This is a genomic window from Mesorhizobium sp. ESP-6-4, assembly GCF_020164735.1.
Classification (GTDB): Bacteria; Pseudomonadota; Alphaproteobacteria; order Rhizobiales; family Rhizobiaceae; genus Mesorhizobium.
The window spans coordinates 56591-113323 of the sequence record NZ_JAIUGS010000007.1 but is presented as its reverse complement, the minus strand read 5'-3'; the positions used below and the strand labels follow the sequence as shown (position 1 = coordinate 113323).

54 protein-coding genes (1 of these 54 running past the window's edge) are annotated in these 56733 nt (G+C 63.6%); 38 read left to right on the top strand and 16 right to left on the bottom strand.

Annotated elements, in window-relative coordinates; all coding sequences use genetic code 11:
• Nucleotides 1–464: the end of a CaiB/BaiF CoA transferase family protein gene (locus LB523_RS15640; protein ID WP_224604120.1), read on the top strand. 697 nt of this gene lie to the left of the window's left edge; only the last 464 of its 1161 coding nucleotides appear in the window; its start codon lies beyond the left edge, outside the window; it ends in the stop codon at nt 462–464.
• A gap of 14 nt (nt 465–478) precedes the next feature.
• Complete coding sequence (locus tag LB523_RS15635; RefSeq protein ID WP_224604584.1) at nt 479–1603, top strand: extracellular solute-binding protein; 1125 nt, start codon at nt 479–481, stop codon at nt 1601–1603.
• A gap of 40 nt (nt 1604–1643) precedes the next feature.
• On the opposite strand, the gene LB523_RS15630 is transcribed toward LB523_RS15635, so the two are convergent.
• Nucleotides 1644–2480: an amidohydrolase family protein gene (locus tag LB523_RS15630; RefSeq protein ID WP_224604117.1), complete on the bottom strand. Its 837-nt coding sequence runs from the start codon at nt 2478–2480 to the stop codon at nt 1644–1646.
• A gap of 64 nt (nt 2481–2544) precedes the next feature.
• Nucleotides 2545–3333 (bottom strand): IclR family transcriptional regulator, encoded by a 789-nt coding sequence (locus LB523_RS15625; RefSeq protein ID WP_224604114.1) that lies wholly within the window; start codon nt 3331–3333, stop codon nt 2545–2547.
• A gap of 165 nt (nt 3334–3498) precedes the next feature.
• Here LB523_RS15625 and LB523_RS15620 point away from each other — a divergent pair, with 165 nt between their 5' ends.
• From LB523_RS15620 to LB523_RS15540, 17 genes are all read left to right on the top strand, one after another.
• Nucleotides 3499–4815 carry an ABC transporter substrate-binding protein gene (locus tag LB523_RS15620; RefSeq protein WP_224604103.1) on the top strand — a complete coding sequence of 439 codons (1317 nt, stop codon included), beginning with the start codon at nt 3499–3501 and terminating at the stop codon, nt 4813–4815.
• A gap of 133 nt (nt 4816–4948) precedes the next feature.
• Complete coding sequence (locus LB523_RS15615; protein WP_224604582.1) at nt 4949–5845, top strand: carbohydrate ABC transporter permease; 897 nt, start codon at nt 4949–4951, stop codon at nt 5843–5845.
• Nucleotides 5846–5847: 2 nt separating this feature from the next.
• Nucleotides 5848–6714 carry a carbohydrate ABC transporter permease gene (locus LB523_RS15610; protein ID WP_224602374.1) on the top strand — a complete coding sequence of 289 codons (867 nt, stop codon included), beginning with the start codon at nt 5848–5850 and terminating at the stop codon, nt 6712–6714.
• A gap of 4 nt (nt 6715–6718) precedes the next feature.
• Entirely contained in the window at nt 6719–7816 is a 1098-nt protein-coding gene (locus LB523_RS15605; protein WP_224604100.1) for an ABC transporter ATP-binding protein, read from the top strand.
• Between the two features lies 1 nt (nt 7817).
• Complete coding sequence (locus tag LB523_RS15600) at nt 7818–8930, top strand: mandelate racemase/muconate lactonizing enzyme family protein (protein WP_224604098.1); 1113 nt, start codon at nt 7818–7820, stop codon at nt 8928–8930.
• A gap of 10 nt (nt 8931–8940) precedes the next feature.
• On the top strand, nt 8941–9270 hold the full coding sequence (locus tag LB523_RS15595) for an L-rhamnose mutarotase (protein ID WP_135886830.1): 330 nt from the start codon (nt 8941–8943) through the stop codon (nt 9268–9270).
• Complete coding sequence (locus tag LB523_RS15590) at nt 9263–10336, top strand: Gfo/Idh/MocA family protein (protein ID WP_224604094.1); 1074 nt, start codon at nt 9263–9265, stop codon at nt 10334–10336. The genes LB523_RS15595 and LB523_RS15590 overlap by 8 nt, the downstream gene beginning before the upstream one ends.
• Before the next feature lie 8 nt (nt 10337–10344).
• Nucleotides 10345–10791, top strand: a complete 447-nt coding sequence (locus LB523_RS15585; protein WP_224604091.1) for a MaoC/PaaZ C-terminal domain-containing protein — start codon at nt 10345–10347, stop codon at nt 10789–10791.
• An 18-nt stretch (nt 10792–10809) separates the two neighbouring features.
• Nucleotides 10810–11541: an SDR family oxidoreductase gene (locus tag LB523_RS15580; protein ID WP_224604089.1), complete on the top strand. Its 732-nt coding sequence runs from the start codon at nt 10810–10812 to the stop codon at nt 11539–11541.
• 52 nt (nt 11542–11593) lie between these two features.
• Nucleotides 11594–12871, top strand: coding sequence for an L-fuconate dehydratase (locus tag LB523_RS15575; RefSeq protein WP_224604086.1), 1278 nt, complete (start codon nt 11594–11596; stop codon nt 12869–12871).
• A gap of 68 nt (nt 12872–12939) precedes the next feature.
• Complete coding sequence (locus LB523_RS15570) at nt 12940–13599, top strand: DUF2161 domain-containing phosphodiesterase (protein ID WP_224604083.1); 660 nt, start codon at nt 12940–12942, stop codon at nt 13597–13599.
• Nucleotides 13600–13733: 134 nt separating this feature from the next.
• Entirely contained in the window at nt 13734–14465 is a 732-nt protein-coding gene (locus tag LB523_RS15565; protein WP_224545376.1) for a FadR/GntR family transcriptional regulator, read from the top strand.
• A complete protein-coding gene (locus tag LB523_RS15560; protein WP_224604080.1) occupies nt 14462–15682 on the top strand; it encodes a PLP-dependent transferase in 1221 nt (406 codons plus the stop codon). The genes LB523_RS15565 and LB523_RS15560 overlap by 4 nt, the downstream gene beginning before the upstream one ends.
• A gap of 24 nt (nt 15683–15706) precedes the next feature.
• On the top strand, nt 15707–16984 hold the full coding sequence (locus LB523_RS15555) for an ABC transporter substrate-binding protein (protein WP_224604077.1): 1278 nt from the start codon (nt 15707–15709) through the stop codon (nt 16982–16984).
• A gap of 184 nt (nt 16985–17168) precedes the next feature.
• Complete coding sequence (locus LB523_RS15550) at nt 17169–18092, top strand: carbohydrate ABC transporter permease (RefSeq protein WP_224604073.1); 924 nt, start codon at nt 17169–17171, stop codon at nt 18090–18092.
• A complete protein-coding gene (locus LB523_RS15545) occupies nt 18092–18940 on the top strand; it encodes a carbohydrate ABC transporter permease (protein WP_224604069.1) in 849 nt (282 codons plus the stop codon). The genes LB523_RS15550 and LB523_RS15545 overlap by 1 nt, the downstream gene beginning before the upstream one ends.
• Before the next feature lie 3 nt (nt 18941–18943).
• Nucleotides 18944–20011, top strand: coding sequence for an ABC transporter ATP-binding protein (locus LB523_RS15540; RefSeq protein ID WP_224604067.1), 1068 nt, complete (start codon nt 18944–18946; stop codon nt 20009–20011).
• 9 nt (nt 20012–20020) lie between these two features.
• Here LB523_RS15540 and LB523_RS15535 read toward each other — a convergent pair whose 3' ends face one another.
• The 3 genes from LB523_RS15535 to LB523_RS15525 are packed head-to-tail and all read right to left on the bottom strand — an operon-like array spanning nt 20021 to nt 23188.
• Nucleotides 20021–20866 (bottom strand): TIGR01459 family HAD-type hydrolase, encoded by an 846-nt coding sequence (locus LB523_RS15535; protein ID WP_411966467.1) that lies wholly within the window; start codon nt 20864–20866, stop codon nt 20021–20023.
• A gap of 2 nt (nt 20867–20868) precedes the next feature.
• Nucleotides 20869–22143: an FGGY-family carbohydrate kinase gene (locus tag LB523_RS15530; protein WP_224604051.1), complete on the bottom strand. Its 1275-nt coding sequence runs from the start codon at nt 22141–22143 to the stop codon at nt 20869–20871.
• A gap of 4 nt (nt 22144–22147) precedes the next feature.
• Nucleotides 22148–23188, bottom strand: coding sequence for a class II aldolase/adducin family protein (locus LB523_RS15525; RefSeq protein WP_224604048.1), 1041 nt, complete (start codon nt 23186–23188; stop codon nt 22148–22150).
• 194 nt (nt 23189–23382) lie between these two features.
• Here LB523_RS15525 and LB523_RS15520 point away from each other — a divergent pair, with 194 nt between their 5' ends.
• From LB523_RS15520 to LB523_RS15480, 9 genes are all read left to right on the top strand, one after another.
• On the top strand, nt 23383–24165 hold the full coding sequence (locus LB523_RS15520) for a DeoR/GlpR family DNA-binding transcription regulator (RefSeq protein ID WP_224604046.1): 783 nt from the start codon (nt 23383–23385) through the stop codon (nt 24163–24165).
• Complete coding sequence (locus tag LB523_RS15515) at nt 24162–25541, top strand: FGGY-family carbohydrate kinase (protein WP_224604044.1); 1380 nt, start codon at nt 24162–24164, stop codon at nt 25539–25541. The genes LB523_RS15520 and LB523_RS15515 overlap by 4 nt, the downstream gene beginning before the upstream one ends.
• A complete protein-coding gene (locus LB523_RS15510) occupies nt 25538–27094 on the top strand; it encodes a sugar ABC transporter ATP-binding protein (RefSeq protein WP_224604030.1) in 1557 nt (518 codons plus the stop codon). Before LB523_RS15515 ends, LB523_RS15510 begins: the two co-directional genes overlap by 4 nt.
• Nucleotides 27091–28089, top strand: a complete 999-nt coding sequence (locus LB523_RS15505) for an ABC transporter permease subunit (protein ID WP_140845601.1) — start codon at nt 27091–27093, stop codon at nt 28087–28089. The genes LB523_RS15510 and LB523_RS15505 overlap by 4 nt, the downstream gene beginning before the upstream one ends.
• An 83-nt stretch (nt 28090–28172) precedes the next feature.
• Nucleotides 28173–29111, top strand: coding sequence for an ABC transporter substrate-binding protein (locus tag LB523_RS15500; protein ID WP_095769327.1), 939 nt, complete (start codon nt 28173–28175; stop codon nt 29109–29111).
• A 70-nt stretch (nt 29112–29181) separates the two neighbouring features.
• The gene (locus LB523_RS15495; RefSeq protein ID WP_224604025.1) at nt 29182–30075 is read left to right on the top strand and encodes a sugar phosphate isomerase/epimerase family protein; all 894 of its coding nucleotides are present in this window, start codon (nt 29182–29184) and stop codon (nt 30073–30075) included.
• Between the two features lie 88 nt (nt 30076–30163).
• On the top strand, nt 30164–30649 hold the full coding sequence (locus LB523_RS15490; protein ID WP_224602405.1) for a hypothetical protein: 486 nt from the start codon (nt 30164–30166) through the stop codon (nt 30647–30649).
• A 125-nt stretch (nt 30650–30774) separates the two neighbouring features.
• Complete coding sequence (locus LB523_RS15485; RefSeq protein WP_224604022.1) at nt 30775–32214, top strand: aldehyde dehydrogenase family protein; 1440 nt, start codon at nt 30775–30777, stop codon at nt 32212–32214.
• 121 nt (nt 32215–32335) lie between these two features.
• Complete coding sequence (locus LB523_RS15480) at nt 32336–32911, top strand: DUF1349 domain-containing protein (RefSeq protein WP_224545390.1); 576 nt, start codon at nt 32336–32338, stop codon at nt 32909–32911.
• A 230-nt stretch (nt 32912–33141) separates the two neighbouring features.
• On the opposite strand, the gene LB523_RS15475 is transcribed toward LB523_RS15480, so the two are convergent.
• The 4 genes from LB523_RS15475 to LB523_RS15460 form a co-directional block, all read right to left on the bottom strand.
• Nucleotides 33142–34425, bottom strand: a complete 1284-nt coding sequence (locus LB523_RS15475) for an O-antigen ligase family protein (RefSeq protein ID WP_224604019.1) — start codon at nt 34423–34425, stop codon at nt 33142–33144.
• Between the two features lie 18 nt (nt 34426–34443).
• A complete protein-coding gene (locus LB523_RS15470; protein WP_224604015.1) occupies nt 34444–35538 on the bottom strand; it encodes an acyltransferase family protein in 1095 nt (364 codons plus the stop codon).
• A 116-nt stretch (nt 35539–35654) separates the two neighbouring features.
• Nucleotides 35655–36833: a polysaccharide biosynthesis/export family protein gene (locus LB523_RS15465; RefSeq protein WP_224604579.1), complete on the bottom strand. Its 1179-nt coding sequence runs from the start codon at nt 36831–36833 to the stop codon at nt 35655–35657.
• Nucleotides 36834–37017: 184 nt separating this feature from the next.
• Complete coding sequence (locus tag LB523_RS15460; protein ID WP_095769319.1) at nt 37018–37695, bottom strand: sugar transferase; 678 nt, start codon at nt 37693–37695, stop codon at nt 37018–37020.
• Between the two features lie 607 nt (nt 37696–38302).
• Between LB523_RS15460 and LB523_RS15455 the strand changes: the two genes are divergently transcribed.
• Nucleotides 38303–38575, top strand: coding sequence for an exopolysaccharide production repressor exox (locus LB523_RS15455; RefSeq protein WP_224604007.1), 273 nt, complete (start codon nt 38303–38305; stop codon nt 38573–38575).
• Here LB523_RS15455 and LB523_RS15450 read toward each other — a convergent pair.
• The 6 genes from LB523_RS15450 to LB523_RS15425 all read right to left on the bottom strand — a co-directional run bounded on the left by LB523_RS15450 (nt 38549) and on the right by LB523_RS15425 (nt 44348).
• Nucleotides 38549–40441 (bottom strand): ABC transporter ATP-binding protein, encoded by a 1893-nt coding sequence (locus tag LB523_RS15450; RefSeq protein WP_224604577.1) that lies wholly within the window; start codon nt 40439–40441, stop codon nt 38549–38551. The genes LB523_RS15455 and LB523_RS15450 overlap by 27 nt on opposite strands.
• Before the next feature lie 8 nt (nt 40442–40449).
• On the bottom strand, nt 40450–41430 hold the full coding sequence (locus LB523_RS15445) for a serine kinase (RefSeq protein WP_318011963.1): 981 nt from the start codon (nt 41428–41430) through the stop codon (nt 40450–40452).
• Nucleotides 41427–43337 carry a lasso peptide isopeptide bond-forming cyclase gene (locus tag LB523_RS15440; protein WP_224604005.1) on the bottom strand — a complete coding sequence of 637 codons (1911 nt, stop codon included), beginning with the start codon at nt 43335–43337 and terminating at the stop codon, nt 41427–41429. Before LB523_RS15440 ends, LB523_RS15445 begins: the two co-directional genes overlap by 4 nt.
• 3 nt (nt 43338–43340) lie before the next feature.
• Complete coding sequence (locus tag LB523_RS15435) at nt 43341–43757, bottom strand: lasso peptide biosynthesis B2 protein (protein WP_224604001.1); 417 nt, start codon at nt 43755–43757, stop codon at nt 43341–43343.
• Nucleotides 43741–44040: a PqqD family protein gene (locus LB523_RS15430; protein ID WP_095769315.1), complete on the bottom strand. Its 300-nt coding sequence runs from the start codon at nt 44038–44040 to the stop codon at nt 43741–43743. Before LB523_RS15430 ends, LB523_RS15435 begins: the two co-directional genes overlap by 17 nt.
• Nucleotides 44041–44195: 155 nt before the next feature.
• Complete coding sequence (locus LB523_RS15425) at nt 44196–44348, bottom strand: lasso RiPP family leader peptide-containing protein (protein WP_095769314.1); 153 nt, start codon at nt 44346–44348, stop codon at nt 44196–44198.
• Between the two features lie 500 nt (nt 44349–44848).
• On the opposite strand from LB523_RS15425, the gene LB523_RS15420 reads away from it, so the two are divergent.
• The 9 genes from LB523_RS15420 to LB523_RS15380 all read left to right on the top strand — a co-directional run bounded on the left by LB523_RS15420 (nt 44849) and on the right by LB523_RS15380 (nt 55364).
• Nucleotides 44849–46111 (top strand): nucleotidyltransferase family protein, encoded by a 1263-nt coding sequence (locus tag LB523_RS15420; protein ID WP_224604000.1) that lies wholly within the window; start codon nt 44849–44851, stop codon nt 46109–46111.
• Nucleotides 46112–46133: 22 nt separating this feature from the next.
• Complete coding sequence (locus tag LB523_RS15415; RefSeq protein ID WP_224604574.1) at nt 46134–47144, top strand: glycosyltransferase family 2 protein; 1011 nt, start codon at nt 46134–46136, stop codon at nt 47142–47144.
• Nucleotides 47145–47267: 123 nt separating this feature from the next.
• Nucleotides 47268–47645 carry a hypothetical protein gene (locus tag LB523_RS15410; protein ID WP_224603998.1) on the top strand — a complete coding sequence of 126 codons (378 nt, stop codon included), beginning with the start codon at nt 47268–47270 and terminating at the stop codon, nt 47643–47645.
• Between the two features lie 138 nt (nt 47646–47783).
• Nucleotides 47784–48668, top strand: a complete 885-nt coding sequence (locus LB523_RS15405; RefSeq protein ID WP_224603996.1) for a glycoside hydrolase family 16 protein — start codon at nt 47784–47786, stop codon at nt 48666–48668.
• A gap of 130 nt (nt 48669–48798) precedes the next feature.
• Nucleotides 48799–50130: a UDP-glucose dehydrogenase family protein gene (locus LB523_RS15400; RefSeq protein WP_224522961.1), complete on the top strand. Its 1332-nt coding sequence runs from the start codon at nt 48799–48801 to the stop codon at nt 50128–50130.
• Nucleotides 50131–50218: 88 nt separating this feature from the next.
• On the top strand, nt 50219–51439 hold the full coding sequence (locus tag LB523_RS15395; RefSeq protein ID WP_224603981.1) for a glycosyltransferase family 2 protein: 1221 nt from the start codon (nt 50219–50221) through the stop codon (nt 51437–51439).
• Between the two features lie 49 nt (nt 51440–51488).
• On the top strand, nt 51489–52568 hold the full coding sequence (locus LB523_RS15390) for a glycosyltransferase (protein ID WP_224603977.1): 1080 nt from the start codon (nt 51489–51491) through the stop codon (nt 52566–52568).
• A gap of 142 nt (nt 52569–52710) precedes the next feature.
• A complete protein-coding gene (locus tag LB523_RS15385; protein ID WP_224603974.1) occupies nt 52711–53901 on the top strand; it encodes a glycosyltransferase in 1191 nt (396 codons plus the stop codon).
• Nucleotides 53898–55364 carry a lipopolysaccharide biosynthesis protein gene (locus tag LB523_RS15380; protein WP_224603971.1) on the top strand — a complete coding sequence of 489 codons (1467 nt, stop codon included), beginning with the start codon at nt 53898–53900 and terminating at the stop codon, nt 55362–55364. Before LB523_RS15385 ends, LB523_RS15380 begins: the two co-directional genes overlap by 4 nt.
• Here the strand turns inward: LB523_RS15380 and LB523_RS15375 are convergent.
• Nucleotides 55266–56636, bottom strand: coding sequence for a polysaccharide pyruvyl transferase family protein (locus tag LB523_RS15375; RefSeq protein WP_224603969.1), 1371 nt, complete (start codon nt 56634–56636; stop codon nt 55266–55268). The two genes, LB523_RS15380 and LB523_RS15375, sit on opposite strands and share 99 nt — an antisense overlap.
• Nucleotides 56637–56733 lie beyond the last annotated feature (97 nt).

The following is a 56733-nucleotide window of genomic DNA, read 5'->3' as shown; positions in this document are numbered from 1 at the left end:
CCTTCCGCAGCGCCCATGCCTATCTCTCGGCGCCTTACGGCGTCTATCTGGCCAAGGACGGCTACCTGGCGATTGCCATGACGCCGATCCCGAAGATAGCCGACCTGCTCGAGCTGCCTGAGCTCGACCCGTTCCGCGACAAGCCCGCGACCTGGTTCACCGCCCGCGACGAGATCAAGGCGATCATCGCCAGGCGCATCGCCGAGAAGACCATCGGCGAATGGCTGGCGGTCCTCGAGCCCGCCGATGTCTGGTGCGCCAAGGTGCTGACCTGGCCGGAGCTGATGCAGAGCGATGGCTTCAAGACCCTCGACATGCTGCAGACCGTGACACGCGAGGACAACGTGTCGATCCTCACCACGCGTTCGCCGCTGCGCGTCGACGGCGCGCGCGCCAAGGTGGATCGGGCCGCCCCTCGGATCGGCGAGCACAGCGAGAAAATCCGCGCGGAGTTCGGCCTGTGATCCGGTTGAAAGGCATGACCTGGAACCATCCGCGCGGCTACGACCCGATGGTGGCATGCTCGGCGCTGTGGAAGGAAAGGACCGGCGTCTCGATCGAATGGGAAAAGCGCTCGCTGCAGGATTTCGAATCCTTCCCGGTGGAAGAGCTCGCCCGCGCCTATGATTTGATCGTCATCGACCACCCGCATGTCGGCCAGATCACCGCCGAGAAATGCCTTGCGCCGCTCGATGTGCCCGGACGCGAGGCGGAACGCGAAGCGCTGGCTGCGGCAAGCGTCGGCCAGTCCTATCCGAGCTATAGCTGGCAGGGCCGGCAATGGGCTTTCCCGATCGACGCCGCGACCCAGGTGCAGGCGTGGCGGCCCGATCTGATCGAAGCCGCGCCGGCGATCTGGACCGAAGTGCTGGCGCTTGCCGAGCAGGGCCGCGTGCTCCTGCCGCTGCGGCCGCCGCATTCGCTGATGTGCTTCTACACTTTGGCCGCCGATCTCGGCCGGCCATGCATAGTCGACGGCTCGAACGACCTTGTCGATGGCGAGACCGGCGAAACCGCCTTCGAGATGCTGCGTGAGATTGCGGCGCTAGTCGATCCCGCATGCCTGACGATGGATCCGATCGCCGTCTTCGAGAAGATGGCCAAGTCCGGCTCGCGCATCGCCTGCGCGCCGCTGATCTATGGCTATGTTCCCTATGCGGTGGCGGGTTTCCGCCCGCACCGCCTCGCCTTCGCCGACATACCGGTTGCCAGCGGCAACGGCCCGGTCGGCTCGGCGCTTGGCGGCACCGGCATTGCCGTCTCCGCGTTTTCCGCCCAGCGCCAGGCGGCAATCGACTTCGCCTACTGGATCGCCAGCGGCGACGTGCAGCGCGGCCCTTACGCCGCCGCAGGCGGCCAGCCCGGCCATGCCGCGGCCTGGGAGGACAATGCCGTCAATGCCGCGACCAGCGACTTCTATCGCGCTACGCGGGCGACACTCGAGGGCGCCTGGGTCCGCCCGCGCCATGACGGCTACATGGCCTTCCAGCAGCTGGCTTCGGACCGCATCAATGAAGGCCTTGCCGGCCGGCAGGACGCCGGCCATGTCGTCGCCGACATCAATCGCCTGTTCCGGGAGAGTTTCGCGCCAGCCGCCGGCTAGATGTGCCGATCGCCGCCGCGACGCTCGGCGAGCTTGACGTCTATATCCGCCACAGCCGGCGTGCATTGCCCGAGAGCAGGCGGGTCCGCTCTGAATCGCTTGCACCGGCCAGCAGCGCATGCGTGGCGGCGATCCAGGTCGTCAGCCCGCCGCCCAACGTGCAGACCGGCCAGTCGCTGCCCCAGATCACCCGGTCCCAGCCGAAGCACCGGATCGTGTGCTCGACATAGGGCCGGAGCGTCTCGACCGTCCACGTCGCCGGATCGGCATAGGCGACGACGCCGGAGATCTTGGCCGTGACGTTGGGCCGCTTGGCAATTGCTTCCATATGCTCGCGCCACGGATGCTCGGCATTGCCCTTGATGTCGGGCACGCCGCAATGATCGAGGACGAACTGGACGTCCGGGGCGAGGTCGGCGAGCGCCATTGCCTTTGGGATCTGATGCGGCAGCACCACAAGATCGAATGTCAGGCCGGTGCCGGCCAGCCGCTTGATGTTCTGGCGAAACAGCGCGCCTTCCGAGACATCGTCGGGAACGACATGCAGCACGCGGCGGAAACCCTTGACGAACGGCTCCGCCTTGACCGTTTCCAGATAAGCCTCGAAACCGGCCTCCTCGGGCCGGCAGGAGGCGATCGCGCCCTTGACTAGGCTGCCCGCCTGGCCGGCGATCGACTTGACGTGCGCCGTCTCGGCGGCGATGTCGGCGGGGTCTACGTCGACCTCCATATGCAACACGGCTTCAATGCCTGAGCGCCGCGCATCGGCGGCGTATTCCTCGTAGGAGAAGTCGCGGTTCAGCGCCGGCACGCTGGCCAGCCATGGATAGCGAAGCGCGCTCTGGTCGATCAGATGCAGATGTGTGTCGATGATCATGACGGCGTATCCTCCCCGGCTTCCGACACTATTTCGCCGAAAAATCTATTATTCAAATAAGAAATTACGACGATTGTGGCACATCCGATCCGGCGAGCTGCGAGAGCCTTGCCGCTGCATCCTGCAGATACCGGATCGTCAGGGTGATGTCCGGCGCCGTGGGCGCGTTGACCAAGGTGATGTAGGGAATGGTCAGCGCCGCGATGGCTCTGCCGTCCGGCCCCAGCACCGGCGTCGAAAGATTGTAGACGCCGGCGGTCTGCAGCGACGCCATCATCTCGTACCCGCGGTCGCGCACCTGGTCGAGGCGGGCGAAGAATTCCGGCGTCAGATTGAGATGCTCGGTGCTCTGCAGATGCTCGGCGATCATCATCTTGCGCTCTTCGGGCGAGCGGAAGGCAAGCAGCACATGGCCGGAACCGGTGTCGAACAGGCTGATATGCGAGCCGACGCGGATCGAGATGCCCCAATAGCGGGGCGCTTCCTGCTGCGCGATGACCACGGCGGCGCCCCGGTCGAACACTACCAACTGGTTGGCCTGCGATGAGGTTTCGGCCAGCTCCCGCATGATCGGCGTCGCATAGGACACCAGCCGGCGAACCGGTGCGTGCAATTGCGCGAGGCCGAAGAGCTTGAGCGTCAGCGAGTAACGGTCGCCGTCGATCTTGGTGACATAGCCACGCCGCACCAGGCGGTCGAGCATCCGGTAGAACTCGTTCGGGCTGCGGTCGAGCCGCTTTGCGATCTCCGCCTGCGTCAGCCCGCCGTCCACGCCGGACAACAACTCAAGAATATCCAGCCCCTTGTCCAGCGCCGGCGCGCGGTAGCGGTCCCCGTCTTCTTCCTCTGCCACCCGTCCCTCCAGTGAATTTCGATCTGCATATATGCATGAACTTCATTCCACTGGAAGCACATTCGGCTTGACCCGGGAATGAAAATGCTATTTGCATATGAATGAAGCTCAGGCGATCGGTCGCGCACTCGGCAGGCCGTCGCTACGAGCCCATGGGAGGAGAACATGACGAGACTGGTTCTAGGCATTTCCGCCGGCCTGGCTGGCCTGCTGCTGAGCGGCACTGCGTTTTCGGCCGATCTGCCCGGCAAATTTCCGGGCGTGACGATCGACGTGAAGCTGATCGGCGGTCAGCAATATGAAAAGCTCTATGAGCGCATCCCCGAATGGGAGAAGGCGACCGGCGCCAAGGTCAACATCCTGACCAAGAAGAACGGCTTCGATATCGACAAGGAGCTGAAGTCCGACATCGCCTCGGGCAGCACCAACTGGTGCGTCGGCTGGAACCATTCTTCCTTCGCGCCGCAATATACCGGCCTTTACACCGACCTCAGCAAGCTCTTGCCGAAGGAAGAGATCGACGCTTTCGTGCCCTCGACGATCAAGGCCGCGACCATCGACGGCAAACTCGAGATGCTGCCGCGCGCGCAGTTCGATGTCTCGGCGCTCTACTACCAGAAGAGCCTCTACGAGAACGCCGACAACAAGACCAGGTTCAAGGCCAAATACGGCTATGACCTTGCGCCGCCCGACACCTGGAAGGAAGTCACCGATCAGGCCGAGTTCTATGCCAACCCACCCAATTTCTACGGCACGCAGTTCGCCGGCAAGGAAGAGGCGATCAACGGCCGCTTCTATGAGATGGTGGTCGCCGAGGGCGGCGAATATCTCGACAAGGATGGCAAGCCCGTCTTCAACTCCGAGGCCGGTATCCGTGCGCTGAACTGGTTCGTCAATCTTTACAAGGCCAAGGCCGTGCCGGCCGGCACCACCAACTATCTCTGGGACGATCTCGGCCAGGGCTTTGCCTCGGGCACCGTGGCGATCAACCTCGACTGGCCGGGCTGGGCCGGCTTCTTCAACGACCCGAAGTCCTCGAAGGTCGCCGGCAATGTCGGCGTGAAGGTCGCGCCCAAGGGGTCTTCCGGCAAGCGCACCGGCTGGTCGGGTTTCCATGGCTTCTCAGTGACCGAGAACTGCCCGAACAAGGAAGCCGCGGCTTCGCTGGTGTGGTGGCTGACCAATGAGGACAGCCAAAAGCTGGAAGCCGCCGCCGGCCCGCTGCCGACCCGCACCGCGGTTTGGGACTGGGACCTGAAGCAGGCTGAGAACGATCCGTACAAGAAGGAGGTCCTCGCCGCCTTCCAGGAGGAAGCCAAGCACGCCTTCGCCGTGCCGCAGACGCCTGAGTGGATCGAGATCTCCAACGCCGTCTACCCCGAGCTGCAGGCGGCGATCCTTGGCGACAAGACGTCCAAGCAGGCCCTGGACGAGGCGGCCGCCAAGGCGATGCAGATCCTTCAGGACGCCGGCAAGCTCTAAGCAGCACTCCCAAGGCTGCCTCCCCCATCGTGAATGGGGGAGGCGACAGCGTCTTGTCGCCGCTGACTTTCCGCTCCGGCCGGGGCCATGCCCGTGGCGGCCCGAAATGAATGCAATACACCACAGGATCCTGATGAAGGGCTTCAAGCCATCCGCGCCGTTCCTGCTGCTGCTTCCGGCCATGGTCGTGCTGGCGACTGTGGTGGTGCTACCGTTGATCCTGTCGCTCTATTCCAGCTTCACGCCCTTCCGCCTGACACGGCCCGAGACCTTCTTCGTCTTCGTCGGCTTCAGGAACTATCTGTCGATCCTCACCAATGCGGATTTTTGGTGGGCCTTCGGCCGCACCGTTCTGTTGCTCACCATCGCGCTGAACCTCGAAATGTTGCTCGGCCTCGGCCTGGCCATGCTGGTCGAGAAGGCGACGCGCGGCCAGCGCATCCTGCGCACGCTGATGATGTTCCCGATGATGTTCTCGCCGATCCTCGTCGGCTTCCAGTTCAAATTCATGTTCAACGACAATATCGGCCTGGTGAACAATGCGCTGCAGTCGCTGGGCATCACTGAGGACGCCATCCCATGGCTGATCGAAGGCCATCTCGCCTTCATCGCCATCTCGATCGCCGAGATCTGGTCGTCGACCTCGATCTTCGCGATTCTGATCCTGGCTGGCCTGCTCGCCATGCCCAAGGAGCCGATCGAGGCGGCCCGCGTCGACGGCTGCACGCCCTGGCAGACCTTTCGCTATGTCACCTGGCCCTTCGTCATGCCCTTCGCCTATATCGCCATGACGATCCGCTCGCTCGATGTCGCGCGCGCCTATGACATCGTCAAGATCATGACCGATGGCGGCCCGGCCGGCCGCACCGAGCTGTTGTGGACGCTGGTCGGGCGCACCGCCTACAGCGATGCCCGCATGGGCCTCGCCAATGCCATGGCCTATTTCTCGATCCTGCTGTCGATCGCCTTCACCGTCTATTTCTACAACAAGCTCGCCGCGGCGCGTGCGCAGATCGGCGCTGAGTGGTGAGAATGGACGAGAACGCCTCCGCCCGCCTCACGCGCCGCGCGCTCACCGTCGCGCACCGCGTCGGCCTATTCCTTGCCATGCTGGTGATCTGCCTGCCGGGCATCTGGATCGTGCTGTCGTCGCTGAGGCCCACGGTCGAGATCATGGCCAAGCCGCCGGTCTGGATTCCGCAGCAGCTGTCCGTCGACGCCTATGTCGCCATGTTCAGCGGCATCGGCAAAGGCGGCATCCCGGTGCTCGACTATTTCCGCAACTCGCTGATCATCTCGGTCACCTCGACGGCGATCGCGGTGGCCATCGGCATGGCCGGCGGCTACGCCTTCGCGCGCTACCGCTTCCGCGGCAAGTCGGGCATGTTCCTCGGCCTGATGCTGACGCGCACCGTGCCCGGCATCGCGCTCTCGCTGCCTTTGTTTTTCCTCTATGTGCGGCTGGGCATCATCGACACCCATATCGGCATGATCCTCGCTTATGTCGCGCTCAACGTGCCGTTCACCATCTGGCTGATTGACGGCTTCTTCCGCCAGGTGCCGAAGGACCTTGCTGAAGCAGCCCAGATCGACGGCTGCACGCGCTGGCAGGCCTTCTGGCAGGTCGAGTTTCCGCTGGCGCGTCCTGGCATCGCCTCGGCCGCGATCTTCGCCTTCCTCACCTGCTGGAACGAGTTCGCTTTGGCCTCGCAGCTCACACGTTCCGTCAATTCCAAGACGCTGCCCGTCGGGCTGCTCGACTATACGGCCGAGTTCACCATCGACTGGCGCGGCATGTGCGCGCTGGCCGTGGTGATGATCATCCCGGCCCTGACCCTCACCTATATCGTCCAGAAACACCTCGTCGGCGGCCTGACCTCCGGCGCGGTGAAAGGTTGATTTCATGGCAACGGTTTCGCTGAAACAGCTCACCAAGCGCTACGGCAACATGGAGATCGTGCACGGCATCGATCTCGAGATCGCCGACCGCGAGTTCATCGCGCTGGTCGGCCCGTCCGGCTGCGGCAAGTCGACGACATTGCGCATGATCGCCGGCCTCGAGGACATCAGCGGCGGTATGATCGACATCGGCGGGCGCATGGTCAACGACCTGCCGCCGCGCTCGCGCAACATCTCCATGGTGTTCCAGTCCTATGCGCTCTATCCGCACATGACGGTGCGCGAGAATCTCGGCTTCTCGCTCAAGATCGCGGGTGCGGCCAAGGATGACATGGACCGGCGCGTTGCCGAAGCCTCCGCCATCCTCGGCCTCGACGAGCTGCTTGAGCGCCGCCCCTCGCAGCTCTCGGGTGGCCAACGCCAGCGCGTCGCCATGGGCCGGGCCATCGTGCGCGATCCGGATGTCTTCCTGTTCGACGAGCCGCTCTCCAACCTTGACGCCAAGCTGCGCACGCAGATGCGCACCGAGATCAAGAAGCTGCACGCCAAGCTCAAGTCGACGGTGATCTATGTCACCCACGACCAGGTCGAGGCGATGACGCTCGCCGACCGCATCGTCATCATGCGCTCGGGCCATATCGAGCAGGTCGGCACGCCGGACGAGGTGTTCAGCCGGCCTGCGACCCACTTCGTCGCCGGCTTCATCGGCTCGCCGCCGATGAACCTGCACCAGGCGACGGTGAGCGACGGGCGACTGATGTTCGGCGGCGGCGACAGCCTGCCGCTGCCCGGCCAGTTCAAGTCGAAGACGGCTGCCGGCGACAAGGTCGTGTTCGGCATCCGTCCCGATGATTTCTATCCGACCGGCCACGGCCTGAGCTCAGGCAGCGAAGCGGAAGTCCATCGTATCGAGCTGCCGGTCAGCATCACCGAGCCGCTCGGCAACGAAACGCTGGTCTTCGCCGAGTTCAACGGCACCGACTGGATCTCGCGCATGCTCAATCCCAAGCCGCTGAAAGCCGGTGACAGGATCGGCATGAGCTTCGACCTGAGCCGCGCGCATCTGTTCTCCGCCGAAACCGGCAAGTCGCTGAGGAGCTGACATGGCGAAAATCGAGAAGATCGAGCTGCGCATGGTCGACCTCGTGCCGAAGGTGAAGCGCACCGACGCGATCCAGAGCTTCGTCAGCCAGGAGACGCCGATCGTCACCATCACCGATTCCGACGGCGCATCGGGCACCGGCTACAGCTATACGATCGGCACCGGCGGCTCGTCGGTGATGCTGCTTCTGGCCGACCATCTTGCGCCGCGCCTGATCGGCCGCGACGCCGACCGGATCGAGGCGATCTGGCACGAGCTCGAATTCGCCACCCACGCCACCACCATCGGCGCCATCACGGCGATCGCACTGGCCGCCATCGACATCGCCTTGTGGGACCTGCGCGCGAGAAAGCAGAACCTGCCGCTCTGGAAGCTTGCCGGCGGCGCCAAGGACCGTTGCCCGCTCTACACGACAGAGGGCGGCTGGCTGCATATCGAGACACAGGCACTGGTCGACGATTCACTGGAAGCGAAGGCCAAGGGCTTTGCCGGCTCCAAGGTGAAGATAGGCAAGCCGCACGGTTCTGAGGACGTCGCGCGGCTGTCGGCAGTGCGCAAGGCGGTCGGCGACGGCTACGAGATCATGACCGACTGCAATCAGGGCTTTTCCGTCGACGAGGCGATCCGCCGCGCCGAGCGGTTGCGCGATCTCGATCTCGCCTGGATCGAGGAGCCGCTGCCGGCAGACGACATCGACGGCCATGTGCGGCTGTCGAACTCGACCGCGACGCCGATCGCGGTCGGCGAGTCGCTCTATTCGATAAGGCATTTTCGCGAATACATGCAGAAGGGTGCATGCAACATCGTCCAGGTCGATGCCGGTCGCATCGGCGGCATCACCCCTTGGCTGAAAGTCGCCCACGCGGCGGAGGCTTTCGACATGCCGGTCTGCCCGCATTTCCTGATGGAACTGCATGTCAGCCTGGTCTGCGCCATCCAGAACGGCAAATATGTCGAATATATTCCGCAACTCGACGAGTTGACGGGCGACAAGATGCGCATCGAGAATGGCCATGCGCTGGCGCCCAGCGAGCCCGGGATCGGCATCGACTGGGACTGGGACGCCGTGAAGGCAAGAAGCATCGCCGAGTTCACCACGGCGATCGCGAAATAGGGAGACGGATATGCAGCGCATGGGAATGGTTCTGGGCTTGAAGCCCGAGAAGGTCGAGGAATATGTCCGCCTCCACGCTGCTGTCTGGCCGGACGTGCTGACCATGATCTCGGCCTGCAACATCAAGAACTATTCGATCTACCTGAAGCGGCCTGAGAACCTGCTTTTCTCCTATTTCGAATATCACGGTACCGACTACGCCGCCGACATGGCCAAGATGGCCGCCGACCCGAAGACGCAGGAATGGTGGTCCGTTTGCATGCCCTGTCAGGAGCCGCTTGAGACGCGGAAGGAAGGCGAGTGGTGGGCCTCGATGGACGAGGTCTTCCATTATGACTGATGCCTTCGATCCGGCATCGCTGGCGCAGTCCTGGCCGAAGCCTTTAAAACCGCGCTCGATCGTGACGTTCGGCGCCGGCTCGATCGTCGGCGACGCGCATTTTCCCGCCTATCGTAAGGCCGGCTTCCCGATTTCCGGCCTCTACGATCCGGATCAGGCCAAGGCGCAAAAACTGGCCGAGACATGGGGCGTGACGGCGTTCCGTTCGGTCGAGGAAGCGGCTGTGGTAAAGGACGCGATCTTCGATCTCGCCACGCCGCCGGGCCGCCATGCCGAGGTGCTGAAGGCCCTGCCGGATGGCGCTGTGGCGCTGATCCAGAAGCCGATGGGCAACTATCTCGGCGAGGCCACCGAGATCCTCGAAATCTGCCGCGCCAAGCAGCTCAAGGCGGCGGTCAATTTCCAGCTCCGCTTCGCGCCGATGATGCTGGCGCTGAAGGACGCCATTGCCAAGGGATGGCTGGGCGAGGTGGTAGATTTCGACGCGCTTCTGGCGCTCGACACGCCTTGGCAGCTCTGGGAGTTCCTGCTCAAGGCGCCGCGCGTCGAGATCGCCATGCATTCGATCCACTATCTCGACCTGATACGCCAGCTTCTCGGCAATCCTTTGGGCGTGCATGCCAAGACGCTTGGCCATCCCAATCACAAGGTCGCGCAGACGCGCACCAGCGCCATCCTCGACTACGGCGATACGGTGCGCTGCGCGCTCTCGATCAACCACGACCACAAATTCGGGCGCCGCCATCAGGCTTGCGAGTTCCGCATCTGCGGCACCGAGGGCGCAGCCTATGTCAAGCTCGGCCTCAACCTCGACTATCCGCGCGGCGAGCCGGACATTCTGGAAATCCATCCCAAGGGCGGCTCGGAGTGGGTCACCGTGTCGCTCGCCGGCGAATGGTTCCCCGATGCCTTTGTCGGCCGCATGGCCAATGTCCAGCGCTTCGCATCCGGCGAAGACGCGGAGCTGGTCAGCTCCGTCGAGGACGCCTGGCACACAATGGCGCTGGTCGAGGCCGCCTATAAATCGAGTGCCGCGCCGGCGACGCCGCTGGCTGCAAAGCCGTAAGGCCGGACATGGAACAGACCACCTATTTCGAGGACTACGAGATCGGCTCGTCGCGCCTCACCAGCGGCCGCACCATCACCGAGACGGACTTCGTCGTCCATGCCGGCCACACCGGCGATTTCTTCCCGCATCACATGGATGCCGAGTTCATGAAGACGACACCTTTCGGCCAGCGCATCGCGCATGGCACGCTGGTGTTTTCGGTCGGCGTCGGGCTGACGGCGAGCGTCGTCAACCCGGTCGCCTTCTCCTACGGCTACGACCGGCTGCGCTTCATCAAGCCGGTCTTCATCGGCGATACGATCCGCACGCGCACCACCATCGCCGCCAAGGAAGACGACCCCAAACGGCCAAACGCGGGACGCGTCATCGAACACGTCGAGGTTTTGAACCAGCACGACGAGGTCGTGCTGGCGGCGGATCACATCTATATCGTCGAGCGACGGCCCGGCTGAAAGACGGAGACAAAGAACATGGCGGATATCACTGGCAAGGTCGTGGTCGTCACGGCGGCCGCGCAGGGCATAGGACGGGCAAGCGCGCTGGCTTTCGCCAAGGCCAGCGCGATCGTCCATGCCACCGACATCAACGAGGCGGCCTTGGCCGAGCTTGGCAAGACGCCTGGCATCACGACGCGAAAACTCGATGTGCTGAACGACGACGCGGTAAAGGCGGCTTTCGCCGAAATCGGCCAAGTCGACGTGCTGTTCAACTGCGCCGGCTTCGTCCATGCCGGCTCGATCCTGGACATGAAGGACGAGGATCTCGACTTTGCCTTCAATCTTAATGTGCGCGCCATGATCCGCACCATCCGCGCCGTGCTGCCCGGCATGCTGGAGCGCGGCGATGGCTCGATCATCAACATGGCGTCGGTGGCGGGCGCCCCGAAGGGCGTCCCGAACCGCCTCGCCTACGGCGTGACCAAGGCAGCCGTGATCGGCCTGACCAAGTCGATCGCCGCCGATTATGTCGCCAAGGGCGTCCGCTGCAACGCCATCTGCCCGGGCACCGTCGAGAGCCCCTCGCTCCAGGGCCGCATGCAGGCGCAGGGCGACTATGAGGCCGCGCGTGCCGCCTTCATCGCGCGTCAGCCGATGGGCAGGATCGGCACGCCGGAGGAGATCGCCGACCTTGCGGTCTACCTGGCCGGCGCCACCTACACGACAGGACAGGCCTATAATATCGACGGCGGCTGGTCGATCTGAGGCCGTTTCGGCCGCCAGTTGAGTTGTGAGGCAAGCCAGTTACGAGGCAGCAATGACCAAAATCACAGACCTCAGAACCTTCGACCTGCGCTTCCCGACATCGCAAAGCCTCGACGGCTCGGACGCGATGAATCCGGACCCGGATTACTCGGCTGCCTATGTCATTCTCGACACCGATGTTCGATCGCTGAAAGGCCATGGCCTCACCTTCACCATCGGTCGTGGCAACGAGATCTGCTGCGCGGCGATCGAAGCGCTGCGCCACCTCGTCGTGGGGCTCGATCTCGACTGGGTGAAAGAGGATCCCGGCCGCTTCTGGCATCACGTGACCGGCGACAGCCAGCTGCGCTGGATCGGGCCGGACAAGGGCGCCATGCATCTTGCGGTTGGCGCGGTGGTCAATGCTGTCTGGGATCTCTGGGCCAAGGAAGCCGGAAAGCCGGTCTGGCGGCTGGTCGCAGAGATGAGCCCGGAAGAGATCGTGCGCATCGTCGATTTCCGCTACCTCGCCGACGCCATCACGCCCGCCGAGGCGCTGGCGATCCTGAAGAAGGCCGAGACGGGCAAGGCCGAGCGCATCGCCACGCTCGAGCGCGAAGGCTATGCCTGCTACACCACCTCTGCCGGCTGGCTCGGCTATCCCGACGACAAGCTGCGGCGTCTTTGCCAGGAAGCGGTCGACGATGGGTTCAATCACATCAAGCTGAAGGTCGGCCGCGACCGCGCCGACGATATCCGCCGTCTCAGGATCGCCCGCGAGGTCATTGGTCCGGACCGTTACCTGATGATCGACGCCAACCAGGTCTGGGAGGTCGACCAGGCGATCGACTGGCTCAAGGACCTCGCCTTCGCGAAACCCTTCTTCATCGAGGAGCCGACCAGCCCGGACGACATCGCCGGCCACGCCAAGATCCGCAAGGCTGTCGCGCCGATCAAGGTCGCGACCGGCGAGATGTGCCAGAACCGCATCATGTTCAAGCAGTTCATCGCCGGCGGCGCGATCGACGTCGTGCAGATCGATTCCTGCCGCATGGGCGGGCTGAACGAGGTTCTGGCGGTGCTTCTGATCGCCGCCAAATACCGCCTGCCGGTCTGGCCGCATGCCGGCGGCATCGGCCTGTGCGAATATGTCCAGCATCTGTCGATGATCGACTATGTCGCCGCGTCCGGCAGCAAGGATGGCCGGGTCATCGAATATGTCGACCATCTGCACGAGCACTTCCTGGAACCCTGCGTGATCCGCGATGCCGCCTATATGCCGCCCCGTGCGCCCGGCTTCTCGATCGAGATGAAGGCGCAGTCAATCGAGGACTACCTGCATCGGCCCTGAAAGGTGACGCTGCAAACTGTTACTACGCCCGCGCGACTGGACCGCTGCGAATCGGCTATGCCTGCCGAATGCAGGAGACTTCCCTCTACGAGCCGGTGAAGCGGTTCCTCGAGAGCCTGGATTTCGCCGTCAAGGGCGAGATCGGCGGCTGCGACGTGGTCGGCGTGCGTGCCGGCGAGCCGCCGGTTGTCGTCATCTGCGAGTTGAAGCTGCAGTTCAACCTCGAGCTCGTCCTGCAAGCCGTCGACCGCGCGGCGGCCTGCGACGAGGTGTGGCTTGCCGCCTATATGTCGGCGCGCGGCAAGGGCCGCGAGCATGACCGCCGCTTCCGCGCGCTCTGCCGCCGCCTCGGCTTCGGCCTGCTAGGCGTCGGCAAGAAGGGCGAGGTGGAGCTGCTGCTCAGTCCGGCCGCCTTGCCGCCGCGCCGGGATCCCAGGCGGCGCTCACGCCTAATCGAGGAGCATCACCGCCGCAAGGGCGATCCGTCCATCGGCGGCAGCACGCGCAAGAAGCCGATCATGACCGCCTACCGGCAGGAAGCGCTGGCCTGCGCCGCCGCCCTGGCCGACGGTCCGAAACGGCCGCGCGATCTCAAAACCCTCTCGCCGCGCGCCGCCAGCATCCTTCTGCACAATTACTATGGCTGGTTCGCCAGGGCCGAGCGCGGTGTCTACGCGCTGACCGAAGCCGGCCTTGCGGCGATCCAACCTATGTCGGTGACGTTGTAAGAACGATTTGCCGATTCGGCGCTACGAACCGGAAAATCCGCGCCGTTCGGCCAAGCCTCGTTTCGACTGTTGACACGTCCCGCCGCCTGTGCAGAAATTGGTTGGACCATTGAACCACTTTAGGCTCAGCCGGCGTGACCGATTTCCTGCCCCCTATCCAGACCACGGCGCGCGACGACGCGGTGCTGAAGGCCTTGGCGGGGTTCGTGCGGCAGGAGGCTCTGGGTCCCGGCGAGAAGCTGCCGACGGAGCGCATCCTGGCCGAACGCCTCAAGGTCAGCCGCAACACGGTTCGCGAGGCCCTGACCCGCTGGGAGGGTCTCGGCCTCGTCGAGCGGCGGCAGGGCTCGGGCACTTATCTCAAGGCCGCCGTCTCCCCTGATATGCTGCACATGCCGCTGACGCTGTCCGGCGGCAATGATTTTGCCGGCCTGATGCGCACGCTGGAGATCCGCCGGGCCCTTGAGGCCGAGGCGGCGGCCCTTTGCGCCATCCGCGGCGGCAAGGCCGAGATCGCCGAGATCGAGCGCAAGCTCGACATCATGGAAGATGCCTTCCGCACCCGCGCAGGCATGTCCTCGGAGGAAGACTGGGAGTTCCACCAGGCGGTCTACCGCGCCTCCGGCAATCCGCTGTTCGAGCAGATCATCAGCGCCATGCATGAGCTCTTCCACCGTTTCTGGGAGCATCCACTCGGCGTGCGTGACTTCGGCCATGCCAGCTTTCCCTACCACCGCACCATCTTCGACCGCATCGCCGCGCATGATCCGGAAGGCGCCCGCGCCGAGGCGCTGAAGCTCATCGCCACCGTTGAGGACGATCTGAAGCGCGGTGCCGCCAACCTCAAGCTTTCGGACCGCAGATGAACGAGCAGCCCAACACCTTCGACCCGGCCCCGCTGGCCGGCGACTATCTCGGCGAGGCGGCGACCTTGCTGGCGCATGACGATCCGTTTCCAGGCGGCGCCGTGGTGCCGCCGATCTACCAGACCTCGCTTTTCACCTTCGCCAATTACGCCGACATGGCCGACACCTTTGCCGGCAGAAGGAAGCAGCCGATCTATTCGCGCGGCGACAACCCGACGGTGATGGAGTTCGAGGCACGCGTGGCGGCGCTCGAAGGCGCAGAGGCCGCGCGCGGTTTCTCGAGCGGCATGGCGGCGATCAGTGCCACGGTGCTCGCCTTCGTCGGCGCCGGCGAGCGCATGGTTGCCGTGCGCAACTGCTATGGCGACGCCTACCGCCTGTTCGAACGCCTGTTCCCGCGCTTGAACATCAAGGTCGACTATGTCGACGGCTCCGATCCTGACGCGGTTGCCGCGGCACTTCCCGGCGCCAAGCTGCTCTACCTCGAAAGCCCGACCTCGATGATGTTCGAGCTGCAGGACGTGGCGCATCTGACCCGGCTGGCGAAGGAGCAGGGTATCGTCACCACCATCGACAATTCCTGGGCGACGCCCGTCTTCCAGAAGCCGATCTCGCATGGCGTCGACCTGGTGCTGCATTCGGCCTCGAAATATCTGGGCGGCCACAGCGACACGGTCGCCGGCGTGGTGGCGGGTTCGGCCGCCCACATCAAGCACATCAACGAGCAGACCTATTCGCAGCTTGGCGGCAAGCTGTCGCCCTTCGAAGGCTGGCTGCTGTTGCGCGGCTTGCGTACGCTGCCGCTCAGGCTGCCGCATCACATGAAGAGCGGGCTCATCATTGCCGAGCGGCTGAAGGCGCATGGCAAGGTCGAGCGGGTCAACCACCCCGCTTATTCCAACCACCCCGGCAAGAAGACTTTAGCCGGCTATGCCGGCCTGTTCTCCTTCGAGGTCGCCGAGGATGTCGACATCCCGGCCTTCGTCGACGCGCTGAAATATTTCCGCATCGGCGTCAGCTGGGGCGGCCATGAAAGCCTGGTCGTGCCGGCAAAAGCCTCGCTCGAGCAGACGCCGGGCATCAATTCGATGGCGCGCTTCGGCGTCAGCCCTCGAACCATCCGCTTCAACGTCGGATTGGAAAATGTCGAGGACCTCTGGGCCGACATCGCCCAAGCCTTCGACAAAAGTAAAGCCTTCGACAAATCAAAAAAATAGTCGTCCAAAATGGGAGTCCCGAAGATGAAAAAACTGACCTTCATGTTAGCCGCCGTAGCCGGCCTGGCGATTTCCGCCAGCGGCGCGCTGGCCGATACCACCATCAAGCTGGTCGAGGTCATCACCAGCCCGCCGCGCACCGAATTCCTGAAGAAGCAGATCGCCGAATTCGAGACCGCGAACCCGGGCATCAAGGTGGAGGTGGTCTCGCTGCCCTGGGGCCAGGCCTTCGAGAAGTTCCTCACCATGGTGCAGGCCGGCGACACGCCCGATGTGGTCGAAATGCCCGAGCGCTGGATGGGCCTCTATGCCAACAACGGGCAGCTTGAGGATCTCGGCCCTTACATGGCCAAGTGGCCCGACGCCAAGACGCTTGGCGACCGAGCCAAGCAGTTCGGCTCGACCGTCAACAATACCCAGTTCATGATACCCTATGGCTATTATGTGAACGCGCTGTTCTGGAACAAGAAGCTGTTCAAGGAAGCCGGTCTCGACCGTCCGCCGGAAAACCTCGACGAGTTCGTCTCCTTCTCCAAGAAGATCTCCGCCATCCCCGGCAAATACGGCTACTGCTTGCGCGGCGGCCCGGGCGCTTTCAACGGCATGCACATGTTCATGAACATCGCTGACGGCAAGGGCGGTTATTTCACCGACGACGGTGTCTCAACCATCAATGATGAGGGCTCGGTCAAGGGCCTGCAGATGCTGGCCGACATGTACAAGAACGGTCTGGCGCCGAAAGATTCGGTGAGCTGGGGCTTCAACGAGACGGTGACCGGCTTCTACTCCGGCACCTGCGCCATGCTGAACCAGGATCCGGACGCGCTGCTTGGCATCGCCGACAAGATGAGCGCCGACGACTTCGCTGTGGCGCCGCTGCCCGTGGGCCCGAGCGGCAAATCCTACCCGACGCTCGGCTATGCCGGCTGGGCGATGTTCGCCAATTCCCAGCACAAGGACGAAGCCTGGAAGCTGATGGCCACACTGCTGTCGCCCAAGGACAATCTGGAATGGGCCAAGGAAGTCGGCGTCGTCCCGATCCACAACGGCGCCGACCAGGATGCGCATTTCAAGACCGAGCAGTTCAAGGGCTGGTTCACCGAGCTCAGCGACAGCTCCAAATACGAAATGGTGACGCCGCCGACGCATCTGGAGAACCTCGGCAACTTCGTCGACCAGGTAGCGATCAAGAATTTCCAGGAAGTGCTGCTCGGCCAGAAGCCGGCCAAGGACGTGGCCGACGAATGGGCCAAGTTCCTGACCAAGGAACAGCAGGACTGGATGGCAAAAAACAAGAAGTAAGCTTCTTTCCTTCTCCCCGTTTACGGGGAGAAGGTGTCACGAAGTGACGGATGAGGGGCGGCGCCACACCTTCATAAGTTCGCGCTGCCCCTCATCTGCCTGCCGGCATCTTCTCCCTGTTGAACGGGGAGAAGGACGCTGTCGCCGTCCCCGGCACCCACTCACCACCGTAGAGCCAAAACGTATGACCTACGCCGTCTCCGAAATCCGATCCGCCGCCCGGCCGCGAAAGCAACGGCTGAGCAAGGCCGCGATCGAGCCGTGGCTCTATCTATCGCCTGCGATCGTCCTGCTGGTCCTGGTGCTTTTGGTGCCGCTGATCATCGGCATCAGCTATTCCTTCCGCAAATTCTCGGCCTTCAAGTCGCAATATGTCGGCCTCGCCCAATACCAGGCGATGCTCTCCGACCCGGTGCTCGGCCAGGCGCTGATCAACACGTTGTGGTGGACGGTCGCCAGCCTGTTCTTCCAGTTCTTTCTTGGCCTGGGTCTCGCGCTGCTCCTCGACAAGCCCTTCTACGGCCGCAAGGTCGTCCAGGCGGTGGTGTTCCTGCCCTGGGCAGTGCCGTCCTTTCTCTCGGGCCTCACCTGGGCCTGGCTGTTCAACCCTATCATCGGGCCGCTGCCGCATTGGCTCTTCGCGCTTGGCCTGAAGGCGGGGCCGACCAACGTGTTGTCCGATCCCGCCACCGCCATGTGGGGGCCGATCGTCGCCAACATCTGGTTCGGCATCCCGTTCTTCGCCATCACGCTGCTGGCGGCGCTGAAGTCGATCCCCTCCGAGTTGCATGAGGCGGCGGCCATCGACGGCGCTTCGCCCTGGCAGCGCTTCACCAAGGTGACGCTGCCCTTCCTGGCGCCGACCATCGTCATCACCGTCATGCTGCGCACCATCTGGATCGCCACCTTCGCCGACCTGATCTTCGTCATGACCGAGGGCGGGCCGGCGGGCTCGACCAGCACGGTGCCGGTCTACATCTATGTCAGCGCCTTCAAGTCCCTCGACAAAGGCTACGCCTCGGCGGTTGCGGTGCTGCTTCTGGTGCTGCTCATCGCCTACGCCATCGGCCTGATCGCCATCCGCCGCAGCCTGGTGAGGCACGTCTGATGATCGCCGGTCGCTCCACCACTTCGCGAATCTTCGGCGGCATCGGTCTCTACGGCGCTATCGCGGCCTACGTGATCTTCGCGCTGTTTCCGATCTTCTGGACGCTGAAGATCTCGGTGACGCCCGAACGCCTGCTCTATTCCGAAGGCATCACCTTCTGGCCGTCGCAGACGACTTTTCAGAACTTCGCCACCGTGCTCGAGGCCTCCGACTTTCCGCGCTATTTCCTCAACAGCGTCATCGTCTCGGTGTCGACGGCCGCCTTTGTCACCGTCATCGCCACGCTTGCCGGCTATGCCATGTCGCGCTTCACTTTCCGCGGCAAGGCGACTTTGGCGATCCTGTTGCTGCTCACCCAGACCTTCCCGCTGGTCATGGTCATTCCGCCGATCTACCGCATCATGGGCGATCTCGGCCTCACCAACAGCCTGATCGGCCTGATCATCATCTACACCGCCTTCAACACCGCCTTCGCAACCTTCCTGATGCAGTCCTTCTTCGACGGCATCCCGAAAGACCTGGAGGAAGCGGCGATGATTGACGGCTGCACCCGCGCTCAGGCGATGCGCCGGGTGATCGTGCCGCTGACCTTGCCCGGCATGGGCGCGACGCTGGGCTTCGTCTTCACCGCCGCCTGGAGCGAGTTGCTGTTCGCGCTGATGCTGATCTCCAGCGACGAGCAGAAGACCTTTGCCGTCGGCCTGCTCACCTTCATCGGCAAGTTCGCCGTCGACTGGGGGCAGATGATGGCTGCCTCCATCCTGGCGCTCATCCCGGTCTGCGTCTTCTTCGCTTTCCTGCAACGCTATCTCGTCACCGGCCTCACCGCCGGCGCGGTCAAAGGATAAAAGATGGCTTCCGTCACGCTGCAAAACGTCGAGAAGGATTACGGCGCGCTGCGCATCCTGCACGGCGTCGATCTCGAGATCGCCGATGGCGAGTTCGTCGTGCTGGTCGGCCCGTCCGGCTGCGGCAAGTCCACGCTGCTGCGCATGATCGCCGGCCTGGAGGAAGTCACCGGCGGCGAGATCCATATCGGCGAGCGGCTGGTCAACGACGTCGCGCCGAAGGACCGGGACATCGCCATGGTGTTCCAGTCCTATGCGCTCTACCCGCATATGGATGTCTCCTCCAACATGGGCTTCAGCCTGCTTTTGAAGAAGGCCGAGAAGTCGACGATCGACGGCAGGGTAGGTGCTGCAGCCAGGCGGCTCGGCCTCGACGCCTATCTCGGCCGCCTGCCGCGCCAGCTCTCCGGCGGCCAGCGCCAGCGCGTCGCCATGGGCCGCGCCATCGTGCGCGACCCCAAGGTGTTCCTGTTCGACGAGCCGCTCTCCAACCTCGACGCCAAATTGCGCGTCCATATGCGCGCCGAGATCAAGGCGCTGCATCAGCAGCTCAAGACCACTTCGGTCTATGTCACCCACGACCAGGTCGAGGCGATGACCATGGCCGACCGCATCGTCGTCATGCATGACGGCTATGTGCAGCAGGTCGGCCGCCCGCTGGAGCTTTACGACCGTCCGGTCAACACCTTCGTCGCCGGCTTCATCGGCTCGCCGGGCATGAACTTCCTGCCGGCTAAGGTCGCCAAGGGTGGCAAGGCGGATTCTGTGCTCGCCGATGGCCAGAAGCTGCGGCTGCCGGATGGCCTGCCGCTGAGCGATGGCGACGACCTCACCATCGGACTGCGGCCGGAACACATCAAGCTCGTGGATGACGGCGCGCTGAAGGCCGAGGTCGAGGTGGTCGAGCCGCTCGGCCTGTCGACGCAGTTCTATGTCAGGCTGGCCAACCAGCAGGTCTGCGTCTTCGTCATGGGCCGCAGCGATGTGAGGCCGGGCGACACGATCCGCCTCGCCGCCGATCCGGCTGCGCTGCATCTGTTCGATCCGGTGAGCGGAAACCGGATTGGATAGGTCCGCGGATCAGCGCCAGCGGAAAGCGCCCAGAGTGTAGTCAGGCCACGCGCCTAGGTCTGCAAACAGCCCCGTCAGGTCGCTCCTGTCGGCCAATATTCCCGTCATCACCAGCGCGGTCGACACGCCGGCCGCGTTGCCGCCGGCTATATCGTGCTCGACACTGTCACCGACACAGATCACATCGCTGAGTGCCGGATGTCCCGCAAGCGCCAGCGCAGCTTCGTAGATCGCCGGGTAGGGCTTGCCGATACGGGTGACGCTGCCGCCGAGCTGTTCGTAAAGATCGGCGATCTCGCCGGCGCCGAAGCGCGGTCCGACCGCGGTCAGCATGATCCGATCGGGGTTGGTGCAGAAGCACGGCACCTTCCGCGCCGCCGCCGGGCCGAGAAGTCTTCGGTAGTGGTCGAGGTCGTAGCGGTCGCCTTCACTGGCCGCGATCAGCACCAGACCGGCGTCATCGCCGCGCTCGGTCAGAACGAGTGGCAGGCCCTCGATCGCCGAACGGTCCTCGTCGCGGCTGATCAGCAGGCATCTCGTGCCAGCCCGCAGCGCGCCCGAGTCCGCCATGTTTCGGAAGATGCGCCAAGCCACCTCGCCGGATGAGACGAAATGATCCCAGCTTCCCGCTTCAAAACCAAGCTTCAGCAGCCGCTTTTCGTTTGGCTCCGCCCGCTTGCCGGAATTCGAGATCAGCACCACGGTCTTGCCGGCGCGCTTCAGCGCCGACAGGGCTTCGACCGCGCCGGGATAAGGCTGTTGTCCGCCATGCAGCACGCCGAACTGGTCGAGCAGGAACACGTTGTAGCGCTCGGCAAGCGCTTCGATCCCGTCGAGATGCGCGGTGCGTTTCACGTTCACAACAGCCCCGCTTCCCTTGCGCCCGCCAGCGCCAGCCTTGCCGTCCCGGCCGCGGCCTCGTCCGAGAGCGCGGGCCGGAATTCGACGCCAAGCCTGCGCTGCCGGATCGCGGTCCAGGCGGCATTGGCGGCGCCGCCGCCGACGCTTCGAACCGAGGTGAGCTTCGGTGCGCCGAGTTCTGCGAGCCTCTGGTAGCCGAGCGCCTCGATGGCCGCGATGCCTTCCAGCATCGCCTTGAGATAGTCGGCGTCCGATTCCGGTCGGGGCAGGAGGCGCGGCTGGAGCTTTGGATCGGCAACAGGAAAACGTTCGCCGGCCGAGCCGAGCGGATAATAGTCGAGGCCGGTATCCGTCGCAGGATCGATCGCTGCGCTGAGTTCGAGGATGCGCGCGAGCGAAAAATGCTGGGCGAGCACCTTGCCGCCGGTGTTCGACGCGCCGCCCGCGAGCCAGGCATCGCCGAGCCGGTGGCTGTATATGCCGTAGCGCGGCGCCGAGATCGGCCGGTCGGACAGGATCTTGATGGTCAGCGACGATCCGAGAGCGGTGACGCCGTCGCCCGCGGCCGCCGCGCCCGTCGCCAAGAAAGAGGCGCAGCCGTCCGTGGTGCCGGCGACCACCGCGACATCGCGCGGCAACCCGAACAGGTCGGCGGCGGCGGCCGTAAGCCTGCCGGTCACGCTACCCGGCCTGACAATGGTGGGCAGAAGCTCCACGCGCATGCCGGTCGCCGCGATCCATTCCGGCCAGCGGCGCGCCTCGGCATCGTAGCCGGTCTTCAGGCTGTTGTTCTCGTCGCTGATGTCGAAGCGGGCCGAGAATTGCGCGGCAATCCAGTCGGCCTGGTGCAGCACGGCGTGGATGCCAGGCAGGCGCTGGAACCAGAGCGCCTTGGCGAGACCGGAGGTCGCCCCATGCGCAGCACTTGCCTCCGGCGCCGTGCCGGCGATCACGGCGAGGATGGCCGCATCCGGAACCTTGTCGTTGTACATCAGCGGCTCGGCCAGCGGCCGTCCGGCGTCGTCGGTCGGCAGCACGGTTCCCGACGTACCGTCCACGGCGATCGCGCGCACAGCCATGCGATCGATGCGCGAAAAAAGCTCGTGCAGTGTCGCTTCGACGGCGGCCCACCAAACGGCCGGATCGCGGCCGTTCGCGCCGAAGCGCTCGAGCGGCACGGCGGCGCTCGCGGCGGTGGAGAAGTCCGGACGCATCGCGACGGCGCGCGCTCCGGAGGTGCCGATGTCGATGCCTAATGCAAGAGGCGCCATTCGCCTAACCCGCCGCGTTGAGTCTCTGGCGATACTGCTCGGCATCCCAGTTGACCAGCTCGTCATTTTCGGCGGCGGTGAGATAATTCAATCGCGCCGTGGTGTCGATCCGCGCGGTCACGTCGGCGAGGCAGCGCTGCATAGCGTCCGCGCCGGAGCTGGCGTCGCCGCGCATCAGCACGCCGGCGCCTGGAAAGAGGACCGCGACGGGGTTCGTGCCCAGCCGCGCGACGACGTCGGCGACCTTCTCGCCAGGCCTTGCCACCACGGAGCCCCGGCCAAGGAAGATGACGTGGTCAGGGTAGAGGCTGCCGGCTTCGGCGATGCGGCGGCTGTCCGCATCGAGCGCCGCCGCATGCGCCTCGATATCCGCCGGCAATCGGTAACCGCTGCCGTCGGCAAGTGCCGCCAGCGCCGCTATATCCGGGATCGGTGTCTGCCGCGCCGGGCGGGCCAAAAGCGATCTCACCCGGTGCAGCAGACGCTCCGCCTCGGCCACGGTCTCCGCTGCGACGACCAGTCCGTGATTGCCGAGGATCAGCACGTCGACCCCCTGCCCGAGACGCTCGGCAATGCCCTGGGCAAGCGGCAGGCCCGGCCGGCGATAGGGGACATAAGCCCACGCGATGCCCTGGAGACGCCGCCCGGCCTCGATCTCGCAATCGGCCTGAACGGCGAGTGAAATTGTCTCGACGCAGTGGACATGCAGCACCACTCGCTGCGGCATCAGCGCGTGTACGATGGTCTCGATCGAAGGGCGCAAGCCGCGCGGATTGAGGGCATCGATGGCAAAGGCCTGCGGCTTGTCGGCGCTCGGATCGCGCCGTTCGAGGGCCTCGACGAGCGGACCCATCGCGACCGGTACCATGATGTCGTCAATCAGCGCGTCCCTCAACCAGGTGCCGGAGGCCTTGATCCACAGCGTGTCCCCTGCCTTCAGCGATGTGTTGCCGCCGGCTGCCTGTGTCAGGTGCGGATCGTCGCCGATGGCTGCCGAAAGTGTCCGCAAGGCGGTCAGCTCCTGCGCATCAACTGTGGTCGCCATGGCGATCTTCCTCCAACGGCTCGGTCGGTCTCGCACGATCTCCCGTTACAGGAGAATGATTGGTGCTGATATCGCAGGTGCGAGCGATCTACGTCAACAGTGATCTACTATCGTCAAAACGGGCTTGCAATCCGACTGATGTTGAGTAAGTTGCATCAATTGTCATGCAAAATGGCATTGTCGGGAGGGAAGAGTTGAGCGACTCCGGCCGCCAGCGTCAGATCGTCGAGCTATTGCGGGACCGGCCGTTCGCTTCGGTGCGTGAACTGCAGGAGCGGCTTGGCGTGTCGGCGGCGACGGTCAGGCGCGACATCGACAAGATCGACGAGGCCGGCGAAGCCAGGAAGGTCTATGGCGGCATCTCGGCGCTCGACGGCGCCGCGCATGCCGGCATCGCCTATGCGAGGCCCTATGACGAGAACCGTGACCTGGCGGTCGATGCCAAACGGCAAATCGCCGCTGTAGCCGCCACCATGGTGCGCGACGGCGATGCGGTCATCGTCCATGGCGGCTCGACCTGCTTCCATCTCGGCGTCAAGCTTGCCGACCGCAACATTCGCCTCTTCACCAATTCCATGCCGCTCGCCGCCTATCTCAGCGACCATGGCCATTGCAGCCTGACCATCGCCGGCGGCGATCTGCACCGCGAGCCCGGCATCATCCATTCGCTCACCCAGGCCGTGCCGTTTTATGCCTCGAAGTTCTTTCTCGGCGCGCAGGGCCTCGGCCATGAGGGCGTGCTGGAATCGCATCCGCTGCTGGTGCGCTCGATCATCGATCTCAGCCTTTGCGCCGACCAGATCGTGGTGCTGGCGGACAGCCGGAAGCTGTCGATCCACGCCCGCAATGTCGCGCTGCCGCTGTCGCGCATCGGCACGTTGGTGACCGATGACGGCCTGTCCGGCGCCGATGCGCGGATGCTGGAAGATGCCGGTGTCACCGTGCGTATCGCCTCGCCTTCGGGAGCCGTCCAGTGAAGGTGGCGGTGCTCGATTTCGGCAAGACCAATTCGAAGCTGTTCGTCTTCGACCAGGACGGGCGCATCCTCGACGAACGGCGCACGAAACCCGACTGGATACGCAAAAGCGGGCTCAGCGTGCTTGACGAAACGGCGCTGCATAACTGGGCGCTGGACGCCGTCAACGAGGCCGCTGATGCCCACGGCATCGAAGGTCTGATGGTGTCGGGCCACGGCTGCACCTTCGCGCTGGTCGACGATACGGCGCTGACGCATCCGATCCTAGACTATGAGCAGGAGCCGCCCGCCGAGATCGCCGCGCGGATCGATCGGCGCATTCCCGATTTCGCCGAGACCTTCTCGCCGCGCCTGCCGCTCGGCTTCAACTATGGCCGCCACATGCTGTGGCTGAAAGAAGTGGAGCCCGGCGCGTTCTCGGCGGCGAAGGCGATTCTCGGCTATCCGCAATATTGGAGCTGGCGCTTCGGCGGCCACGCCGTTTCGGAAGTCTCCTATCTCGGCTGCCACTCGCATCTGTGGGCACCGAGCAAGCGTGACTTCTCCTCGCTGGTCGATGCCGAGGGCTGGCGGGGCCGCATGCCCGCCTTCGCGCACGCCGGCGGCGTCATTGGCGAGCGGCGCTTTGGCCGGGCGGGCAGACCGGTCGCCATTCACAACGGCGTTCATGATAGCAATGCCGCGCTCCATGCCTATCGCCGGCAGGACCTCGGGCCGCTCACCGTGGTGTCGACGGGCACCTGGGTGATCGTTCTCAACCCTGACTGTCCGTTCGAGGCGCTCGACCGCGAGCGCGACATGCTGGCCAATGTCGATGTCGATGGCGGCGCGGTGCCTACGATCCGCTTCATGGGCGGGCGCGAATTCGCCGTGATCAGCGGCAACTGGCAAGGCGCGATCGCCTCGGCCGCCATACAGCGGGCGATCGACGCCGGCACGATGGCCGTGCCGAGCTTTGCCCCGGGCGGACCGCTGCCGGGCCGGACGGGCGAGATCCTCGGGCCCGTTTCCGGTGCTGGGGAGCGCGCCGCCGTAGCGCTGCTTTATGTGGCTCTGATGATCGATCTCTCGCTCGACCTGATCCGTTCGGCAGACACCGTCATCGTCGATGGCGGACTGAATGCGGATGGGATGCTTGCCGGCCTCCTGGCGGCGCTGCGGCCCGGCCAATCCTTCCTGCAGGGGGCCACGCTGGAAGGCAGCGCCACGGGCGCCGCGGCTCTCGCCTTCGAGAGCATCGGCCGCGAATTCGCCGCCGATAGGCCGGAGCCGGTACGCGCCGCGGACTTCAAAGGCCTGGATCGCTACCGCGACGACTGGCGCGGCCTTATTGCCGGACGCCACATCGCCGGCGCGGCGGCAGGAGGTGCGCAATGAGCGCCGCCGCCCGCGTCGAGGCGTCGCAAAGGCCGGTGCTGGAGATGCGCCACATCTCCAAGACTTTCGGTCCCGTCCGGGCCCTGCACGACGTATCGCTCACCGTCAATGCCGGCGAACTGCATGCGCTGATGGGCGAGAACGGCGCCGGCAAGTCGACGCTGATGAAGGTGCTGTCCGGCGCCTATCGGCCGGATGCCGGCGGCGAGATCCTGATCGACGGTACGCCGGTCGCCAGCGGCGATCCTATCAAGGCTCGCGCCCAGGGCATCGCGGTCATCTACCAGGAGCTGTCGCTGGCGCCGAACCTGACTGTGGCGCAGAACATCTTCCTCGGCAACGAGCCGCGTAGGTTCGGCATCGTCGACCGCGACCAGTGCAACCGTCGCGCCAGGGAAATCATCGAGCGGCTCGGCGTCTCCTTTTCGGCGCGCGCCTTGGTCTCTAGCCTGTCGCTGGGCGAGCGCCAGCTGGTCGAGATCGCCCGCGCGCTGTCGACCAGCGCCCGCATCATCGTCATGGACGAGCCGACCACCTCGCTGACCTCGCGCGAGACCGACCGGCTGTTCGAGGTGATCGGGGCGCTGAAGGCGCAAGGCATTGCCATCATCTACATCAGCCACCGCATGGAGGAGGTCTACCAGCTCGCCGACCGCGTCAGCGTGCTGCGCGACAGCGGCTATGTCGGCACGCTGGAACGCGCCGATCTCAATGCATCGCGCCTGGTCTCGATGATGGTCGGCCGCGATCTCTCGGCCTTCTACAAGAAGGATCACCGGCCGCCGGACAGTCAGCGCCGGGTAGCGCTGTCGGTGCGCGGCATGTCGGACGGCGGATTGCTGAAGGACTGCTCGTTCGATCTTTACCACGGGGAGGTGCTGGCGTTGGCGGGGCTGGTTGGTTCCGGCCGCACCGAACTCGCGAGGCTGATCTTCGGGGCCGACCGCCGCAGCGCGGGCGAGCTGGAGCTCGACGGCAAGCCGATTGCCATCGCTTCGCCACGCGAGGCGCTGGAGGCCGGCATTGCTTACCTCACCGAGGACCGCAAGGAGCTCGGGCTGTTTCTCGACATGTCGATCGCCGACAACATCAATATGGGCGTGCTTGCGAAAGACGCGCGCGCCGGCGGTTTTCGTGATTTCACCGCCGCCGAGCGGCGTGCCGCCAAGGCCATCGCCGATCTCTCGATCCGCACGCGCTCGGCGCAGGCCAATGCCGGCTCACTGTCGGGCGGCAACCAGCAGAAGGTGCTGCTTGCCCGCCTGCTTGAGACCGAGCCCAGGGTCGTCATCCTCGACGAGCCGACGCGCGGCGTCGACGTCGGCGCCAAGTCGGAGATCTATCGGTTGATCGACAGTCTTGCCGGCCGGGGCATCGCCATTCTCATGATCTCCAGCGAACTGCCCGAAGTAATCGGGGTGGCCGACCGCGTGCTCGTGATGCGCGACGGCGCCATCGCCGGCGAGGTGACGGCGTCGGAGGGCAGGCCGCTGCGTCAGGAAGAAATCATGGAACTCGCGACGGGGGCGGCCAAGGAAGGACCGACAAGATGACCGACAGCTCAACAGTGGCGAAAGCGGCGGATCAGGCAGCGGTCAGGAGCCGACGGCTGCGGACGGCCTTCGCCGCGCTCGGCATGCTGCCGGTTCTGGTGCTGCTTGCTGTCGGCTTCCAGTTCATCAACCCGCGCTTCCTTACCGGCACCAACCTGCTCATCGTCAGCCAGCAGTCGTCGATCAATATCGTGCTGGCCGCGGGCATGACCTTCGTCATCCTCACCGGCGGCATCGACCTATCCGTCGGCTCGATCCTCGCGGCCTCGGCGATGGTCGCTGTGCTGGTGTCGCTGGTGCCGGACTGGGGCATGCTCGGCATTCCGGCCGCCATTTTGCTCGGCCTCGGCTTCGGCGTCATCAACGGGCTGCTTGTCGCCTACATCAAGCTGCCGCCCTTCATTGTCACGCTGGGCTCGCTGACCGCCGTGCGCGGCGTCGCCCGCCTGCTCGGCGAGGATACGACAGTCTTCAATTCCGACCTGCCTTTCGACTTCATCGGCAATGGCTCACTGTTCGGCATTCCCTGGCTTGTCATCATCGCGCTGACCGTGGTGGTGCTGTCCTGGCTGGTGCTCAAGCGCACCGTGCTCGGCACCTGGATCTATGCCGTGGGCGGCAATGCCGAGGCGGCGCGCCTCACCGGCATCAAGGTGCCGCTGGTGCTGCTCTTCGTCTATGGCGTGTCGGGCCTGCTCGCGGGCCTCGGCGGCGTCATGTCGGCGGCGAGACTCTACGCCGCCAATGGCCTGCAGCTAGGCCAGTCCTACGAGCTCGATGCCATCGCCGCCGTCATTCTCGGCGGCACCAGCTTCGTCGGCGGCGTCGGCTCGATTTGGGGCACGCTGATCGGCGGGCTGATCATCGCCGTGCTCTCCAACGGGCTCATTTTGGCCGGTGTCTCGGACATCTGGCAGTACATCATCAAGGGATTGGTCATCATCGTGGCGGTCGCCCTCGACCGTTACCGGCTGCAGGCCGGAGCAAGAACGTGATTGACCTCGGTCGCCGGCCTAGACGGGCCGGATTGTGTGTAACGCACCGTGAGAGGCGCGGGGCAATCGGAGGAAGCAAGTAAATGAAGACCATCGCCAAACTGCTCTGCGGCGCAGCCCTCGCGGCCCTCGCCATCGCGCCGGCATCGGCCAAAGACCTCAACAAGGTCGGCATCTCGGTCGGCCTGCTCGGCAACCCGTTCTTCGTCGCCACCATCAAGGGCATCGAGGACGCGGCCAAGAAGATCAATCCGAAGGTCGAGGTGACGTCGGTGTCGGCCGACTACGACCTCAACAAGCAGGTCTCGCAGATCGATTCCTTCATCGCCGCCGGCGTCGATGTCATCATGCTCAATGCCGTCGATGCCAAGGCGATCGCGCCCGCGGTCAAGAAGGCGCAGGCGGCTGGCATCGTCGTCGCTGCCTTCGACGTCTCGGCGCCGGGCGCCGACGTCACCGTGATGACCAACAACGTCAAGGCCGGAGAGGAGGCCTGCCAGTATCTGGTCGATCACACCGGCGGCAAAGGCAACTACGTCATCCTCAACGGCCCGGCCTCGTCGTCGATCCTGGAGCGCGTCAAGGGCTGCAAGAACGTTCTTTCGCAGCACGCCGACATCAAAATCCTGTCCGACGACCAGAACGCCGAGGGATCGCGCGACGGCGGCCTGAAAGTGTTCCAGTCGCTGCTCACCCGCTTCGACAAGATCGACGCGGTGTTCGCCATCAACGATCCTACGGCGATCGGCGCGCAGCTCGCCGCCAAGCAGCTCAATCGCTCGGAATTCATCATCACCGCGGTCGACGGCGCCCCGGACATTGAGAAGGAGTTCGCGTCCGGCACCTCGCTGATCAAGGCCTCGGCCTCGCAGGATCCCTATGTCATGGCCGGCCAGTCGCTGACGATGGCGGCAGATGTGCTTGCCGGCAAGAAGCCGGCCGAGCCGACCGTGCTGCTCGATCCGAAGCTGATTACCGCCGAGAACCTGAAGGACTACAAGGGCTGGACGGCGGCCCGCTAAAAAGCCTGCTCCCAAGGCTGGCGCGGCCGGATCGGTCCGGCCGCGCCTCATTCATCGGACGGAGACGATCATGTCGCGCATTGGTATCCATTCTTTCGTCTGGTCTGCGAGTTCGGCGCAGGCGGATCTCGAACGCACGCTGGCCAACACGAAGGAAGCCGGCTTCGACCTGATCGAATTCTCCTATCTCGATCCGGCGGATGTCGATATCGGCAGGCTGGCCAAAAGCATCACCGATCTCGGCCTGGGCGTAGCGATCAGCATTGGCCTGCCTGCCGACGGCGACATCTCCAGCCCAGACAAGGCGGTCGCCGCGCGCGGCGTCGAGATCCTGAACCGCACCGTCGCCCTCACGCGCGATCTCGGCGGCCAAAAGATCGGCGGCATTCTCTCGGCAAGCCACGGCCTGCAAACCGAACCGCCGACGCGCGATCAGTGGAACCGCAGCGCCGCTGCACTTGCCGGGGTTGCGGAAACGGCCAAGGCCGCCGGCGTGACGCTCAATCTCGAAATCGTCAACCGCTTCGAAAGCAACCTGCTCAACACCGCCGCGCAAGGACTAGCTTTCATCGAAGACACCGGCTCCGACAACATCTTCCTGCACCTCGACACCTTCCACATGAACATCGAGGAGGCCGATGTCGGCCTGGCCATCCGCCATGCCGCGAGGAAGATCGGTTATGTCCATATCGGCGAGAGCCATCGCGGCTTTCTGGGCACCGGCAGCATCGATTTCTCGGCGATCTTCGATGCGCTGGCGGCGATCGGCTACAGCGACGATCTCAGCTTCGAATCCTTCTCGTCCGAGATCGTCGACGAGAATCTGTCGCGGAAGACGGCGATCTGGCGCAATCTGTGGACCGACAATATGGAGCTTGCTCGTCATGCGCGCCGCTTCATCGCGGTCGGCCTGGAGACGGCCCGGCGCAAGGCCGATCTCGTCTCGGCTTCGCAAAGGCCCTGACGTCTTCGAGAATGTCGAGCAGTGAATTGCGGCTTTCGAGGGCCATGCTCTGCTAGACTCCTGTTGATTCGTCTCGACAGGAAAAGGCATGAGCAAGGCCCTCGGCACATTCGCACTGGTCACGGTTTTGAGCGCTTTGCTGATGGCGCTGTCATTGGCCGTGGCGAGGCACGGCTATCCCTATGGCGCGTTCGGCGTGAAGCGTCTCGACGGCATCGCCGACGCCGGCTCATTCCTGGCGATCGCCGCCGTCTATTTCTTCGCAGCCATGCTGATGATGATCCTGCCCATCCGCGCCGCCGGCGTCGTACTGACCCATGCGGCCGATGCGATCTTCTGGGCGACGATCGTATTGTTCGCGACCATCGTCGGCTCGCTGATCGCCAGATGGGCCTTCGGCCAGCACGAGGTGCTCTGGGCGCTTTTCAACTGGCGTTTCCTGTTCGTGGCAGTGATCGTTGCGGCGCATCTCACCATGAACGAGCTTCGCCGCAACATCCTGCTCAGAAGCCTGTTCTTCGTCGCCTTCGGCGCGGTCACGCTCGCCTGTCTGTTCTGGTCGTTCTCGACCTGACGCGGCAAGACCCTAGGTTTGTCGCAGAAGGCCGGTAGACCTGCCACGGGACAATCATTATATCATTTGTCCGACAATTGACCGGCCGACGGACTGCCACTACCCCAGCTTCAAGGAACAAGACAATGACCGTGCTGCGTAAGAACCTGATCGACGGCGAGTGGCTTGGCGAGGCCGGCTCGCGCAACATCAACCCGTCGAACACCAACGACATCGTCGGCGAATATGCTTCGGCCGGGCCTGAGCAAGCCAAGCAGGCCATCGCCGCCGCTAAGGCGGCCTTTCCGGCCTGGTCGCGCTCAGGCCCGCTGGCCCGCCATGCCGTGCTGAAGAAAACCTCCGACGAGATCATGGCACGCAAGGACGAGATCGGCCGGTCGCTCGCGCGCGAGGAAGGCAAGACGCTGGCAGAGGGCGTCGGCGAGACGATCCGCGCCGCGCAGATATTCGACTTCTTCGCCGGTGAGACGCTGCGTCTGTCGGGCGAGATGGTGCCGAGCGTTCGGCCTGGCGTCGGCGTCGAGATGACGCGCGAAGGCGTCGGCGTTGTCGGCATCATCACGCCGTGGAATTTTCCCATCGCCATCCCCGCCTGGAAGATCGCGCCGGCGCTGGCCTACGGCAACACGATCGTCTTCAAGCCGGCCGAACTGGTTCCCGAAAGCGCCTGGACCATCGTCGATATCCTGCACCGCGCCGGCCTGCCCAAGGGCGTGCTCAATCTCGTCATGGGTAAGGGATCGGTGGTCGGCCAGGCGATGCTCGACAATCCCGATGTCAACGCCATCTCCTTCACAGGCTCGGTCGGGACCGGCAAGCGCGTCGCCGCGGCAAGTGTGGAGCACATGCGCAAATTTCAGCTCGAAATGGGCGGCAAGAATCCGCTCGTCGTGCTCGACGACGCCGATCTCGCGGTGGCCGTCGACTGCGCGGTCAACGGCGCTTATTTCTCGACCGGACAGCGCTGCACAGCATCCTCGCGCCTGATCGTCACCGACGGCATCCACGACCGTTTTGTCGAAGCGATCAAGGAGCGCCTGGACAAGCTCGTCATCGGCGATGCGCTCGATGCCAAGACCCAGATCGGTCCGGTCGTCGACCAGACCCAGCTCAAGCAGGACGAGGATTACATCGCCATCGGCCGCCAGGAAGGCGCCGAGCTCGCCTTCGGCGGTGACCGGCTGGAACGCGGCGCGCCTGGCTTTTATCTGCAGCCTGCGCTGTTTGTCGGCTCGACCAACGCGATGCGCATCTCGCGCGAGGAGATTTTCGGCCCCGTCGCCAATGTCATCCGCGTCAAGGACTATGACGAAGCGCTGGCTGTCGCCAACGACACGCCGTTCGGTCTCACCTCCGGCATCTGCACCACCAGCCTGAAGCACGCGACGCATTTCAAGCGCAATTCCGAAGCCGGCATGGTGATGGTCAACCTGCCGACGGCCGGCGTCGATTTCCACGTGCCGTTCGGCGGCCGCAAGGGCTCGAGCTACGGCCCGCGCGAACAAGGCCGTTACGCGATGGAGTTCTACACCACGGTGAAGACCGCCTATACATTCGCCGGCTAGAGCAATTCCAGGAAATGTGTTGGCGGTTTTCCGTCCGGAATTGCGCAAAAACAAGGAGATAGGGCGTTTCGCCGTTTCCATGAAACGGTGAAACGCACTAGTCCAATCCGGGAGGAGATCGATGAGCGTGGCCGACATGACATGGCTCAACCCGCCGCCGCAGCACACGGTCGGCGACGGAACGCTCACCGTCCGAACAGGCAAGGACACCGACTTCTGGCGCGAGACCTTCTACGGCTTCTGGCGAGACAACGGCCATTTCCTCTACCGTTCCGTCGAGGGTGACTTCAGCGCCGAGGTGACCGTCAAGGGGGACTACAAGGTGCTCTACGATCAGGCGGGGCTGATGCTGCGCCTGAGCGAAACGCACTGGATCAAGGCCGGCATCGAATACACCGACGGGCTGGCATACTTCTCCGTCGTCGTCACCAACGACACCTCCGACTGGTCGCTGGTCGCCATCGCCGCCGGCAAGGACGGCGTCAGGATCCGCCTAACCCGCCACGCCGAGGCGATCCGCATCCAGTATCTGGACGCCTCGGACGGCCACTGGAAACCGGTGCGCCTGGCCTATTTCCCGATCTCGAAAACGGTCGATGTCGGCATGATGTGCTGCTCGCCGCAGCGCGAAGGCTTCGAGGCGACCTTCTCCGGCTTCACGATCGGGCCGGCGATTGCAAGGGACCTGCATGGGTGAGTGCGGAACCGCGTGGTTCTTTTGCGATTGCCGCGATAAGGTAAGACGGCGCCTTGCCAGAGCGGAAGGGTCCGATGCCGTCTGATACTCCGCTGATCCTGTTCTGGACGCGCTGCTTCAACAAGCCGACCGACATTGCGGCCACGCCGCAATATCCAGCACCCGTCGAATGGACCAACGACCGGCGACGGCTTGATCCCCAGATCGTTGGCGAGCACGCCAAAAGCCTCTCAGGTCGGCGCCGGCATGCGGCCGATGGTCGGCCTCTCGTCCTCGGCGGGAACGGCCATCTGGCGGCGCCGGAAAGCCGGCAATGGGTTCAGCTTGAACAGGCCGTAATAGACGATGAAGGACGCCATGAAATAGGGGCCGAGCATCTCGACCTCGAAGAAGGAGCGGATCAGCATCAGCCCGGTCGCGCCGGCAAGCACCACCGAATCGGCACTCCACCCGCCGAACACCACCTTCGATACATGGCCGTAGAAGGCGCGCAGGATGACCAGCGCCAGCAAGGTGACGCCGATGAAGCCGATTTCGACCAGCGTCTCGACATAGGTGTTGTGGAAGTGGAAGCCGGAACGGGTCGAGATATAGAATTCCGCCCACAGCCGCTCCGGATCGGCAAAACCCTGCACCCAATAGGCGGCATAGCCATAGCCGAGCAGCGGACGCTGCTGCGCTGCTTTCCAGCCCTGTTCCCACAGATAGGTGCGGCCGGTGAGCGTCGAATCCTTGCCGAAGATGCCGAGCACGACATCCAGCAGCCCGAGGTTGAGCGCTGCCACCACGCCCGTCACCAGCGCCCCGGCGCCGACGATGAACAGCACCCGGCGATAGCGTCGCGACAGGACCTTGGTCATGGTGAGCAGCATCACGATGCCGATCACCGCCGGCAGCGAGGCCACCGACGTCGCCGAATGGGCGATTGCCAGCATATAGACCGACAAAAGCATGATCGGCGCGGTCCAGACGAAGCCCAGCCAGTTGCGCCGGTAGAAGACAAGGAACGCCAGGCAGAAAAAGATGCCGAGCGAAGAGAAGAAGCCGACCTGGTTCTTGGAACCGAAGGCGCCGACGAAATTGACCGTGCCGTCGATCGTGTCGAGCGCGTAACCACCGACTCCGAGTGAATAGAGCAGCACGAAGAAGATGCCGATCAGCGAGCCGACCACCAGCGTGCGCACGCTGATGGTGCGCGCCGCGACATAGGCGCAGACGATATGCGAGGAATATTGCACCGCCGCGCGCGCGCTGATGCCCGCCGCTTGCGACCAGAACACCGAGAGGCAGACATAGGCCGCAAGCAGAATGGGTAGCCAGGCGCTGGCGAGTTTCCAGGTGAAGCGCCGGTAATCGACGAACAGCAGCGGCAGCCAGACGGCGTAGTAGGCGAGGATCAGGATCTGGCCGAAATTGGGCGAGTAGGCGAAGGCGAGCGTGGAAACCGCGACGGCGAAAATGCCGTAGGTCTCGTTGCGATCGGGATCGATCAGGATGGATTTCGGAATCTTCATACCGGCTTTTGTCCAGCGCTAAGCCACGGCCCGGGCGCGCTGCATCTGCCGCTGCAGGAAGCGCCGCACCGGCTCATCATAGACGCGCGTGGCGATGTCGGCGATGACGACAACCATCGCCGCCATCACGATGCCGAACAAGGGATGATGCGCGAACGGGTCGATCGAGAAGGCCTTGCCGGCCCCGGCGATGATCATCAGCATCGGCGTGTGGATGATGTAGATCGGGTAGGAAATCCGCCCGAGCCAGCCATAGACGCCTGACAGTCGCGGCGCGGTCGGCGCCACCGCGCCGGTCATCACCATGATCGGGAAGACGATGACGATGGCGCAGAGGTCGTAGGCAACGCGCGCGCCGGCGGCAACCGGGGCGATGGCGAAGACGGCAAGCGTGAGCAGGATCGCGCCCTCGACCCAGAAGCCGCGCCGCAGGAAGCCGAAGCTGCCCTGCCAGCCCGCCATCGATCGGCAGAGCAGCACGCCCAGGAAGAACGAGAAGGTTACGCGCGGCAGCCCGCTGACGATGGTCTTGCCGGTCATGCCGAAATCGAGCGTGCCGGCGAAAACCGAGGCGACGACGAGCAGCACGAGGCTGGCGCCGACGATCCCCGTCAGCACCCGCCGCGACAAGAGCACGAAGACAGCGACATAGGCGATGTTGACGATGAGCTCGAAGAACAGCGACCACGATGCCGGGTTGAGAGGAAAGATCGTATGATAGGCGTCGCTGACCAGCGGGATGAACAGCATGCCGGTTGTCAGCTGCATGCCGATCTCGGACATCGGCATGTATTCCGCCGGTATCAGTCTGTTCTTGACCAGCAAATAGAAGAAGCCGAGCAGCGTGCCGGCTAGATAGAGCGGATAGAGCCGGATCAGGCGGATGGCCACGAAAGTGCCGAAGCCCATGCCGGTTTCGATCTTGCGGTCATAGGCATGCGCGATGACGAAGCCGCTGAGCAGGAAGAACAGATCGACCGCGAGATAGCTCGACGGCAGCACCTTGCCGTCGGCGAGGAATGGCGAGAAATGGTAGAGCATGACGCTGATCGCCGCCACGCCGCGGATGGCGTCGAGGTTCAGATACACGTGACGCTGGGCTGCGGGCTGCATGTTATGCCTTCAAGCGGTCCAAACAGATCGCTCGCCCGCGCTGCGCGCGAACGAGCCTGGCTTGTCCCTCCCGCCTCCGTTCCCGGTTCGCTTCGGACAAACCCGGGCCGGCGGCGTTATTGGCTGGCCGTCGGCGCCAGCTTCACCTTGATCACGTCGCCCGGCAGGATAGGCGTGTCTTCCTTGGCTTCGACCTCGCTGGTCTTGCCGTCGACGACGCGCACCAGCGAATAGAGCAGGGCTGGCTCTTCATTGCCGGTGTAGGCGGCAGCCGTTGCCGGATCCGATGCCTGTGCGATTAGGCCCTTCTGCATGCCGACCCTCAAGGCCGCCTCATTAAGGTTCGCTTCCGTTTGCTGCCGATCGGCGGTGAGGCTCGAACTCAGTGTGTTGCGGGCATCGATAGCGTCCTGCTCCGCCTTGCTGATCGACTGCTTGGCGGTGAGGATCGCCGTCTCATAATCCAGGATCTTGCCCTGCAGGTCGGTGACCGACTGCTGCGAGGAAAGCAGGCGCGCATTGGCGACCAGGCCCTTCTGCGCCAGCGGACCGATGCTGTCGGCCTGCTTGGAGGCTAGGTCGACCTGCTTCTGCTGGTTGGCGATCTTCTTCTGCAGCGATTCGATTTCCGACTGCAGAACACCCTTCAGGTCGTCGAGTGCGTCGAGCTTCAGCTTCAGCGATTTCTGGTCGGAGACCAGGATCGCCGTTTCGTCGGCGACGATGGTTGGCAATCTCGGATCGCCTTGAATTTCCTGAGGCACCTCGAAAGTCGTCTTCCCGGCGAGGTCGGCGTCGATACGGGCTCGCTTGACCATCAGCCGCAAGCGCTGGTCGTCATAGATCTCATAGCTGCCCTTGGCGGTAATCAGATCCTTTTCGAGTTGCGGACCATAGTCGGCATTGCGCCGGATACCGCCGGCAATGCTGATTGCCTTGAGCACGGTCAGATCGGGCACGAAGGGAAACTGCCCGGGGTTCTGGACTTCGCCTGAAATGTAGAACGGCCGGAACTGCGCCATCTCGACCGAGGCTTCCGGCTTGTCGGGCAGCGCCAGCTTCCGTTGCAGGGCGAGCCCGATCGCTGAAGCGATCTCGGCCGTCGTCTTGCCCGCGGCCTGCATGTCGCCGACGAACGGCACCGAGAGCATCCCGCCCGGGCCGACCGAATACTCGCCATTGAGGGCCGACCAATCGCGGAACGTGCCATCGACGGTCTGCCATTCGGCGACCCGGATGTTGAGCTTGTCCAGCGGTCCAAGCCGATAGTCGCTGGCGGCAGCGACCGACGGCATGACCAGCAACGCAGCAAGCAAGACGCCGCCGAAGCGGGCTGTGGTCTTGGATATGAGACTGCATGCGAAGGGCAGTCCGAAGAGGTCTTTTGTCAAATACGTTTTCCGATTCGCTTTGGCCCCATCCGCCCGATGAGATCACTGCCGGATGCTTGCCCCGAATCTGGCGGAGCAGGCCCGTCGGTCAATAGCTGCCGCGTGACATCCACACGGCAGGGACAGTCTTGAAGATGATGCGAATATCCTCGGACAACGACCAGTTCTCGACATAATGGCGATCGAAGGCGACGCGCGTGTCGTAGGATACGTCGTTGCGGCCGCTCACCTGCCACAGACCGGTGAGACCAGGGCGCGACTTCAGGTAATAGACCGCCGCGCTGCCGTAGATTTCCAATTCGTCGCGCACGACCGGACGCGGGCCGACAAGACTCATGTCGCCCTGCAGGATGTTGAGGATCTGCGGCAGTTCATCGAGGCTGAGCTTGCGAAGCACCTGGCCGACGCGGGTGACGCGCGGATCGTTCTTCAGCTTGCGCGTCGCGATCCATTCGGCGTTGGCTTCCGGATTGGCCGCCAGATACGCAGCGAGCACGCGCTCGCCATCCGGCACCATGGTGCGGAATTTGAGGCAGGAGAAAATCCTGCCGCCGCGGCCGATACGCTTGTGGCCGTAGAAGATCGGACCATTATCCGAAAGCTTGACCAGCAGCGCGACCATCAGGAAGAGCGGGCTCAGCAGGATCAGCCCAGCCAGGGAACCAACGACATCGAAACTGCGTTTGAGCAGACCGCCGATGGGGGGTGGAAAATCAACGCCGGCCTGCGCAAAACTCGCATTTGCCGACTTGGCGACGTCCCTCATGCAGAAGCTCCATACGTTGAACGGATGGTTTACGGCAAGATACCAAAAAAATGCTGCAGCGCAACACACAATTTCCCATCGCGTTGAAATGTTCACGTCATGAATTGACTAAATAATAAACCTGCCTTGCCCAAATTTTCACCTTTGTGGCGCGTTTATGACAAGGTGAGAGAAAACCAGGAAAATGTAGTCCGCTTTTCGGGCCATTTTTGGACAGTGCATTCTTTGCTGCAGAAGAAACGCGGTTGCAGGCCGCTGGAAGCACTCGCAATGGTAAGTTATTCACATAAAATACTAATCAAAGTCATGAGTTTAACTGAAGCGGCAGACGTCTCATTGAATAGCTCTCGGAGCCAGAGTGTGCGGCGCAGCATGGCAGAGTCGATCTCGTAAAATCGTTGGAAACCATACCTGCACGGCCTTGCTCCGGCAGGCCGGCCTTAATAGAGTCGCAAATTGTTCCTGTCATAGTCTGCACGGGTAAGGAAGGTCGGAAGCAACCGGCCGGATTGGGCAGCCAGAAAGAGCTCTTTGGCGCAACGGGGAGTTACGCGGGTGGGTAAGTCGCAGCTTCTGCATGCTCGTCTCGGTTGAGAGGGCGGCGGTCATGTCTTTGCCGAAATTCATCGTCGGTATGATCTTCGCGCTCGCGATCGTCATCGGCTGGTCCTATTTCGATGGCGCGTCGGGGGGAACCATCCTGCTTCGCACCATCGTCTGCGCCGTCATTATCCAGGCTGGCTATTTCCTTCTGGTCTTTGCCATGATCGGGGGAGCCAGGCCGACATCGGCCGACAAGACCCGCGAGGCGGACCGGGGCCCGATCCTGAGCAAGGTCGCCGAAGGCGAAAAGCTAAGCGCCAGACGCAGCCTCCACTGAACGTTCGACCGGCGCGGAGGTCAGCCCGGCCGCGATCGGTGGCGCGCTTTCGCGCTCCGCCTGCTCGCCGGCCAGCATCCTTGCAAGCCGGCTGCCGGCTTTCGCCCTCAACCGCCGATATTGTCCGACCTCGACGATGCGTCCGTTCTCGATGGCCACGACCCAGTCGGCGAAGGCGATCATCGACGGCCGGTGCGCGATGGTCAAAATCGTCATCCGGCCGCGCAGCGCCTCGATCGATCGGGCGATCAGCGACTGATTCTGCCAGTCGAGCGCGCTTGTCGCCTCGTCGAGGATGAGCAGCGAGGGTTTGCGCAGCAGCGCACGCGCCAATGCGATGCGCTGCCGCTCTCCGCCGGAAAGGCGGACGCCGCGGTCGCCCACCACCGTATCGAGCCGCGAGTCCAGCCGCTCCACGAAATCGGCCGCATGGGCGTTTCGCAGGGCCGCCCACAATTCTTCGTCGCTGGCCTCAGGCGCCGCAAGGCGCAGATTGGCGGCGATTGTGTCGTGCAGCAGGAACACATCCTGCGGCACATAGGCGACCTGATCGCGCCAGGCCCTGCGATTCTGCGCCGTGATCTCGACGCCGTCGGCCAGAATACGTCCTTGGGTGGGTTCAAGCAGCCCAAGCAGCATGTCGGCGATCGTGCTCTTGCCGGAACCCGAAGGGCCGATCAGCGCCGTCACCTTTCCGGCCGGCAGACCGAAGGTGATATCGCTGACCACCGGTTTGCCGCCGCCCTCGCCATAGGCGAACGCCACATCGCGGATGTTGAGGCCGGTCTCAAGCGACAGCTTTACGCCTTCGGTCACGTTCTCTTCCGGTTCGCGCTCGGCATCGAAGCGAGCCTGGAGGCTTTGCATCGAAGCATAGGCCGGCAGGTTGATCAGCACCTGTTGGGTCTGAAGCTGCATGTCCATGAAACGCGGCGCGACCCGCATGAAGACCAGCAGCAGCACGACGATCTCGGCCAGCGACAGGTGGAAGCGAACCAGCGCGATATAGATGAAGAGGCTCAGCCCGATCACGCTCGTAACCTGGAACAGAGCGGTGCCGAGCGAGCTGTTGCGGACGAAGGCGATGTTATCGGCCTTCATCCTGTCCAGCGTCGCGCCGAGCTCGGCAAAATAGCTTGCCTCGACGTTCAGGCTCTTGGCGACCTTGATGCCACCAAGAAATTCGGAGACCGTGCGGTATTGGTCCTGGCGATTGCCGGTCAGCGTGCGGCCATAGGCGCTGGCGCGCGCCCGGAACGGCTGCAGCGCAACCAGCAGCACCAGACCGACAACGATGGCGAAGCACGTCATCACCGGCGAGATGAACAGCGAGACAATGAGATAGCCGGCCAGGAGCAGTGTGGCTTGGGTCAGCATCAGCAGCGAGAAGGCCGCAACCTGCACCCGGTCGACGTCGCCGTTCAGCGCATGGTCGAGATCGGAGCTGCGGATGCGGGTGAAAACGCCCCAGCGCGCCTTGCCGACGCTCTCGAACAGGTTCATGCGCACGCGGTTGACGAAGTCATAGAGCAACCGCGCCATGTAGACCGACTTGAAGCGGTTGAACATCGCTTGCAGCGCCACCAGCGCGACGAGCAGTGAGAGCACGCTCGCGAGCGACAGCGTTCCGCCGGGCACCAGCCGATGCAAGGCCTCCGGCACCCGCACCGCATAGTCCTGGTCGGGCTGGCCGATGAGGCGCAGCAGCGGAACGAGCAGCAGGATCGAAATGCCTTCGGTGAGGCTCCCCAGGATCAGGAAGGCAAGCGCCGTCGCCGTACGCCGTCCGCCGACATGCGCCACCATGGCGCCGAAACCGGCGACATCGCGCAGAAGCGACAGGCGAAACTTCGAGGACCAGCCCATACTCTGGCTCACCTTGTTCCCGACGCCAGATCGGTTTCGATCGCGGCGACCGCTTCATCGAGCCTGGCGAGCCCGGCCGGCACTTCGAGGCGGTTGACGCCGATCAGCCCGGCGATCTCAGCGCATTGACTGAGATGCGTGACGGCGAGATCGCCGGTCAACGCCTGCCGGCCGAAGCGCGTGATGTACGAGAATTTAATGATCGCCGGCAGCGCGGCGACATCGGCAAGCTGCGAGATCGCCGCGCGTTCGCCGCGCTCGAGCACATAAATGCGCCATACCGGCACCGCCTCGGCGGCAAATCCGTCATGCAGCCGATGCTGCGCCTTGTCGATTTGCGGATGCACCTGCGGGCGCACTTCCGCCTGATCGAGGCGAATGGCGACGGCCGCGTCCGCGGCGAGCTTGAGCTGCGGAAATCCGGGCAGGATCATCGGTCGTCCAGGGTCGGACAAATCCAGCGCGACGACGTCGTCGGTGAGCAGCCGATGGCCGGCGCGGATCATCGCGCCTGCCGTCGTCGACTTGCCGGCGCCCTTGTCGCCCATGAAGATCACGCTCTTGCCGTCGACGGCAATGGCGCTGGCATGCAGGACGAGCAGCCCGCGCCGATGCAGGGCAAGAGCCATGACCGGCCCGAGCAGCGGAAAGGCAAGCAGCGGGTCGTCGATCCCCGGCGCCGGATCGACATCGATCCGCCTGCCGTCGCTGATCATGAAGGTGCCGACCGCCTGCCAGGAAAGATATTGGCGGGTCGCCTCGAAACGAAAGCCCGTGGCGCCATGCGATGCGCCGTCGGGAAAGTCGATCGGCCCGACCGCGATCTCCAGGTCCGGCGTCGCCGGCGCCGTCGGCGTCAGTTCCGGCAAGGCCACGTCCGAGCTGACGATCAGCCCGTAGGCCTTGTAGAAATGGCGGACACGTCCGCCCGGCGCCATTGTCCCGGTGGCGGGCCCCGGCCGCGCAAAGGAGGCGATCGGAAGATTCATGCTGGGCTTCCTTGGACTTGCCGCAGCCACAGCGACAGCGAAACCGAACGCCAGACATGCTGGACGTCGGGCAGCGTTGCCTGCTCGGGCTGGCTGAGCAGGCGCTCATAGACGGCGTTCACTTCAGGCAGGTTGACATAGGGCGCGATCCGCTCGCCGTCCGCTATCAGCAGCCTGTCCAGAAGCTCGCGGTGGTTGCCGAGCATGCCCTTGACCAGGTTAGCGGTGAAATCGATCTTGTCGCGCCGCCATTGCACGGCCGGCGGCAGAATGCCTTGCATCGCGCGGCGCAGCACGTGGCGGCCAAACCCGTCCCTGAGCTTTTCCTCGCCGGGCAGCGCCAGGCAGAACTCGACGAGCGGCTTGTCCCAGAACGGATAGCGGGGCTCGACGCCGGAATTGGCGGCGGCCTTGTCGAGCACTTCGAAGGCGTGCGGCACCAGCCCGGTGGACAGCAGCCAGCGATGCGTCAGCGCTTCGCTGGCGCTTACGGCGGCGGGCATGTAGCCGCTGCGATGAAAGCGCTCGGCAAGATTTGTGCGCCTGGCAAGGTCCGGATTGACCAGACCCGCCCAGGCGCGCGGCGCCGATGCCGGCCTCTGCCGCACCTTGCCGACAAGGCGTCTGGCCATCGATCTCATCCGGGCGATCCGCCAAGCGGGTCCATAAATGGTCAGGAACTTGAAATAGAGGGAGAACATGCCCTCGCCATAGGTGTTGGCGGCGCTGTGCAATTCGCGCCACAGCTCGAGCCAACGGCCGGCATTGGCGAGTTCGTGAAGGTGCCCATGGCCCTGCGAGACGACCTCGTCGCCGCCATGCCCGTCGAGAAGCACCTTGACGCCCTTTGCGCCCGCGGTGCGGTAAAGATCGCGGGTCAATGACAGACCGGGCGCCAGGAACGTGCCTTCCTGCTCCTCCAGGATACGCTCGAACTCGACGAAGGGCGCGTAATTGCTCACCGCAATCAGCGTGGCGTCGAGCGGATTGCGGTCGAGCACCGCATCGATGAAAGGCTTCTCGTCCATCGACGAGCCTCTGTCGAACACCAGCGAGAAGGTCTTGAGCGTCGGGTTGCGCCTCGCCGCCGCGCGAAGACCGGCGACACAAGCGATCGAGGAGGAATCGAGCCCGCCGCTCAGCATCGCGCCGACGGCCGGCGTGCCGCGCATGCGGTTCTCCACCGATTGCGCAAAGAGATGCCTGAATTCTTCGGCCGCGTCCGGGCGTGGCGGCCTCTGCGACGGCTCGATCTGCCAGTAGCGCTGCAGCACCACCCGGTGGTCGGTGACCGTCATGCTGTGCCGCGCCGGCAGGCGGAAGATTTCGGCGTAGAGCGTGGCCTGCGGATCGTCCGTCAAGCCGGCGAGGAAGCCGGAAATCTGGTGTTCGCTGAGCCGCCTGCCGACGTCGTCCAGCGCCAGGATCGGCCCGATCTCCGAGGCGAACGCGAAGCGCCTGCCGGTCGAATGATAGTAGAAAGGTTTGACGCCGAAATGGTCGCGCGCGCAAAACAGCGCCCGGCGCTCGCCATCCCATATGGCGAAGGCGAAATCGCCCTGCAGATAGGTCGGGCAGGCCTCGCCCCATTTAAGGTAGGCGCGCATGATGAGCACCGCGTCGGCGACCGACCGGTCCCGCATGCCGAGCCGCGCCAGAAGCTCGTCGCGATTGTCCAGCCGGCAGTCGGCGGTGATGGCGAGCTTGCCGCCGGCCATCGTCAGCGGCCCGGGACCGTTCTCGCCGGTCGTGTCGAGCCAGGCGTGGCCGAGCGCGACGCTGCCGTCCGCCCACCATGAGCTGCCGTCGCGGGCGCGGTGGCGCATGCGCGAAAGCATCTCTTGGATATCGCCGGCCGCGGCGGGCCGGCCGTTATCGCTGAGCACGATTCCAGCGACGCCGCTCATCGCTCACGACCCATGATCGACCAGATGGGCAAATCCTTTGATCGAGCCGCCAAGCACGATGTGGTTGCCGCTCATCAACCAGGCATGCGCCTTGAGCTCGCTGCCGGTCCCTCGTTCGATGCCGATGCTGATTTTCGAGGCGCTGCCCTGGCGGGCGAGCAGATATTGTCCGGCCAGCGCTTGGGTCAGGCAGCTGGCGCCCGGCACGAGCCGCGCCGCGGCGGCAACGCCCCATGCGACACGCCGCAGGTCGGCGACGCTGGCGTCGCGTCTGGCGTGCAGTCCCGTCACCAGGCTACGAACACGGTTATAGGAGGACAGCGTCAGCGCGAGCCGCACAACGCTCACCACCATCAGGCAGCGCGCCAGAAACAGCATTTCCCAGGCGCTCAGCGAGTGAAGCCTAGACCAGTTCCTCATTGTGGAGCCTCGCAAGCCCTGCTTCGCTCAGCCCCTTGAGCAAGCCCTCGACATCGGCCCTGCAGCGTTCGGCATCGACATTGTAGCGCGCAAGCACGGCGCTGCGGATGTCGAGCATGGATCGCGGCTCCTGGATCTGCTCCCAGATGAAGGCGCCGACGCCGTTCAGGCTGTAATAGACATTGGATTTGAGGTGGAGCAGCGCCAGTCCGGCGCCGAATTCACAAGCCACCGCCTCGTTCGTCGCGACGACGCGGTCATGGTCCGAAGGGTTCCAGTGCATCCTAAAACCTCGTTGCTGGCCCGTCGCGCCCTTCGCTTCCACCGAGATCGGTTGCCTGCGACCCTCGGCAGGAATCCGGGGGACAACGCCCCCCGGCTCACCTGTTGGAGAGCATCCGGAGCCCCAACTCAGACACCCGGATACCTGTGTGAGTTTTAAGAGAAAGTCAGCTCGCCGACCGGCGTGTGCGCGGGAAAGCTCGCGTCGAGCGCCGTCGTGCCTGCACCGCCCTGCGTGATGGTTTCAATCGAACCGTGAACCGTCAGGCTGGGGGTTTCATACTCATGCTTTTCAACATTCTGTTCCATTGTACTCTCCAATTAAGGACTGGAAGCGGCTGCAGAATGCCGCCAACATATCGCTATGCTGCAGCGCAATTGCTGCATGGCAACATCCATGAGTCAAGCTTGATTTACCAAGCATTAATCAATTCTTGGTTGCGCTCGCATCCGTTGTTAATCAAGGCCTAGGCAGCGTCATCCTAAACCTCACCCATCCAGGAATTCAACCGTAGGTCCGTGCCGTTTAGATAAGCGGTTGATTTGTCTGCGATAATTTTTCAGGCGAAAAAGACATCTCGCAATTGCGAAGAATTTGTCACAAAAAATCGTCATTTTCCGGCCAGCCGGGACGCCCCCGGAATTGTCTTCAAAAGTGATTGAACGTGAGGCGATTTTAAACGCTTGGGTTGCGGTCAGGAGGCGACCTCAGCCGCTTTTGGCGTGAGCGCGTCAATTTTTCCGATGCTTTTCTTCGCAGGTGCAGTATAAACCCTTTGGGCGGCATTTTGCGGAGAACGACATCGGGCATGGCGGTGCAGGATGGCTCCTATGAAAGGCTGCGCGCCGCCGGCTGCGCCGACGAAGTCGCTTATGTGCAGGCCTGCCTGAGGCTGTTTTTCGCGCCACGAGCCAACATCACGGATGGCCGGGTCGATGTGCCCGCGCCGACGGTGTCGGCCACCCCGATCACGGCCACCCCGATCACGGCGACCACAATCTCGGCGGCCCCAATTTCGGCAACCAATGTCGCCGACATCGCCAGGCTGAACAAGGTCGCCGTGTTCCTGCTCAAGGCGCTCGCGCGGGCGCCCGCGAATACCGCGCCTGCGGAGTTGCCTGGCTGGCTCGACAGCTACCGCCGGCGTACCATGTCGATGAATGTCGACTGCATTGGCGATTCGGTGGCCATCGCTCGTGTGCTGCGCGACAGGCAGGTCGATTTCGTCTTCCTCAAGGGGCCGCTCCAGCAGCATCTGCTTTATGGCGACCACTTCATGAAGCCATCCGGCGACGTCGATATACTGGTTTCGCCGACCGGTTTCGCCAAGGCCCGCGATGCGTTGCGCACGATGGGCTATGAGGTTGCCGGCAAGTCGCGTTCGGTCTGGTGGGTGCGCTTCCTCGGTGAGCAGCATATGGTGCGCGAAGACGGCGCGAGGGCCTCGACAGTTGACCTCCACCACCGGCTGCAGCAGCCGGGTTCGCCCAGCCCGCGCGACACCGACGGCTTCCTGCGCCGCAAGCGCGAAGTCGAGTTGGCCGGCGCCGCCATGCCGATCATCTCGGCCGCCGACACCTTGCTTTTGTCCTCGATCAGCGTCGCCAAGGCCTTTTTCAACCGCGAGCCATGCGCCGGCTATGTCTGCGACGTCAGGGCCAGCGTCAGCCGCCTGAGCGAAGCCGAGCAACGGAGGGTGCTCGACCACGCCGCCGAACAGGGCCTGGCGGATACGCTGCTCTTGGGATTGCGCGCCGCCGACGTGCTGCTCGGCGGCGACGGCACGCTGCTTTCGGATCGCGCCACCCGCATGCTGGCCCGCATCGACAACGCCGACCTCTTCCACATGGTCATGGCGCCGTGGCTCGCGTCTCTGCGCTGGCCGCAGCGCCGCCATGTGCTGTGGGAACTCTGCGGCCGCGAGCCGGTCCGCTACCTGGCTGAAGCCGGCTGGGCGGCGTCCGCCGACCTCAGCCGGCGCATCTTCGAGCGCCCGGCCACGGCCGGGCCGTCGCGGAGCGAATTGATCAGAATCGTGGGCGGGGCGGCCAATCATGCAAGCGAAAGGTGAGCCCATGCCCGTGACGACGCCCATAACGACCTCGGGGGTCTGCGTCATCATCGCCGCGCGCAATGCGGCGCGCACCATTCCCGGCGCCATCGCTTCGGCGCTGCGCGAGGCCGAAGTCGCCGAAGTCATCGTGGTCGACGACGCCTCCACCGACGAAACCCGGGATGTGGCTTTGGCCGCCGACGATGGCAGCGGCCGGCTTGCCGTCATCCGTTTCGACGTTAATCGCGGTCCTTCCGCCGCGCGCAACGCCGCCATCCAGGCCTCCAAATCGCCCTTCATCAGCATTCTCGACGCCGACGATTTCTTCCTCGAAGGCCGCTTCCGCCGGCTTTTCGCCAGCACCGACTGGGATTTCGCCGCCGACAACATCATGCTGATCCGCGACGATGCCGCGACCGACCTCGCCAAGGTCGCAGCGCCGCCTTTCGCGGCCGAGCCGGAATTTCTCGATTTCGAGCGCTTCATCGACGGCAACATCTCGCGCCGCCGTGTGCGGCGCGGCGAGCTCGGTTTCCTCAAGCCGGTGATCAGCCGGGCTTTCCTCGAGCGGCATGGGTTGAGCTACGACGAGAACCTCAGGCTTGGCGAGGACTACGAACTCTACGCGCGCGCTGTTGCTTACGGGGCTCGGTTCAAGATCATCAAGTCCTGCGGTTATGGCGCGATCGTGCGCGCCGATTCGCTGAGCGGCCGCCACAGGACGCAGGATTTGAAGCGCCTTGCCGATGCCGATCTGGCGCTGCTCCAGATAGACAGCCTTCCGGAGCGCTCGAAGGCCGCCTTGCGGCGCCATGAGCGCCATGTCCGCGACAAATACCGGCTGCGCAACTTCCTTGATGTGAAGGCCGAGCGTGGGCTGGCATCGGCCGCGGCCTACGCTTTCGCAAGCCAATCGAATCTGATCCCGATCGTGCGCGGCGTCGCCACCGACAAGCTCGACGCGCTGTTCCGCCGCACCGGGATTGTTGCGCGGCAGCAAATGCCGCCGACGCGCTTCCTGATGGCAGCAACCAGCGCCGCAAGCGGGTGATCGCGCATTGGCCCGGAAACCGCCGTCCCTCAAAAAATCGCATTCCGAAAACTATGATGTTGCCTAGTCGCTGCTGGAATGGCAGTCTATGTTGCAATGCAGCAATTTCGAAAGGCCGATAGGATGGCTTCGATTTTTGGCTTCAGATCCCGGGATCCGGCTCGCGACCGGCAGACCGATCTCCAGCGTTTCGACCGGCTGGCGAAGCTGTTCGACCAGATTGCGGCCGAGATCGAGGCGGAGAAAACCGGACTGGAGAATCGTTATAAGTCGACAGCTGCCAACGCCGCCTTTCTGGTCGAGGCGATGGAGAATGGTTCGGCGTCGGCCAGCAAGGGATCGGATGTCGCCGCGATGACCAAGTCGATACTGAACTGCGAGCGGCGCATTGCGGAGCTCGTTCGCCAGAAAGGTCTGGTGAAGGAACTGCGTCATTCGCTCGACGCGATCGTCGAGGATGGTGCCGACCGGTCTGCTGCGCAGGCGACGGCAAGAGGCTGACGGCGCGTTAGGCGCCGTCATCGGTACAAGACGTTACAGGACATTAGAGGAGTTCACAGGGCGGAAGATCGGAAGCGGCTCGCTCATGCGAACCGAGGATGACTTTGGGTTGGGCGGACAACACAAGGTGAGTTTGTTATGAACGCAGATCCGGACAACACCTCCACCGAGGCGGCTTGCGAGGTATCGCAGGCGCCAGGGAGCGGATTAGCCAGCCTGAGGCTTAGCGTGGTCGGCGCCCTGTTTGCGGTCGCTGCGGCCCTTGCGGCGAGCCCGCATCCCGCGCATGCGCAAGCGGCGCAGCAAGAGCTGCAAAGCGCGCCGTCCTTTGTCGACAATTTCTCGAATTTCAACCAGTCCCGCTGGTTCGTCTCGGACGGCTGGACCAATGGCGCACATCAGAACTGCACGTGGTCGAAGGATCTCGTGCGGCTGTCCGACGGCGTGCTTTCGCTGGGCTTCGAAAAGCGCAAGCTGAAGGACCGCGAGTTCGCCTGCGCCGAGATCCAGACCAAGCAGCGCTACGGCTATGGGGTCTATGAGGCACGGATGAAGACCGGCACCGGCTCCGGCCTCAACGCCGCCTTCTTCTCCTATATCGGCCCGCAGGACAAACAGCCTTGGGACGAGATCGACTTCGAGGTCCTCACCAAGGATCCGTCCAAGGTGCAGGTCAACAGCTATATCCAGGGCAAGCCGAAGAACGGCAAGCTTGTCGACGTCGAAGGCGGCGCCGACAAGGGCTTCAACGATTATGGCTTCGTCTGGGAGAAGGATCGGCTGCGCTGGTACGTCAACGGCAAGCTCGTCCATGAGGTGACTAACCCCGACGAGTTGCCGAAGCATTCGCAGAAAATCTTCTTCAGCCTCTGGGGCAGCGACAAGCTGACCAACTGGATGGGCGCCTTTGTCGATCCCGGCAGCAAGGTGACCATGGAGGTCAAGCGCGTCGCTTTCACCGCTTTGGGCCAGCCATGCCAATTCCCGGAATCGCTGGCATGCAGCATTAGCAATTCCAACTAGGCATGATCCCCCAAAGTGGAACCGATTTTGGGATAGGATCATGCCGAACCAACTGGGCCGTTTGGCCTGGGGGACATCTGAACCGGCCGGACCGCTTTTGCGGCCCGGCCTTTGACAGGAATAGAACCAAATGAATTTGACGGTATTTGGGATTGGCTATGTCGGTCTCGTGCAGGCCGCTGTGCTGGCCGAGGTCGGCCATGAGGTGGTGTGCGTCGATATCGACGAGAAGAAGGTGGAGCGGCTCAACCAGGGCTTGGTTCCGATTTTCGAACCGGGCCTGGAGGCTCTCGTCAGGGAAAACCACGCGGCCGGCCGCATCCGCTTCACCACCGACGCGGCGGCGGCGGTCAGGCATGGCCAAATCCAGATGATCGCGGTCGGCACGCCCCCCGGCGAGGATGGCTCGGCCGATCTGAAATATGTGCTGGCCGTCGCCGAGACCATCGGCCGTGAGATGGACAGCGCCAAGATCGTCGTCGGCAAGTCGACCGTGCCGGTCGGCACTTGCGAGAAGGTGAAGGCCAGGATTGCCGAAACGCTGAAGAGGCGCGGCCGCGAGGATCTCGCCTTCGACGTCGCCTCGAACCCCGAATTCCTCAAGGAAGGCTCGGCGGTCGCCGATTGCATGAAGCCGGACCGCATCATCGTCGGCACCTCCAGCGAGGACACCGAGATGGTGATGCGCGAGCTCTACGCGCCGTTCAACCGCAACCACGAGAAGATGATCGTGATGGACGTGCGCAGCGCCGAATTCACCAAATACGCCGCCAACTGCATGCTGGCGACCAAGATCAGCTTCATGAACGAGATGGCCAATCTCGCCGAGCAGCTGGGCGCCGACATCGAGGAGGTGCGCAAGGGCATCGGCTCGGATCCGCGCATCGGCTACCACTTCATCTATCCCGGCCTCGGCTATGGCGGCTCCTGCTTCCCGAAGGATGTGCGCGCGCTGATCAAGACCGCCGAGGGCGTGAAGTTCGACGCCAAGCTGCTGCGCGCCGTCGAGGAGCGCAACAATGCGCAAAAGTCGGTCCTGTTCGACAAGGTCAACCACTATTTCAAGGGCGCGCTCAGGGGCAAGACCTTTGCCGTCTGGGGGCTCGCCTTCAAGCCCAACACCGACGACATGCGCGAGGCGCCGGCGCGCACGCTGATGGAAGCGCTGTGGGCGGCCGGCGCCAAGGTGCAGGCCTACGATCCCGAGGCGATGCAGGAGTGCCAGGCGATCTACGGCCTGCGCGAGGATCTGCTTTTGTGCGGCACCAAGGAAGCGGCGCTGCGCGGCGCCGACGCGCTTTTGATCTGCACCGAATGGAAGAGCTTCCGCGCGCCGTCCTTCGACGCGCTCAAGGATGCGCTGACGACGCCGGTCATCTTCGACGGCCGCAATCTCTACGATCCCAAGGTGATCGCGCGCTACGGCATCGAATACTTCTCGATCGGCAGGATGGCGGCATGAGGGCTGATTGCCTCAAGGACAATGGCCGTCGCCATGGCTGTGGATTCATGCCGGCGAACGGAGCATCGGCAACAGTATGAGGTCATCAATGGCTGCGCAGCGCAAACCGACGGTCACCGTCATCGTCCCCACCTTCAACCGGCAAAAATTCCTGCCCGAATCCATCGGCAGCCTGCTGCGGCAGACCGTGATGCCGGATCAGATCCTGATCGTGGACGACGGCTCGACGGACGATACCGGCGCGGTGGCGACCTCATTCCCGGCGCCGGTGGAATACCACCGCAAGGAGAATGGCGGGAAATCGACGGCGCTGAATTTTGCCCTGAAGCGCTGCACAGGAGATTTCGTCTGGATATTCGATGACGACGACGTCGCGCACCCGACGGCGCTTGAGCGGTTTCTCGCCGCCTTCGAGCGCGAGCCGGCCGCCGATTTCGCATTCGGCGAATATGCGCGTTTCCAGCGTTCGGCCCAGATCGAGGAGCAGGATTACGAGATCGTCGCCTTCGGACATGTCAGCCAGGACAATTTCTTCCCGTCGCATCTCGAATATTGCCACGTCCACCAGCCGGGTCTCCTGGTGCGCCGCAAATGCTACGACGAGGTGGGTGGCTTCAACGAGACCCTGGTCCGGTCGCAGGACTACGAGATGATGTTGAGGCTTGCACGCCGGTTCAAGGGCATCAGGGTTGATGGCTTGATGTTCTTCCAGCGCCAGCACGACATGGTCCGCGGCAGCACCAAGGTGGTCATTTCCTACACCGACCGGATCAAGGCCTGGGGCGCGTACGACCGGGCGATCATGGAAGAGGTCTACAAGTCGGTCGATCTGCATGAGTATCTGGATCGCTCGGAGCAGGCCCTGCCGAGGACGGCCGATCTCGAGATGCAGGCGCTGCTGCAGCGGTCGAGCATCATGGCCAGGAAGGGTCTGTGGCATCACGCGGCCGAGGACATCCGCCGCTACGCCCTGCTTGCCGAACGCGCCGGAAAGACGTCGCTCAGCGACAAGGAACGCGCCATCGTGCGGCGTACGTTCGAAGCCTACGATACAGGTTTGGCATCTGCCCCGGCCGACGAATTCGTCTCGGCGGTGAAGGCATGGAGGTCGGGACCGCTGAAGGCCGACATCGTCAGGGAATACATGCATTCCTTCCCGCATTATCTGGCGCGGGACCTGAAGGCGGGAAAGGTGATCCCGGCTTCAAAATTGTTGCGGGAGTATTCGGCGCTGTCGCTTTCCGCTTCGCTCGGCCGGCTGTGTCGGGCGATGACGTCGAAGCTTCCCTTGGCGCGCGGCGCAAGCTGATGAGCCGTGGCTTGCGGATACTCGCCCGGGCCGAATTAGGAGCAGAACGATGAAAGTGCTTTTTGCAAGCGGCAACGGGTACATTCCCGAGTTCACCGGCGGCGTGCAATCCAACACGCATCACCTGGTCGAACAGCTGATCGAGCACGGCCATCAGGCGTCGGTCCTCGCCTCGCTGTTCGGCGACGGCATGTTCGGCCTCAAGGCGCGCGCCAAGATGAAGCTGTTGCGGCAGCCAGCGGTTGTCGACAATTTCCCCGGCTATCCGGTGATGCGCGCCTGGTTCCCCTGGGAGGCGGCCGGCTTCGCCGTCGAGAAGGCCACGCCGGATGTCGCGGTCGTGCAGTGCCACAAATCCGTCCTGCTCGGAAAGGCGCTTCTTGCCGAAGGCGTGCCGCTGGTCGTTTATCTGCATAATGTCGAATTTCACGAGCTCGCCGGCGATCCGCGCGAACTCAATTCGGCTTTGTACATCGCCAATTCGGAATTCACGGCGCGCACCTACAAGGAAAAATTCGGCATCGAGTCCATCGTGCTTCCGCCGACCATCAACGACGCGCTCTACTGCACGCATACGACCGGCGAATTCGTCACCATGATCAATCCCTATGAGGAGAAGGGGTTCGATCTGGCGGTGAGGATTGCGGCCGCCTGCCCGGAGATTCCCTTCCTGTTCGTGGAGAGCTGGAAACTGGAGGACGAGCATCGTGCCCGCATCGAAAAGACCATCGCGCCGCTCTCGAATGTCACGCTGGAAAACCGCACCGACGACATGAAGACGGTCTATGGCCGCACCAGGATCCTGCTTGCCCCGAGCAAATGGGAGGAAGCCTGGGGACGCGTGGCGTCCGAGGCGCACTGCAGCGGCATCCCTGTCGTCGGCTCGAGGCGCGGCGGCCTGCCCGAAGCCATCGGTCCCGGGGGCGTAGTGCTCGACTACGACGCCCCGCTTACCGACTGGGCCGCGGCGGTGAGGCGCCTGTGGAACGACCGCCAGGAATACGAGCGGCTTTCGGCCGCAGCTCTGGCCTTCTCCAAACGCCCGGAACTCGACCCCGCGCGGCAATTGGTGGTGTTTCTCGATCTGCTCGAAAGAGCGGCTCGGCAGGGCGTCCGCCACGCTGCGTAGCTTGCAAGCAAGGAGAGGGAATCGTTTGCTGCACTGCACCAAAAATGTTGCGATGCGGCAGAACCTGCAATAGGTTGCGCCGACAGGAGTCAAAGTTCATGCCGCATGCGTCAGGCCCTGCCGGCGACGTTTCCAGCCTGATTTGGGCGAGAACATCCTGCCGATGAGGATTTGCTTCGTAGTCGATAAATTTCCCACTTTGTCCGAGACATTCGTGCTCGATCAGATTGCCGGATGCCTTGAAAGGGGAATGAAAGTCAGCGTCGTCTGCAACGAGATGGCTTTTGGCAAGGATAGCAATGTGGACGATGCACGTTGGCAGACCTTGCCCGGCCCTGTCGTTTCCTGGTGGGGTGGCCTGAATCGCTATCGCTCACTGCTCCGGAAATGGTCCGGCAGATTTTGGGACAAGCTTTCGACCTTCATAGACCTGGCCAACGCACAAAAGCTGCGAAACGTCGATGTGATCGTGGCGCATTTTGGCCATAACGGCCTGCGGGTCGCCCGCGTCATGAAGCGGCGCAGGATTTCCGCGCCTTTGGTGACCATATTCCATGGCACCGATGTCGGCAGGCCGTTGCATGACGGCACTCTGGACCAGTACAAGCCCGTTTTCGAACAAGGGGCTCTCCAGCTCCCTGTGAACGCATTCTTCCGTCAGGCCCTGATCGATGCCGGTGCCGCGCCGGCACAAGTCGCGGTTCACCACATGGGCATTCGCCCAAGCGAGATCGAATATCGCTGGCGTTCCTGGCAGGGACGTACGCTGTCTTTCATCTCGGTCTGCCGGCTGACCGAGAAAAAGGGGACCGAATATGCGCTTCGCGCCCTTGCTTGCCTGCCGCACCGCGATTGGACCTATTCGGTGATCGGCGGCGGGGAATTGTTGGAGGAATTGAAGCTTACAGCCGTCGACCTCGGTATTGCCGACAGGGTGACCTTCCTCGGACCGCGTCCGCACGGCGAGGTGAAGCAGCGCCTGCGCGACGCCCATGTCTTCCTGCTGCCAAGCGTCGCCGGGCGAGACGGCGATCTGGAAGGAATACCGGTTGCGCTCATGGAGGCGATGGCCGGCGGCTTGATCGCTGTCAGCACCTACCATTCGGGAATTCCGGAGCTGATCGAGGATCGCAAGACTGGCTTCCTCGTGCCCGAAAGGGACGTCGCCGCGCTTGCCGGCAAACTCACCTGGATCGCCGAGAACCCGGGCCTGTGCGAGCCGATAGCGCTTGCCGCTCGAAGGAAGGTCGAGGCCGATTTCAATGCCGATACCTTGAATGAACGCTTTGCGCAGATCGTTGCGCGGCTAGGGGAGACCGGATCCGTCACATGAATGCCAATCCGCCGCCCCCGCAATTTGGTCGCGTTGCCTTGCGCGGCGGGCTGGTCACGGCCGGCGCGCAAGGCTTCAAGATAGCGATCCAGTTCCTTTCGGTCGTCATCCTTGCCCGACTGCTCGTCCCCGAGGATTTCGGCCTGGTGGCTTCCGTGGGACCGATCGTGGCCTTCGTCGGCCTGCTTCAGGATCTGGGCCTCCAGCAGGCGGTCATCCAGCGCAAGGAGATCGATCAACGGCAACTCAACCAGGTCTTCTGGCTGAGCGCGGTTGTCGGCCTGTGCGCCGGGGCGGTCGTGGCTTGCCTGGCCCCCGCCATTGCCGCTTTCTACGGCGATCAGCGAATGTGGGGGATAACACTTGCTTCCGCCGTGCCGCTGCTTTTTGGCAGTCTTGCCGCAGTGCCGCTTGCCCTGATGAACCGCCATCTGCAATTCGGCCAGCTTGCGCTCAACGATGCAATCACCGCGGCCGTAGGACTGCTCGCTACCGCAACCGCGGCGTATTTAGGGCTTGGCTATTGGTCTCTGGTTTTGGGTCCGGCTGTGTCGGCTGTCGTAGCGCTGGTTGCCGGCTGGTTGGTGACGCGCTGGACGCCGTCTTGGCCGAATCTGAGGGTCGACGCGGACATATTCAGGTTCGGGGCGAACCTTACGGGCTTCAACCTCGTCAATTTTCTGTCTCGCAACCTCGACAACATCCTCATCGGAAAATATTCCGGCGCGGTCGAGCTGGGTTACTATGATCGCGCCTACAAGCTTCTGCTCTTTCCGCTGCAGAACATCAACCAGCCGCTGACGCGTATCGTGGTGCCGCTGCTCAGCCGCATTCATGAGGACAAGCAGCGATTTCGAGACATCTATGTCCGGACAAACTGGCTGCTGGCCGTTATCACCATGCCCGGCATTGCGACCTTGACACTGACTTCGGAGCAGGTGGTCAGGCTTCTCTTCGGCGAGCGTTGGATGGCCGTGGCGCCGATTTTCGCCTGGCTGGGCATCGCCGGCCTGATGCAATCCGTATCGAGCACCACGGGGTGGATATTCATCTGCCAGGGCAAGACGAAGACGATGTTTCATTGGGGCATCTATTCGTCTTTGACGACCGTCGCCTCCTTCATCGTCGGCCTGCATTGGGGCGCCATCGGCGTCGCGGCTGCCTATGCCATCAGCGGTTACGTGCTGCGCATCCCGGTGCTTGCCGCCCTGATCCATCGTGTCGGCCCGGTGACCGCCGGCGATTTTCTGGGCATACAGGGGCTCTTCATCGTCTCGTCCCTGCTCGCCTGGCTCTCATATCTGTCGCTGCCGGCGTTGCTGACCAATCAGTCGGACCTGCTCACGATCCTTGTGGCGGTTGTCCTAAACTACGGGTTCGCCTTGGCCCTCATGCTTGCTGTTCCGCAGTCGCGCAAGGCGTTGTTCGCCACTCTTGCCAACGTCGCCAGCAACATTGGGTGAGCGGTTGCCTATCAAGGAGGACAACGGCCTGGTTGCCGACATTGCCGACGCATGCTCTTCCAGCACGGCCTCGAGGCTCGCCCGGCGATAGTGGTCAAGACTGGCGATGAATCTGCCGAGTTTTTCGGCTGCTTCCGACGGCGTTACGGTATCAATGTCGAGCAGAAGGTCGTCGACACCGATGCGCTTGGCGACTTCCTTGGTTTTGAATTCATAGGCGATCGGCAGCACCGGTGTGCCGACGCAAAGCGACATGATCATCATATGCATGCGCGTGGCGACGACGAAGTCGCAATCCTTCACCAGCGCCATCAGTTGGTCGGGCGTGTGAAATGCGGCGTCGACATTGACGTGTTCGGCGATTTCCGGGTCGAGCTCGGCCACGATCGCCCGCGCAGTCCTGGCGTCGTCATGGGCATATTCCGGCACACCCTGGCAGGTTGAGATGAAGGTCACCTGCTTGCCGTGGTCCCTGACAAGAATTGTGGCGATCTCCCGGATCGAATCGAGATAGCGGCGCATGCCATCCTCACCGTCGCTGACGAAGCTCCAGTGGCGGACGGAAATAGCGACTCGGCCCGTCGGCGCCGGTGCGCTGCCGAGATGTTTCTTGATCCTGTCGGTATCAGCCAGGGCAAAGACGGCATCGGCGACCACATGGCATTTGCCGGGGTCTTTCACCAGATCCAGTATGTGATTTCTGGATCGCTCGTCACGCAGCAGGATGAGCGGAGCCCGATCGAAGATCGGACCTAGCTCCTGGCGATTGTAGCTTTTCTTGAACGGGCCGAGCGATTGCGTGAAGAAGATCGGGTCCTTGCCCAAGATCGCATCGATGCGGAATTGATTGAGCCGCTTTTCAAGATCGTAGTTCTCGACGAGATAGGTTCCGCCTGTCGTGACCACCAGGTCGGCGCTCGCATAGGCCTCAAGGCCGTGGCGGTCGCTTCTGGTGAAGAACACGCTGCTGGCGCCGTTTTGGGCAAAGCGGCGCAAGGCGCGCAAGACTCCCCGATTGTAGATCGACTTGAGCCGGCCCTTTATCCCGCCGCCATGCTGATCCCTGAACAGGGATTCCGACAGCAGCTTGTGGAATTCGAGATCCGGGTAATCTTTCTTCGGGTAAAGCCTGGCCGCGACGTCGGGCTGACTGTCGAAAACCAGGAACTGCACATCGCCGCCGACGATCGATCTGAGAATATGGCGGATAGCCAAAAGGATCGCGGCATCGCCAGTGTTCAGACACACTGTGTTTTCGATCACGACTTTCATGGGGAACCTCGTTTCGCGTCCGTGGCCAGGCCACAGCGGTTAAACGGCATGTTTGCCGGAGTGCTGCCACGCGATCCGCGTCGCGATCTGGCGTGCT

What these genes read in the sequence shown, in the direction of transcription:
- LB523_RS15375 (WP_224603969.1), bottom strand. Translation starts at nt 56,636, where the DNA reads ATGAAAGTCGTGATCGAAAACACAGTGTGTCTGAACACTGGCGATGCC.
- LB523_RS15510 (WP_224604030.1), top strand. Translation starts at nt 25,538, where the DNA reads ATGAGCGCCGCCGCCCGCGTCGAGGCGTCGCAAAGGCCGGTGCTGGAG.
- LB523_RS15630 (WP_224604117.1), bottom strand. Translation starts at nt 2,480, where the DNA reads ATGATCATCGACACACATCTGCATCTGATCGACCAGAGCGCGCTTCGC.
- LB523_RS15595 (WP_135886830.1), top strand. Translation starts at nt 8,941, where the DNA reads ATGCAGCGCATGGGAATGGTTCTGGGCTTGAAGCCCGAGAAGGTCGAG.
- LB523_RS15545 (WP_224604069.1), top strand. Translation starts at nt 18,092, where the DNA reads ATGATCGCCGGTCGCTCCACCACTTCGCGAATCTTCGGCGGCATCGGT.
- LB523_RS15495 (WP_224604025.1), top strand. Translation starts at nt 29,182, where the DNA reads ATGTCGCGCATTGGTATCCATTCTTTCGTCTGGTCTGCGAGTTCGGCG.
- LB523_RS15585 (WP_224604091.1), top strand. Translation starts at nt 10,345, where the DNA reads ATGGAACAGACCACCTATTTCGAGGACTACGAGATCGGCTCGTCGCGC.
- LB523_RS15615 (WP_224604582.1), top strand. Translation starts at nt 4,949, where the DNA reads ATGAAGGGCTTCAAGCCATCCGCGCCGTTCCTGCTGCTGCTTCCGGCC.
- LB523_RS15465 (WP_224604579.1), bottom strand. Translation starts at nt 36,833, where the DNA reads ATGCCGTCGGTCGCTGCCGCCAGCGACTATCGGCTTGGACCGCTGGAC.
- LB523_RS15395 (WP_224603981.1), top strand. Translation starts at nt 50,219, where the DNA reads ATGGCTGCGCAGCGCAAACCGACGGTCACCGTCATCGTCCCCACCTTC.
- LB523_RS15500 (WP_095769327.1), top strand. Translation starts at nt 28,173, where the DNA reads ATGAAGACCATCGCCAAACTGCTCTGCGGCGCAGCCCTCGCGGCCCTC.
- LB523_RS15590 (WP_224604094.1), top strand. Translation starts at nt 9,263, where the DNA reads ATGACTGATGCCTTCGATCCGGCATCGCTGGCGCAGTCCTGGCCGAAG.
- LB523_RS15430 (WP_095769315.1), bottom strand. Translation starts at nt 44,040, where the DNA reads ATGCACTGGAACCCTTCGGACCATGACCGCGTCGTCGCGACGAACGAG.
- LB523_RS15580 (WP_224604089.1), top strand. Translation starts at nt 10,810, where the DNA reads ATGGCGGATATCACTGGCAAGGTCGTGGTCGTCACGGCGGCCGCGCAG.
- LB523_RS15600 (WP_224604098.1), top strand. Translation starts at nt 7,818, where the DNA reads ATGGCGAAAATCGAGAAGATCGAGCTGCGCATGGTCGACCTCGTGCCG.
- LB523_RS15480 (WP_224545390.1), top strand. Translation starts at nt 32,336, where the DNA reads ATGAGCGTGGCCGACATGACATGGCTCAACCCGCCGCCGCAGCACACG.
- LB523_RS15530 (WP_224604051.1), bottom strand. Translation starts at nt 22,143, where the DNA reads ATGGCGCCTCTTGCATTAGGCATCGACATCGGCACCTCCGGAGCGCGC.
- LB523_RS15475 (WP_224604019.1), bottom strand. Translation starts at nt 34,425, where the DNA reads ATGAAGATTCCGAAATCCATCCTGATCGATCCCGATCGCAACGAGACC.
- LB523_RS15485 (WP_224604022.1), top strand. Translation starts at nt 30,775, where the DNA reads ATGACCGTGCTGCGTAAGAACCTGATCGACGGCGAGTGGCTTGGCGAG.
- LB523_RS15425 (WP_095769314.1), bottom strand. Translation starts at nt 44,348, where the DNA reads ATGGAACAGAATGTTGAAAAGCATGAGTATGAAACCCCCAGCCTGACG.
- LB523_RS15420 (WP_224604000.1), top strand. Translation starts at nt 44,849, where the DNA reads ATGGCGGTGCAGGATGGCTCCTATGAAAGGCTGCGCGCCGCCGGCTGC.
- LB523_RS15525 (WP_224604048.1), bottom strand. Translation starts at nt 23,188, where the DNA reads ATGGCGACCACAGTTGATGCGCAGGAGCTGACCGCCTTGCGGACACTT.
- LB523_RS15400 (WP_224522961.1), top strand. Translation starts at nt 48,799, where the DNA reads ATGAATTTGACGGTATTTGGGATTGGCTATGTCGGTCTCGTGCAGGCC.
- LB523_RS15575 (WP_224604086.1), top strand. Translation starts at nt 11,594, where the DNA reads ATGACCAAAATCACAGACCTCAGAACCTTCGACCTGCGCTTCCCGACA.
- LB523_RS15550 (WP_224604073.1), top strand. Translation starts at nt 17,169, where the DNA reads ATGACCTACGCCGTCTCCGAAATCCGATCCGCCGCCCGGCCGCGAAAG.
- LB523_RS15405 (WP_224603996.1), top strand. Translation starts at nt 47,784, where the DNA reads ATGAACGCAGATCCGGACAACACCTCCACCGAGGCGGCTTGCGAGGTA.
- LB523_RS15555 (WP_224604077.1), top strand. Translation starts at nt 15,707, where the DNA reads ATGAAAAAACTGACCTTCATGTTAGCCGCCGTAGCCGGCCTGGCGATT.
- LB523_RS15540 (WP_224604067.1), top strand. Translation starts at nt 18,944, where the DNA reads ATGGCTTCCGTCACGCTGCAAAACGTCGAGAAGGATTACGGCGCGCTG.
- LB523_RS15460 (WP_095769319.1), bottom strand. Translation starts at nt 37,695, where the DNA reads ATGAGGGACGTCGCCAAGTCGGCAAATGCGAGTTTTGCGCAGGCCGGC.
- LB523_RS15450 (WP_224604577.1), bottom strand. Translation starts at nt 40,441, where the DNA reads ATGGGCTGGTCCTCGAAGTTTCGCCTGTCGCTTCTGCGCGATGTCGCC.
- LB523_RS15380 (WP_224603971.1), top strand. Translation starts at nt 53,898, where the DNA reads ATGAATGCCAATCCGCCGCCCCCGCAATTTGGTCGCGTTGCCTTGCGC.
- LB523_RS15490 (WP_224602405.1), top strand. Translation starts at nt 30,164, where the DNA reads ATGAGCAAGGCCCTCGGCACATTCGCACTGGTCACGGTTTTGAGCGCT.
- LB523_RS15620 (WP_224604103.1), top strand. Translation starts at nt 3,499, where the DNA reads ATGACGAGACTGGTTCTAGGCATTTCCGCCGGCCTGGCTGGCCTGCTG.
- LB523_RS15455 (WP_224604007.1), top strand. Translation starts at nt 38,303, where the DNA reads ATGTCTTTGCCGAAATTCATCGTCGGTATGATCTTCGCGCTCGCGATC.
- LB523_RS15410 (WP_224603998.1), top strand. Translation starts at nt 47,268, where the DNA reads ATGGCTTCGATTTTTGGCTTCAGATCCCGGGATCCGGCTCGCGACCGG.
- LB523_RS15570 (WP_224604083.1), top strand. Translation starts at nt 12,940, where the DNA reads ATGCAGGAGACTTCCCTCTACGAGCCGGTGAAGCGGTTCCTCGAGAGC.
- LB523_RS15505 (WP_140845601.1), top strand. Translation starts at nt 27,091, where the DNA reads ATGACCGACAGCTCAACAGTGGCGAAAGCGGCGGATCAGGCAGCGGTC.
- LB523_RS15435 (WP_224604001.1), bottom strand. Translation starts at nt 43,757, where the DNA reads ATGAGGAACTGGTCTAGGCTTCACTCGCTGAGCGCCTGGGAAATGCTG.
- LB523_RS15635 (WP_224604584.1), top strand. Translation starts at nt 479, where the DNA reads ATGACCTGGAACCATCCGCGCGGCTACGACCCGATGGTGGCATGCTCG.
- LB523_RS15470 (WP_224604015.1), bottom strand. Translation starts at nt 35,538, where the DNA reads ATGCAGCCCGCAGCCCAGCGTCACGTGTATCTGAACCTCGACGCCATC.
- LB523_RS15610 (WP_224602374.1), top strand. Translation starts at nt 5,848, where the DNA reads ATGGACGAGAACGCCTCCGCCCGCCTCACGCGCCGCGCGCTCACCGTC.
- LB523_RS15560 (WP_224604080.1), top strand. Translation starts at nt 14,462, where the DNA reads ATGAACGAGCAGCCCAACACCTTCGACCCGGCCCCGCTGGCCGGCGAC.
- LB523_RS15390 (WP_224603977.1), top strand. Translation starts at nt 51,489, where the DNA reads ATGAAAGTGCTTTTTGCAAGCGGCAACGGGTACATTCCCGAGTTCACC.
- LB523_RS15445 (WP_318011963.1), bottom strand. Translation starts at nt 41,430, where the DNA reads ATGAATCTTCCGATCGCCTCCTTTGCGCGGCCGGGGCCCGCCACCGGG.
- LB523_RS15440 (WP_224604005.1), bottom strand. Translation starts at nt 43,337, where the DNA reads ATGAGCGGCGTCGCTGGAATCGTGCTCAGCGATAACGGCCGGCCCGCC.
- LB523_RS15605 (WP_224604100.1), top strand. Translation starts at nt 6,719, where the DNA reads ATGGCAACGGTTTCGCTGAAACAGCTCACCAAGCGCTACGGCAACATG.